Origin of the sequence: Stenotrophomonas testudinis, from assembly GCF_024499815.1 — a bacterium.
Lineage (GTDB): Bacteria > Pseudomonadota > Gammaproteobacteria > Xanthomonadales > Xanthomonadaceae > Stenotrophomonas.
This window is the reverse complement of record NZ_JAMOKY010000012.1, coordinates 1-52831: the sequence shown is the minus strand read 5'-3', so window position 1 is coordinate 52831 and position 52831 is coordinate 1. Positions and strand designations below refer to the sequence as shown.

At 65.8% G+C, this 52831-nt stretch carries 67 protein-coding genes; 57 read left to right on the top strand and 10 right to left on the bottom strand.

Annotation, left to right across the window (positions count from 1 at the left end; genetic code table 11):
• Positions 1-325: 325 nt before the first annotated feature.
• A complete protein-coding gene (locus NQ204_RS09485) occupies positions 326-853 on the bottom strand; it encodes a DUF4468 domain-containing protein (protein WP_256643706.1) in 528 nt (175 codons plus the stop codon).
• 2 nt (positions 854-855) lie between these two features.
• Entirely contained in the window at positions 856-1524 is a 669-nt protein-coding gene (locus tag NQ204_RS09480; protein ID WP_021202212.1) for a S24 family peptidase, read from the bottom strand.
• Positions 1525-1609: 85 nt separating this feature from the next.
• Between NQ204_RS09480 and NQ204_RS09475 the strand changes: the two genes are divergently transcribed.
• Complete coding sequence (locus NQ204_RS09475) at positions 1610-2092, top strand: hypothetical protein (protein WP_256643705.1); 483 nt, start codon at positions 1610-1612, stop codon at positions 2090-2092.
• 248 nt (positions 2093-2340) lie between these two features.
• On the opposite strand, the gene NQ204_RS09470 is transcribed toward NQ204_RS09475, so the two are convergent.
• Complete coding sequence (locus NQ204_RS09470; RefSeq protein ID WP_256643704.1) at positions 2341-2628, bottom strand: hypothetical protein; 288 nt, start codon at positions 2626-2628, stop codon at positions 2341-2343.
• 139 nt (positions 2629-2767) lie between these two features.
• Here NQ204_RS09470 and NQ204_RS09465 point away from each other — a divergent pair, with 139 nt between their 5' ends.
• The 38 genes from NQ204_RS09465 (at position 2768) to NQ204_RS09280 (ending at position 28881) form a co-directional block, all read left to right on the top strand.
• Positions 2768-3211 (top strand): phage regulatory CII family protein, encoded by a 444-nt coding sequence (locus tag NQ204_RS09465; RefSeq protein ID WP_256643703.1) that lies wholly within the window; start codon positions 2768-2770, stop codon positions 3209-3211.
• On the top strand, positions 3208-3519 hold the full coding sequence (locus tag NQ204_RS09460; RefSeq protein WP_256643702.1) for a winged helix-turn-helix domain-containing protein: 312 nt from the start codon (positions 3208-3210) through the stop codon (positions 3517-3519). Before NQ204_RS09465 ends, NQ204_RS09460 begins: the two co-directional genes overlap by 4 nt.
• A gap of 23 nt (positions 3520-3542) precedes the next feature.
• Positions 3543-4418 (top strand): helix-turn-helix domain-containing protein, encoded by an 876-nt coding sequence (locus tag NQ204_RS09455; RefSeq protein ID WP_256643701.1) that lies wholly within the window; start codon positions 3543-3545, stop codon positions 4416-4418.
• A 4-nt stretch (positions 4419-4422) separates the two neighbouring features.
• Positions 4423-4989, top strand: coding sequence for a hypothetical protein (locus tag NQ204_RS09450; protein WP_256643700.1), 567 nt, complete (start codon positions 4423-4425; stop codon positions 4987-4989).
• Positions 4986-5120, top strand: coding sequence for a hypothetical protein (locus tag NQ204_RS09445; protein ID WP_256643699.1), 135 nt, complete (start codon positions 4986-4988; stop codon positions 5118-5120). Before NQ204_RS09450 ends, NQ204_RS09445 begins: the two co-directional genes overlap by 4 nt.
• Positions 5110-5310 carry a hypothetical protein gene (locus tag NQ204_RS09440; protein ID WP_256643698.1) on the top strand — a complete coding sequence of 67 codons (201 nt, stop codon included), beginning with the start codon at positions 5110-5112 and terminating at the stop codon, positions 5308-5310. The genes NQ204_RS09445 and NQ204_RS09440 overlap by 11 nt, the downstream gene beginning before the upstream one ends.
• On the top strand, positions 5310-5528 hold the full coding sequence (locus NQ204_RS09435; protein WP_256643697.1) for a hypothetical protein: 219 nt from the start codon (positions 5310-5312) through the stop codon (positions 5526-5528). Before NQ204_RS09440 ends, NQ204_RS09435 begins: the two co-directional genes overlap by 1 nt.
• A complete protein-coding gene (locus tag NQ204_RS09430; RefSeq protein ID WP_256643696.1) occupies positions 5528-5896 on the top strand; it encodes a Ref family recombination enhancement nuclease in 369 nt (122 codons plus the stop codon). The genes NQ204_RS09435 and NQ204_RS09430 overlap by 1 nt, the downstream gene beginning before the upstream one ends.
• A complete protein-coding gene (locus NQ204_RS09425; protein ID WP_256643695.1) occupies positions 5893-6402 on the top strand; it encodes a hypothetical protein in 510 nt (169 codons plus the stop codon). Before NQ204_RS09430 ends, NQ204_RS09425 begins: the two co-directional genes overlap by 4 nt.
• A 229-nt stretch (positions 6403-6631) precedes the next feature.
• Positions 6632-6898: a hypothetical protein gene (locus NQ204_RS09420; RefSeq protein WP_256643694.1), complete on the top strand. Its 267-nt coding sequence runs from the start codon at positions 6632-6634 to the stop codon at positions 6896-6898.
• Positions 6891-7301: a hypothetical protein gene (locus NQ204_RS09415; RefSeq protein ID WP_256643693.1), complete on the top strand. Its 411-nt coding sequence runs from the start codon at positions 6891-6893 to the stop codon at positions 7299-7301. Before NQ204_RS09420 ends, NQ204_RS09415 begins: the two co-directional genes overlap by 8 nt.
• Positions 7298-7993, top strand: coding sequence for a hypothetical protein (locus tag NQ204_RS09410; RefSeq protein ID WP_256643692.1), 696 nt, complete (start codon positions 7298-7300; stop codon positions 7991-7993). The genes NQ204_RS09415 and NQ204_RS09410 overlap by 4 nt, the downstream gene beginning before the upstream one ends.
• A 62-nt stretch (positions 7994-8055) precedes the next feature.
• The gene (locus NQ204_RS09405; protein ID WP_256643691.1) at positions 8056-8595 is read left to right on the top strand and encodes a YfbU family protein; all 540 of its coding nucleotides are present in this window, start codon (positions 8056-8058) and stop codon (positions 8593-8595) included.
• 102 nt (positions 8596-8697) lie between these two features.
• The gene (locus tag NQ204_RS09400) at positions 8698-9363 is read left to right on the top strand and encodes a glycoside hydrolase family 19 protein (RefSeq protein WP_256643690.1); all 666 of its coding nucleotides are present in this window, start codon (positions 8698-8700) and stop codon (positions 9361-9363) included.
• Between the two features lie 8 nt (positions 9364-9371).
• The gene (locus NQ204_RS09395; RefSeq protein WP_256643689.1) at positions 9372-9815 is read left to right on the top strand and encodes a hypothetical protein; all 444 of its coding nucleotides are present in this window, start codon (positions 9372-9374) and stop codon (positions 9813-9815) included.
• Complete coding sequence (locus NQ204_RS09390) at positions 9812-10294, top strand: coiled-coil domain-containing protein (protein ID WP_256643688.1); 483 nt, start codon at positions 9812-9814, stop codon at positions 10292-10294. Before NQ204_RS09395 ends, NQ204_RS09390 begins: the two co-directional genes overlap by 4 nt.
• Before the next feature lies 1 nt (position 10295).
• Positions 10296-10577, top strand: coding sequence for a hypothetical protein (locus NQ204_RS09385; protein ID WP_256643687.1), 282 nt, complete (start codon positions 10296-10298; stop codon positions 10575-10577).
• Positions 10577-10945 carry an HNH endonuclease gene (locus tag NQ204_RS09380; RefSeq protein ID WP_343238479.1) on the top strand — a complete coding sequence of 123 codons (369 nt, stop codon included), beginning with the start codon at positions 10577-10579 and terminating at the stop codon, positions 10943-10945. Before NQ204_RS09385 ends, NQ204_RS09380 begins: the two co-directional genes overlap by 1 nt.
• A gap of 143 nt (positions 10946-11088) precedes the next feature.
• A complete protein-coding gene (locus NQ204_RS09375; RefSeq protein WP_256643686.1) occupies positions 11089-11517 on the top strand; it encodes a P27 family phage terminase small subunit in 429 nt (142 codons plus the stop codon).
• Complete coding sequence (locus NQ204_RS09370) at positions 11510-13213, top strand: terminase large subunit (protein ID WP_256643685.1); 1704 nt, start codon at positions 11510-11512, stop codon at positions 13211-13213. The genes NQ204_RS09375 and NQ204_RS09370 overlap by 8 nt, the downstream gene beginning before the upstream one ends.
• A complete protein-coding gene (locus NQ204_RS09365) occupies positions 13210-14505 on the top strand; it encodes a phage portal protein (RefSeq protein ID WP_256643684.1) in 1296 nt (431 codons plus the stop codon). The genes NQ204_RS09370 and NQ204_RS09365 overlap by 4 nt, the downstream gene beginning before the upstream one ends.
• A 9-nt stretch (positions 14506-14514) precedes the next feature.
• Positions 14515-15372, top strand: a complete 858-nt coding sequence (locus NQ204_RS09360; RefSeq protein ID WP_256643683.1) for a head maturation protease, ClpP-related — start codon at positions 14515-14517, stop codon at positions 15370-15372.
• A 13-nt stretch (positions 15373-15385) separates the two neighbouring features.
• Positions 15386-16579, top strand: a complete 1194-nt coding sequence (locus tag NQ204_RS09355; RefSeq protein WP_256643682.1) for a phage major capsid protein — start codon at positions 15386-15388, stop codon at positions 16577-16579.
• A gap of 54 nt (positions 16580-16633) precedes the next feature.
• Positions 16634-16849 carry a hypothetical protein gene (locus tag NQ204_RS09350; protein ID WP_256643681.1) on the top strand — a complete coding sequence of 72 codons (216 nt, stop codon included), beginning with the start codon at positions 16634-16636 and terminating at the stop codon, positions 16847-16849.
• A 2-nt stretch (positions 16850-16851) separates the two neighbouring features.
• A complete protein-coding gene (locus NQ204_RS09345; RefSeq protein WP_256643680.1) occupies positions 16852-17196 on the top strand; it encodes a head-tail connector protein in 345 nt (114 codons plus the stop codon).
• 62 nt (positions 17197-17258) lie between these two features.
• Positions 17259-17465 carry a hypothetical protein gene (locus NQ204_RS09340; protein ID WP_256643679.1) on the top strand — a complete coding sequence of 69 codons (207 nt, stop codon included), beginning with the start codon at positions 17259-17261 and terminating at the stop codon, positions 17463-17465.
• Positions 17462-17797 (top strand): phage head closure protein, encoded by a 336-nt coding sequence (locus tag NQ204_RS09335; protein WP_256643678.1) that lies wholly within the window; start codon positions 17462-17464, stop codon positions 17795-17797. Before NQ204_RS09340 ends, NQ204_RS09335 begins: the two co-directional genes overlap by 4 nt.
• Positions 17790-18272, top strand: coding sequence for an HK97-gp10 family putative phage morphogenesis protein (locus NQ204_RS09330; RefSeq protein WP_256643677.1), 483 nt, complete (start codon positions 17790-17792; stop codon positions 18270-18272). Before NQ204_RS09335 ends, NQ204_RS09330 begins: the two co-directional genes overlap by 8 nt.
• Complete coding sequence (gene gp17 / locus NQ204_RS09325) at positions 18269-18634, top strand: tail completion protein gp17 (protein ID WP_256643676.1); 366 nt, start codon at positions 18269-18271, stop codon at positions 18632-18634. The genes NQ204_RS09330 and gp17 overlap by 4 nt, the downstream gene beginning before the upstream one ends.
• Positions 18635-18696: 62 nt before the next feature.
• On the top strand, positions 18697-19416 hold the full coding sequence (locus NQ204_RS09320; RefSeq protein ID WP_256643675.1) for a phage tail tube protein: 720 nt from the start codon (positions 18697-18699) through the stop codon (positions 19414-19416).
• A complete protein-coding gene (locus NQ204_RS09315; protein ID WP_021202552.1) occupies positions 19413-19802 on the top strand; it encodes a phage tail assembly chaperone family protein, TAC in 390 nt (129 codons plus the stop codon). Before NQ204_RS09320 ends, NQ204_RS09315 begins: the two co-directional genes overlap by 4 nt.
• Positions 19799-20095, top strand: coding sequence for a phage tail assembly protein T (locus NQ204_RS19665; protein WP_488192354.1), 297 nt, complete (start codon positions 19799-19801; stop codon positions 20093-20095). Before NQ204_RS09315 ends, NQ204_RS19665 begins: the two co-directional genes overlap by 4 nt.
• Before the next feature lie 63 nt (positions 20096-20158).
• Complete coding sequence (locus NQ204_RS09305) at positions 20159-22648, top strand: phage tail length tape measure family protein (RefSeq protein ID WP_256643673.1); 2490 nt, start codon at positions 20159-20161, stop codon at positions 22646-22648.
• The gene (locus tag NQ204_RS09300; RefSeq protein WP_256643672.1) at positions 22648-23106 is read left to right on the top strand and encodes a hypothetical protein; all 459 of its coding nucleotides are present in this window, start codon (positions 22648-22650) and stop codon (positions 23104-23106) included. The genes NQ204_RS09305 and NQ204_RS09300 overlap by 1 nt, the downstream gene beginning before the upstream one ends.
• Complete coding sequence (locus NQ204_RS09295) at positions 23103-23585, top strand: DUF1833 family protein (protein WP_256643671.1); 483 nt, start codon at positions 23103-23105, stop codon at positions 23583-23585. Before NQ204_RS09300 ends, NQ204_RS09295 begins: the two co-directional genes overlap by 4 nt.
• Entirely contained in the window at positions 23582-23959 is a 378-nt protein-coding gene (locus NQ204_RS09290) for a nitrite transporter (protein WP_256643670.1), read from the top strand. The genes NQ204_RS09295 and NQ204_RS09290 overlap by 4 nt, the downstream gene beginning before the upstream one ends.
• Positions 23956-27018 carry a host specificity factor TipJ family phage tail protein gene (locus tag NQ204_RS19630; protein ID WP_256643669.1) on the top strand — a complete coding sequence of 1021 codons (3063 nt, stop codon included), beginning with the start codon at positions 23956-23958 and terminating at the stop codon, positions 27016-27018. The genes NQ204_RS09290 and NQ204_RS19630 overlap by 4 nt, the downstream gene beginning before the upstream one ends.
• Positions 27019-27039: 21 nt before the next feature.
• Positions 27040-28881 carry an SGNH/GDSL hydrolase family protein gene (locus NQ204_RS09280; RefSeq protein ID WP_256643668.1) on the top strand — a complete coding sequence of 614 codons (1842 nt, stop codon included), beginning with the start codon at positions 27040-27042 and terminating at the stop codon, positions 28879-28881.
• A 42-nt stretch (positions 28882-28923) separates the two neighbouring features.
• Here NQ204_RS09280 and NQ204_RS09275 read toward each other — a convergent pair whose 3' ends face one another.
• Together NQ204_RS09275 and NQ204_RS09270 are read right to left on the bottom strand one after the other, a co-directional pair.
• Positions 28924-29229: a hypothetical protein gene (locus NQ204_RS09275; RefSeq protein WP_256643667.1), complete on the bottom strand. Its 306-nt coding sequence runs from the start codon at positions 29227-29229 to the stop codon at positions 28924-28926.
• A gap of 62 nt (positions 29230-29291) precedes the next feature.
• Complete coding sequence (locus NQ204_RS09270; RefSeq protein ID WP_256643741.1) at positions 29292-29957, bottom strand: SOS response-associated peptidase; 666 nt, start codon at positions 29955-29957, stop codon at positions 29292-29294.
• 386 nt (positions 29958-30343) lie between these two features.
• Between NQ204_RS09270 and NQ204_RS09265 the strand changes: the two genes are divergently transcribed.
• The 3 genes from NQ204_RS09265 to NQ204_RS09255 all read left to right on the top strand — a co-directional run bounded on the left by NQ204_RS09265 (position 30344) and on the right by NQ204_RS09255 (position 31640).
• The gene (locus NQ204_RS09265; RefSeq protein ID WP_256643666.1) at positions 30344-30574 is read left to right on the top strand and encodes a hypothetical protein; all 231 of its coding nucleotides are present in this window, start codon (positions 30344-30346) and stop codon (positions 30572-30574) included.
• A gap of 2 nt (positions 30575-30576) precedes the next feature.
• On the top strand, positions 30577-30963 hold the full coding sequence (locus NQ204_RS09260; RefSeq protein ID WP_256643665.1) for a hypothetical protein: 387 nt from the start codon (positions 30577-30579) through the stop codon (positions 30961-30963).
• Positions 30964-31121: 158 nt separating this feature from the next.
• Positions 31122-31640, top strand: a complete 519-nt coding sequence (locus NQ204_RS09255) for a hypothetical protein (protein ID WP_256643664.1) — start codon at positions 31122-31124, stop codon at positions 31638-31640.
• Positions 31641-31678: 38 nt separating this feature from the next.
• Here the strand turns inward: NQ204_RS09255 and NQ204_RS09250 are convergent, their stop codons facing one another.
• On the bottom strand, positions 31679-32137 hold the full coding sequence (locus NQ204_RS09250; RefSeq protein ID WP_256643663.1) for a carboxymuconolactone decarboxylase family protein: 459 nt from the start codon (positions 32135-32137) through the stop codon (positions 31679-31681).
• A 304-nt stretch (positions 32138-32441) separates the two neighbouring features.
• Positions 32442-33014 carry a hypothetical protein gene (locus tag NQ204_RS09245; RefSeq protein ID WP_256643662.1) on the bottom strand — a complete coding sequence of 191 codons (573 nt, stop codon included), beginning with the start codon at positions 33012-33014 and terminating at the stop codon, positions 32442-32444.
• A gap of 855 nt (positions 33015-33869) precedes the next feature.
• On the opposite strand from NQ204_RS09245, the gene NQ204_RS09240 reads away from it, so the two are divergent.
• Positions 33870-33980, top strand: a complete 111-nt coding sequence (locus NQ204_RS09240; RefSeq protein ID WP_256643661.1) for a DUF3827 domain-containing protein — start codon at positions 33870-33872, stop codon at positions 33978-33980.
• Between the two features lie 70 nt (positions 33981-34050).
• Here NQ204_RS09240 and NQ204_RS09235 read toward each other — a convergent pair whose 3' ends face one another.
• Positions 34051-34410 carry a response regulator gene (locus NQ204_RS09235; RefSeq protein ID WP_116863368.1) on the bottom strand — a complete coding sequence of 120 codons (360 nt, stop codon included), beginning with the start codon at positions 34408-34410 and terminating at the stop codon, positions 34051-34053.
• Positions 34403-35560 (bottom strand): two-component system sensor histidine kinase NtrB, encoded by a 1158-nt coding sequence (locus NQ204_RS09230; protein ID WP_488192353.1) that lies wholly within the window; start codon positions 35558-35560, stop codon positions 34403-34405. The genes NQ204_RS09235 and NQ204_RS09230 overlap by 8 nt, the downstream gene beginning before the upstream one ends.
• Positions 35561-35710: 150 nt before the next feature.
• Between NQ204_RS09230 and NQ204_RS09225 the strand changes: the two genes are divergently transcribed.
• The 12 genes from NQ204_RS09225 (at position 35711) to thrC (ending at position 49962) form a co-directional block, all read left to right on the top strand.
• Positions 35711-38815: a response regulator gene (locus NQ204_RS09225; protein ID WP_116863366.1), complete on the top strand. Its 3105-nt coding sequence runs from the start codon at positions 35711-35713 to the stop codon at positions 38813-38815.
• Positions 38812-39636 (top strand): CheR family methyltransferase, encoded by an 825-nt coding sequence (locus tag NQ204_RS09220; RefSeq protein ID WP_256643660.1) that lies wholly within the window; start codon positions 38812-38814, stop codon positions 39634-39636. Before NQ204_RS09225 ends, NQ204_RS09220 begins: the two co-directional genes overlap by 4 nt.
• Positions 39636-40208 carry a chemotaxis protein CheB gene (locus tag NQ204_RS09215; RefSeq protein ID WP_256643659.1) on the top strand — a complete coding sequence of 191 codons (573 nt, stop codon included), beginning with the start codon at positions 39636-39638 and terminating at the stop codon, positions 40206-40208. Before NQ204_RS09220 ends, NQ204_RS09215 begins: the two co-directional genes overlap by 1 nt.
• The gene (locus NQ204_RS09210) at positions 40205-41338 is read left to right on the top strand and encodes a hybrid sensor histidine kinase/response regulator (protein ID WP_116863363.1); all 1134 of its coding nucleotides are present in this window, start codon (positions 40205-40207) and stop codon (positions 41336-41338) included. Before NQ204_RS09215 ends, NQ204_RS09210 begins: the two co-directional genes overlap by 4 nt.
• Before the next feature lie 87 nt (positions 41339-41425).
• Positions 41426-41854 (top strand): BLUF domain-containing protein, encoded by a 429-nt coding sequence (locus NQ204_RS09205; RefSeq protein WP_116863362.1) that lies wholly within the window; start codon positions 41426-41428, stop codon positions 41852-41854.
• 75 nt (positions 41855-41929) lie between these two features.
• Positions 41930-42982: a linear amide C-N hydrolase gene (locus NQ204_RS09200; RefSeq protein WP_256643658.1), complete on the top strand. Its 1053-nt coding sequence runs from the start codon at positions 41930-41932 to the stop codon at positions 42980-42982.
• Positions 42983-43048: 66 nt separating this feature from the next.
• On the top strand, positions 43049-43750 hold the full coding sequence (locus tag NQ204_RS09195) for a helix-turn-helix transcriptional regulator (RefSeq protein WP_256643657.1): 702 nt from the start codon (positions 43049-43051) through the stop codon (positions 43748-43750).
• A 169-nt stretch (positions 43751-43919) separates the two neighbouring features.
• Positions 43920-44870 (top strand): DMT family transporter, encoded by a 951-nt coding sequence (locus NQ204_RS09190; protein WP_256643656.1) that lies wholly within the window; start codon positions 43920-43922, stop codon positions 44868-44870.
• A 138-nt stretch (positions 44871-45008) separates the two neighbouring features.
• Positions 45009-45143 carry a hypothetical protein gene (locus NQ204_RS09185; protein ID WP_256643655.1) on the top strand — a complete coding sequence of 45 codons (135 nt, stop codon included), beginning with the start codon at positions 45009-45011 and terminating at the stop codon, positions 45141-45143.
• Positions 45144-45227: 84 nt separating this feature from the next.
• Entirely contained in the window at positions 45228-47732 is a 2505-nt protein-coding gene (thrA, locus tag NQ204_RS09180) for a bifunctional aspartate kinase/homoserine dehydrogenase I (RefSeq protein ID WP_256643654.1), read from the top strand.
• Positions 47729-48643 carry a homoserine kinase gene (locus NQ204_RS09175; RefSeq protein ID WP_256643653.1) on the top strand — a complete coding sequence of 305 codons (915 nt, stop codon included), beginning with the start codon at positions 47729-47731 and terminating at the stop codon, positions 48641-48643. The genes thrA and NQ204_RS09175 overlap by 4 nt, the downstream gene beginning before the upstream one ends.
• A gap of 29 nt (positions 48644-48672) precedes the next feature.
• Positions 48673-49962, top strand: coding sequence for a threonine synthase (gene thrC, locus NQ204_RS09170; protein ID WP_256643652.1), 1290 nt, complete (start codon positions 48673-48675; stop codon positions 49960-49962).
• Between the two features lie 48 nt (positions 49963-50010).
• Here the strand turns inward: thrC and NQ204_RS09165 are convergent, their stop codons facing one another.
• On the bottom strand, positions 50011-50763 hold the full coding sequence (locus tag NQ204_RS09165; RefSeq protein ID WP_116865207.1) for a Crp/Fnr family transcriptional regulator: 753 nt from the start codon (positions 50761-50763) through the stop codon (positions 50011-50013).
• Between the two features lie 140 nt (positions 50764-50903).
• On the opposite strand from NQ204_RS09165, the gene hisS reads away from it, so the two are divergent.
• A complete protein-coding gene (gene hisS / locus NQ204_RS09160) occupies positions 50904-52301 on the top strand; it encodes a histidine--tRNA ligase (RefSeq protein ID WP_256643651.1) in 1398 nt (465 codons plus the stop codon).
• On the top strand, positions 52298-52594 hold the full coding sequence (locus NQ204_RS09155) for a hypothetical protein (protein WP_116865202.1): 297 nt from the start codon (positions 52298-52300) through the stop codon (positions 52592-52594). Before hisS ends, NQ204_RS09155 begins: the two co-directional genes overlap by 4 nt.
• Positions 52595-52831 lie beyond the last annotated feature (237 nt).

The window sequence follows — 52831 nt, the reverse complement described above, 5'->3', positions numbered from 1 at the left end:
GGGGTTAGAGTTCTCAGCGGAAACCGTGGCCCTGCACTCAACGCGAACTTCGCCTCGGCCGGCGATAGATCTCAGCGCTTTCTGATAGCTCTTCTCGCCCACTACTTCTTGGTTACAGCCGCCGGGCGGATCTACCCGTTGGGCCTTTGATCTTGCGGGGGCGCGCCTGCTCTTCTTTGCGGCAGCACCAGCCGCGAACAATGACGCAAAAAGGGCGCCGATGCCCTTCGCCACCAGCTTGATGATCTGTTCGGCAGCCTTACTGCCATTAGATGAACGCCTACGCCTGGCCAAAGTATTCTCCCCTGCGGCTACTGCTGGCTTCCTACCAATTGTCGGACGAAGCGCTGGCTGCCATGGATGCCTGGATGCCCTTGCCCATGAGCAAAAGCTGGGGTCGGATCTTGTCCATGTCCTTCTGGGTCCGCACAGGACCATCAAAAGCAGGCTGAGTAACGCCGTTGGCAAACCTAGCTGGCCACTGGATACGAATGTCGGTGAAGGTCAAGCGGAATCGCTCGTCCTTTGCTTCAAAGCGAAGCGTAAACGGAACCGTCCAGTCAGGCTTTCCTACGCACTCCCAGGCGCTGGCGCATGGGTACGGAATGAAACCTTTTCCAATGATGGTTCCGTCTGCTGCGCTTTCGTACTCGATCACGGCTTTCGCCGACCGGAAGTTTTCCGCGATCCACTTGCGGCCACCCCGGAAAACTTCCACCTTGTCTACCGCCGGCGCGTCGAACACCTGAACAACGGTGCGCTGCTCCTCGGTGAGGTTGGCCGCGGCGGCTGTTCCGTTTACCGTTGCTGCCAGAACCACTGCGGCAGCCACCATGCGCTTCCATGCACCCATGTTTAGAACCTCCGAAGACCTGCGTGGACCAGAGCCTTGCCCTGGATGGATAGCTCGCTGGGCTCGCACCGCCACTCCTTGAATTCCGGATTGGCGCTGACGACCCACATGCCATCGCTGCGCTTCTGCAGCATCTTGATCTGCGTCTCGCCGGCGTAGCTGATGAGGTAGTAGTCGTCGCCGTCGAAGTAGTCGCAGGCGGTATCGATCCAGACGATATCGCCGTCCTCGATCTTGGGGCGCATCGACGGGCCACGGCCAGTGATGATCTGGATCCTCCCGGATCTGGGCAGGAAGCCGAGCTTGCGGCGAACCTCCCACTCGGCCACTTCCATGACCTGCATTACCTCTGGGAAATCCTGATTCACCACACCCGAACCCATGCCAGCCGCCCCCTCGAACAGATGGAAGCGAACGTAGCCCGGAGGCGTCTCAGTCTCTAAGACCGGCGCGACGGGTGAAGATGGGAAGCGATCTGGGTACGCCTGCGCCAACGCCGCCAGGGTGTCTTCGCCAATGCGCTTGCGCCCGGCCTTGCCGGGCTCGTACAGCATGCGCGAGACGTAGCTGGCGTCTTTGCCGATCTTCGCGCCGATCTTGGCCAGACCGCCGCGCCCGAGTTCGTCGGCTAGGCCGCGCAGGGCGAGGCGCCGTTGTTCGTACTTATCCATGCCGGTATTCCACGGGTTCCATTACCTGCAAGTAAATTGCCTGCGGGTATTGATTGAATGATTACCTGTAGGTATCGTTAGGTTCATGCAGACCCTTCGCACCTACCTCTCGACCCTAAGCCCCGCCCAGCAGGCGGTCTTCGCCGAGCGCGCAGGCACCACGATCGGCTACCTGCGCAAGGCGCTGAGCAAGGGCCAGCGCTTCGACGGTGCCCTGGTCCGGCAGCTGAACCTCAAAAGCGCCGGCTCCGTGTCGCTGACCGACCTGCGTCCGGACATCTGGCCGGGCGACGAGCAGCAGCCGACGGTGGTTGATCAGATCCGTGGCGAGGTGGACAGCCGCATGAGCAAGCGCGCGCTGCGCGGTCGGCTGGGCGTGTCGAACGACAAGCAGCTGGCCAAGGTGCTGCAGCTGCCTGTGGAGCAGGTTGAGGGTTGGGCGGAGGAGGGTGCGCTGCCTGCGCACCCGAGCATCCGCCGGCTGTTGGGCGTCCAGGAAGAGAGCCAGGCGCCGAGCGCGCCTGCGGACCCGGACGAAGACCGAATCATCCCCGTGGAGGGTGCCTGATATGCGCGCGCTGAAACAGCGGCTGGCGATCCATCGTCGCCAGCGCGCCTTCCAACAGTGGGAGATTTTTGTGGTCGGCCTGGCCAATGGAATCCGCATCAGCGCAGCGGAGCGCGGTTGCTGGGAACGGTATGTATCGGCTGCCCACGCCAGGAAGTTCTCCATGCCACTGGGGATGGCTGATCTGCAGGAAATGACCCGCTGGCCCCGGCTGACGAAGCCGGCCGACTGGCTGCGCTCAGTCTTTTTCAGGGACGCTCTGGTTTCGAGCGCGCAGCAGGCCCGTCCGGAAAGTAACTCTCCCAAATCGGTTGAAGCTTCCGGAACGCCGCGTTCGTGTCTTCCAGATAGTCCTCGTGACCAGCCATCTGAGTCGCGTTTTCGCGATACAGCATCGAAAGCATGTGCGCCCAAGACTCCCGGAATGATTCCGGGTTCGGATGGGACTCGATGAGCGCGCGGAGTGCAGCCAACTGCAGCCGCTGCTGCGCGTACTCGATGGCTTCCGGTGTCGGCAGCTTCTCGTCCTGTTCCATGTCGCCCTCCTTGCGGGCTTGGTTGTTGGCACATCCAGCGTAGCGCAAGGAGGGCGGCGCCAGTCGTCCCTGAGTAGTAGTCCATGGCGCACATGTTGCGCCGCAGTAATGCCCACGTATCCATTCGAGTCCATACCCCATGAATGTCACCGATGCCGCTTACGACACGGTCCACCAGCACCCCGGTGGCAGTGAGGCTTTGGCGCCCAGGCTGGGCATGTCGGCCGCAGTTCTTCGCGGCAAGGTCAACCCGAACAGCGACCGCAACCTGCTGAGCCTGCAGGAAGCGGACATGCTGATGGCGCGCACTGGCGATTACCGAATCCTGCACGCGCTGTGCGCGGAGCATGGTTTCATCGCCCAGCGCACCGAAGCGCCTGAATCCGGATCTTTGATCAGTGCGCTGCTGCTGGCGGCAGCTGCCAAGGGCGACCTGGCCGAGCTGGTCTCGTCGGCCATGGACGACGGCCGGATCTCGCCCAACGAAGCTGACGCGATCGCCCGCGCATGCGCCGAGGTGATGGCGCGGTTGGTGCAGGTCAGCCAGCACGCAGAAGCTGCTGCTGAGCGGGGTGGGGCATGAGCTCGCTGGCACGCACCACCGATATCGACACCAGCCATGCTGCCGCCGCGCATGTGGTCAGCAGCGGGCTGCAGGCCGCGCAGCAGGACCAAGCCGCCCGCGCGGTCACGCAGAACGCGGGCATGACCAGCAACGAGCTGTCGCAGGCCACCGGCCTGGACCGCTACATGCTTGCTCGCCGGCTGCCTGAGCTGATGAAGGAGGGCCGGGTGTACCGCGGCCCGAACAAGCCGTGTGCGGTCAGCGGCCGCACGGCGTGCACCTGGTGGCCTGTGGCCCCGGGCGAGAACCTGCAGCTGGCGGTCTGACGATGAGCGCACGAGTTACAGGCATGGTGTTCGACCGCTACCCCAACGGTGGTGGCGAGATGCTGCTGGCGCTGGCCTTGGCAGACCACGCGCACGACGATGGCACGCACATCTTCCCGTCCATCGCCCGCCTTGCGGAGAAGACCAGGCAGTCCGAGCGTTCGGTGCAGTACCAGCTGCGTCGGATGGAGCAGTCCGGGTGGCTGGTGCTGGTCAACGCCGGCATCGGTGGACGCCGCAGTGGGTTTGGTGAAGGCGGCCGTACGCGGCAGTACCGGATCAACCCCGAATGGATGAAGGGTGCAGAAATTGCACCCTTTGCAAAGGGTGCAAAAAAGGCCTCCGAAGGGTGCAAAACGACGCAGGAAAGGGTGCAAAACGGCGTCGAAAAGGGTGCAACAGCTATTGCACCCGAACCAAGAGCAACCAAAAGCAACCAAGAGCAACCCTCACACCGCGAGTGTGAGCGCGAGGCCGATCCGGCTGCGATGCCCGCCGAGCAGGTCGACCGCGAGCTGGCCGGTTTCGGTGTGGTGCCCACGGGCATCGATCGGCAGACGCTGGCCCGGTTCGTCCGGCACCGCGCCGCGATCCGCCGGCCGCTGTCCGTCCAGGGCTGGCTGCAGGTCCGCCAGCAGCTGGCCGACCTGATGGCCGCCGGCCACGACCCGAACGAATCCCTGATGCAGACCATGGCCGCCGGCCTGTCGCTGCCCGTCATCCCTGTTGCCCAGCAATCCGCCGGAGCCGCCCATGCAAACCCTCAGCACAGTTCTGCCGACCGAATCGAGCAGCTCCAGCGCCAGCACGAAGCCCAACGCCGCGGCGGTGGCCACGGTGGCGGCTCTGGCTTCGACGCAGCCGAGTACGTCGACGCAGAGTTTGCCGTCGTCGGCTGAGCCGGTGAGCGACCAGGCCACGGCCTACCTGTGGGAGTTCTGGAAGCAGATGACGGCCATGTTCCCGGGGAAGTGGGAGCGCGAGAACGGTGCGGCGCCGGTGAAGAAGGACGGCAACCTGACCATCGCCGGCACGACGTGGTTCCAGGTGCTGAAGGGCCGCACGGTGGCCCAGCACGCGAAGGGCATGCAGTGCTGCCTGACCGAGGGCCGCGAGTGGCCGCCGAACCCGGGCCGCTTCCTGCAGATGTGCCTCGACGTTCCGGTCATCGCGGCGGTGGAACGGGAGATGGCGCCGGGCCGGCCGCAGAGCGGCTTCACGGTGCTGGTGCGCTCGCTGCTGGACCTGCACGTCTACGCTGCGGCGGAGAACGGTTTCCAGCAGCGCCGAATGCTCGATGAGGCCTACGGTCGTGCTGTGCAGCACGTCGTGGACGGGAAGCCCCTGCCGCAGCAGCTGCTGGCGGTCGAGCAGGAGAAGCACGGCGTGCACCCGGTGCGCGATCGCGAGTCCGCCCGCGCGGCCATGGCGCGCGCTGCAGCAGACCTCGGGTTCGGGGAGGGCGCGTGAGCAAGCACGACGCGGTGCGACTGCTGCACGCCGAGCGTTGCAGCGTGGCGGAGATATCCCTGGCTGTGGGCTGGCTGCCGTGCAACGTCCGCTGGTTCATCCGCAACTGGATCGACGCCGATGGTGACTGACGCGGACCTGGCGCAGTCCGAGCAGGCCGGGCGCTGGGCACGCGATGCGTGCCGGAGCCGGGAATCGGCACCGCGCTACGAGATGGGCATGGACGGACTGCATCGCCGCCGGCGCTGGCAGACCGGATGGGACAAGCGGGACCAGGAACTGAGCGCGGCACGCCGCGAGACGACGAGGAAGACACGCTGATGGACTTCGCCAACTACAACACGCGCAGCCGGTACGCGAAGGAGATCAACGCCGGGTACTCGGCGCGGCTGAACGGCCAGCGCCTGAGCGACAACCCGCACCTGGTCTGGATCGTGTGCGACACCGAGGACGGCGCCAACCGCCGCGCCGGCCCGCTGAGCGAGAAGGCCGAAGCTTGGCAGCACGGCTGGCGTCTGGCCGACGAGGCCGCGCGCTGATGTGGTCCAAGGCACCGCCGCCGACGAAGGAAGAGACCCGCCGTATCCGGAAGGCAAAGCTGGGGCCTTGCATGGTTTGCATCCTGCTCCACATGCGCAAGCTCCTGCCAAAACACCTGGTCGTCTACGGATGCGACTACCACCACTGCAAGTCGGGAAACATCCGGCGCGGGCACGCGTTCGGGTTCGCCATGTGCCAGTGGCATCACGAACGCATCCCGCAGGAAGGACGGTCGTTCGCGTGGATGGCAAGCGTTTACGGCTGGAGTTTGAAGGATGGCTCCAGGACGTTCCACGAAAAGTACGGCTCGGATGACGAGCTGATTGACCAACAGACCTACATCAACGAATTGAGGGCGCCGGCATGAAGGATCGAACCACCAGCTACGCGGGCCAGGTTCGCGCGCTGTTCGAAGCTGCGCCGAAGGCGCGGCTGCAGCTGTGCGAAATGTACGAGAGGGCGAACGCCAGCACTGTTCTTCATCGTGAGCGGATCAGCAGCGCGGCGCGCGACCTTGTTCTGGCCGGCTACCTGGTCAAGGACGGAAAGGGGAAGAAGGCCGCGTTCCGCGCCTCGGGCCTGGGCATGCCTCGAAAATTCATCGTCACCGCCGAGCAGCGGGAGCAGAGCAGGGCAGACAAGGCCGTGAAGCAGGCGGCCTATCGCGCATCGAAGCGTGCCGGCACCCTCCCTCGCGCGCCGGACAAGATGACGATCAACCGGGCCAAGCTGGAGCATCGCGCCGCCCTGGCGCCGGCCAAGCCGTGGGGAAAGGAGAAGGGCGGCCAGCGTCCGGCTGAGACGGTGGAGCAGTTCGAGGCGCGGGGCGGGCAGGTGCAGCGCCTGACGGCCAGCTGGGAGCAGGCAGCATGAGCCTCGAGCAGATCGACACCAGCACTACGGCGGGGAAGATCTCGCTTTGCCCATTCTGCGGCGATTGGGGCGCTGAGTGTGCAGAGTCAGCCGTTCCCAGTATTCATGGCGGTCAGAAGAAGGCCGTGTACTGCAACACGTGCTTCTGCGAAGGCCCTACGTCCGAGACTGAAGAGGGAGCGATTGAAGCTTGGAACCGCCGCGCCGACCTCGCCGGGGAGGTGGCCTGATGGACGCCATCGAGAAGCGGGCGCTGGATCTGCTTTGCGGCGAGATCGACCTTGCTCGCGAGGACTACTACGAGGGCGAGAGGATCTACGCCGGCGAAGCCCTCCGGGCAATCATCAGGGCCCTCACGCCGCCCGAGGGCTACGTGCTGGTGCCGATGGAGCCGACCGACCGCATGATCGGTGAGGGCATCTGGGCGTACGACGGCAACTGCGAATCCAGCTACAGGGCCATGCTCGCCGCTCGCCCGGAGGTGCCGGGTGCCTGAGCGCGCGCTGGAGCTGGTGCTTCCCTGGCCGAGCAAGGATCTTTCGCCGAACGCGCGCGTGCACTTCCGGGTAAAGGCGCGGGCCACGAAGCTGGCCCGGCAGACGGCAGCGGTGCTGGCGAACGAGGCGGGTTGGCGCGGCATGGTGCTGCCGCAGGGGCGGCTGCACCTCTGGATCGACTGCTACCAGGCGCCGGGCAAGAAGCTGCCTGACGACGACAACATGACCGGCCGCTGCAAGGCGTACCGGGACGGAATCGCTCAGCTGCTGGGGATCGATGACGGGCGCTTCCAGGCTCACCTGTTCGTGAAGGACGAGCGGCGGCCGGGTGGCCAGGTGGTGGTGCGGATTACGGGCGGGCCGGCAGCGGCCGGCCACTCAACGACAGGGGACGGGGCATGAATCCACGTGAGGCGATGGGGCGGCTGGGGCCGACCACGGTGAAGTTCGATATCGGCCGGGGCGGCGGGAAACCGGACCTGACGAACCAAGACATTGCCGCGGCGCTGGGGATGGTGCCGGCCGGGCTGGGCCGGGAGCTGCTGGAGGCGTGCTGGTGGCCAGACGGCGCCGCGCTGCGCCGGCACAAGCTGCGGGATGCGGTCATCGCGCTGGTCACCCCGGAGCTGCAGCGGCAGCAACGCCGGCTGGCTGAGGCGCGCACGGACCTGGGCCTGGCCGAGGTGTGCATCGGCTGGGGCGGCGCGGCGACGGCGGAGCAGCGGGCGAACCGCGATGCGGCCCAGCAGCGGCTGGGCCGGGTGAAGGCGCAGTGCTGGCCGATCAGCACCCTGGAGTCGCTGCCGACGCTGGCCATGGCGGTGATCAGCGAGATCGCGCACCGGCCGCACTGCGCCAGCTGCGAGGGCAGGGGCCAGACGGTGTCGGGCGAGCTGCTGATGACGTGCAAGGGCTGCGGCGGGTCGGGATTGGGCCAGGTCAGCGACCGCCGGCGCGCGGCGGCCATCGGCCGGGACGAGTCAACCTACCGTTCGAAGTGGCGCGGCGTGTACGAGTGGCTTCTGCAGCGTATGACCGAGGCGGAGCAGGAGGCTTGCTGGGCGATGTCAAGCGCCTTGAGCAGGGCGGCGTGAAGTTAAATGGTTAGAATCATGTGAAAGCGCGCCATGCCGGCGCGCTGATCATGGAGGAAAGAATGAAGTTCACCGACGAGCAGCGTCTGATCGTGATCATGCTGGCAGATATCCAGAAATCGATGAAGGTCCGTGGAGAGTTTGATCCGAATTTCATTAAGACGGTGGCTATCGACGGGCATGAGTTCGCGATCCCTTTTGAGCATAGCGGCGCGTTCCCTTCGTCTGACCATGAATTGCCCGAGGAATTCAAGTTCGTCATTGACGTGCTCGACATGTGGTCGTTCGTTGAGGATGGTCTGAAGAACCTCGATTCGGATGGTCGCGCAGCGCTGGAAGCTGCTGCCGGAAAGTTCGCGCTGACCACTAAGTTCGATGGGTTCGACGGCAATGGTGAAACCGAGTTGATGGCGTACACGCGCCTGCTGGTTGATGATCTGAATCGTTTTAGCGAGTTCAAGGGCAGGAGCTTCAATTCCCATACGATGCGAGAAGCTCGCTACGCCGCGATGCACTCTGTGTTTGAGCCCATCCGGGATCTGCTTCTCGGCGAGCGGGATCTGAATGCAGACGAGCTTGCACAGATCCTCACGGCGAAATGAGTGCGGGAGTGACACTCCCGCACTTTTGGGGGTAGATTAACTACCATCGCGCACGACCCGACCCCGGCCAACCAGCCGGGGTTTTTCATTTCTGGACCGACCATGATCCTGACCGCCTCGACAATCCAGCAGGCGGTTGGCTGCAGTGCCGCCGTCGCCGCCCAGTGGGCGCAGCCCCTGTCCGAAGCCTGCACGGCGTTCGGCATCAGCACCCCGAAGCGAGCGGCCGCATTCCTGGCGCAGGTGGGGCATGAGTCCCTCAGCCTGACCAGGACCGTCGAGAACCTGAACTACACCGCGGAGGGCATGGCCAATACCTGGCCCAGCCGCTACGCGGTCGACCCCAAGGCGAAGCCGAGGAAGCCGAACAACCTGGCGCGCGCGCTGGAACGGAAGCCGGTAGCGATCGGCAACAACGCATACGCCAACCGCCTGGGCAACGGCTCCGAGGCGAGCGGTGACGGCTACCGATTCCGTGGGCGTGGTCCGATCCAGAACACTGGCCGGGCCAACTACGCCGCGATCCGGGACGCGCTGCGTGCCAAGGGCATCAAGGGTGTCCCCGACTTCGAGGCTCAGCCCGAGGCTCTGGAGCAGCCCAAGTGGGGCGCGCTGGCGGCCGGTGCCTTCTGGGATGCCCGATCCCTGAACAAGCTGGCTGACGCCAGCCGATTCGACGAGATCACGGAACGAGTGAACGGCGGCCAGACCGGTTCCGCTGATCGCAGGGCGCGCTATGCGCGCGCGCTGAAGGTGCTGGCCGCGTGACTGAGCCCGTGAGCACCCTCAAGACCATCGTCGGCACGTTCACCGCGGCAGTCGTGGCCCCGGCTACCGCCGACGCGTTGCGTGCAGCAGAGCGCATCATCCTGGGCGTCCCCCAGTCGGTGCTTCTGGTGGCCATGGCCGGCGCGCTGATCGGCGTCCTGCTGCTGCCGGAAAAGGATGCGGAACGCGTGGCAGCGGATGCAAGCCGTCGCCGCGGCCATCGCCTCCTGCAGACGGCGGCCCGGTGGGCGGCCCTGGGTGTGGCGGTCCTGGCGTACGCCATCGTTGCAGCTTGGGTAATCGCCGTTGCCGCGTCGATCTGGCCGACCCTCGCTGGCGCCCCGCAGCTGCCGCTGGCTGGCCTGTCCGGTGTCCTGATCCGCCGGCTGCTGCCCGGCTATGTGCGTCTGGTCGAGAAGGCCACTGGCGCAATCGGAGGCGACAAGCCATGAGCGTTCTGCTGAGGTTTCTCCGCGCGGTATGGGAGCTGATCATCGGCGCAGCGGCTGATGCTTTCCAGTGGCTGCGAAAGCCAGGCAGCAAGATCAAGCTCGTGTGCGCAGTGCTGGCCTTCGGCTGCCTGGTCTCTGGCCTCTCGGCCTATGAGAAGGAGCAGCGAATCCGCGATTTGCGCGCGCAGGTCGTCAAGGTCAAGGCTGACTGGAAGGCAGATGCCGAGCGTCTGCAGGCCGATGTGGACAGCCGCGACCAGCGACTGGCCGAGGTCGCTGCTGCTCTCCGCGCCGAAGCAGTGAAGCTGGAGGCGTTGAAGGCTGAAAGCGCAGCCGCTCTGCAGGCGTTGGCTGGCCGCATCGAATCATCCGAGAAGGACGCAGCGACCTGGCGCGGCCGCTACGAGCAGCGGCCTGATACATGCAAGGCCGCCCTTGAACTGCTCGACTCTGCCTGCCCAGCCTTGAAGGGGTACTGACGTGCGACTGATCGTGCTTGCCGCGGCCTTCTGTTTGGCATCCTGCCAATCGTCGGTGCCCAAACCCAATGCGCCAGCACCTGCTGTCATCCGGGTCCCGGTGGCCACCTATGTCCCCATCGATGCCGATCTGACCAAGCGCTGCAGCTGGGTGCGTACAGACAAGCCATCGGCCGTGTTCGAAGTGAGCAACGGCCGGAAGCGGTGCCTGGACCAGTACGAAGCGCAGTTCGATGCCATCGAGCAGGTGCAGGGGAAGCCCATTCCCTCGGACGGCGGCTGATGCCGCGCCGGGCACCGAAGCACAACGCCATGCCGAGGCAGGCGGTTGTGCACGTGCCTGCTGCAGCGGTGAGGCAGACCACGGCTGAGCGCGGCTACGGCAGCCGATGGCAGCGAGCGCGCGCGACCTACCTGCTGAGGCACCCGCTGTGCGCTGAGTGCCAGAGGTCGGGGCATGTCACGGTCGCGACGGTGGTCGACCACATCGCCCCGCACAAGGGCAGCCAGGCGCTGTTCTGGGACACCGACAACTGGCAGCCCCTCTGCAAACCCTGCCACGACCGAAAGACCGCGACCGAGGACGGCGGGTTCGGCAACTGGCACCGGGGTGCCACGCCGACCCCGAAATGCGCGCGCAGACGCGAATGAATCGCAACAACGGCAGATAGGGCGGGGGGAGGGCCAAAAGTTGGGGCGGTCCGCCTCCCTGACCGTGCGCCCAGGCGTTTTATTGCACCGTCAGTTGAGAAAAACCATTTTTTCGCGGCCAGCGTGCCGCCCCTGGACTACCCATGGCGAACCCGCGCAAACCGACATCGCTGAAAGTGGTGGCCGGCACGGATCGCCCCGACCGCGCGCCGCCGGCGCCAGCTGCTGATCTTCCGCTGGTGTCGGACGTTCCGCCGGCACCGGACTGGCTGCCGAATGCTCACGCCATCAAGGAGTGGGACCGGCTCGCGCCGATTCTCCACTCGAATAAGCTGCTCACCGAGGCCGGGCTTTCGGCGTTCGGCCAGCTCTGCGCTCTTCACGGCAACACCGTGCAGCTGTACGCCGCCGGGCTGGCGCCCGTGGCGTCGATGGTCTCCCAGCTGCGAGGGCTGATGAACGACTTTGGCCTTACGCCGGTTGCCCAGGGCAAGGTGAAGCCATCCGGAGAGGTCGAAAAGACGGGGAACGCGTTCGCCAGCAATGGTGCGAAGCGGAAGCCCCGTGCGTGATTACGTCGGCATCGCCACGGCCTATGCAGAAGAGGCCGTAGCCGACAAGAAGGGCCGGAAGTTCGGAAAGTGGGTGCGTCTGGCCGCGAAACGGTTCCTTGCGGACCTGAAGCGAGCGAGGCGGAAGCGTCCGCCGTTTGTCTTCGACGAGTGGCATGCCTGCGACCCGTGCGACTTCATCGAGAAGCTTCCGCACGTCGAAGGGAAGTGGGCGCGGCCTGAGATCGAGCTGCATCGGTCACATGTGTTCTTCGTAGTGCAGCTGTTCGGGTTCCGCAACCTGGACGGCAGCAGGCGTTTCACCTCGGCACTGTTCGCGGTGGCGCGCAAGAACGCCAAGTCGACCTTGGCAGCGGCGATCCTGCTGTACTGCCAGTGCTGCGAGGAGGAGGAGGGCGCCCAGATCATCTCGGCGGCCACCACCGGCAGCCAGGCGCGCATCATCTTCAACGTCGCCAAGCGGATGACGGAGAAGACACCGGACCTGCAGGAGGCTTTCGGCTTGGCCTGCTGGGCCAACTCGATCAGCCGGATGGAGACCGGGGCCAGCTTTAAGCCGATCAACGCCAAGGCCAGCACGCAGGACGGCCTGAATCCGTCCCATGTGGGCTTGGACGAGATCCATGCCCACAAGTCGGCCGACCTGCTGAACGTGCTGACCTCCGCGGCCGGCGCTCGCAGCAACCCGCTGTGGCTTTACACCACGACCGAGGGGTACACCAACCCTGGCCCATGGGGAGAAATTCGGCAGTTCGCCAAGCAGGTGCTGCAGGGCATCCTTGGCGATTCAGCCGACCACTTCCTCGTGGTGTTCTACGCGGTCGATGAGGACGACGACGAGTTCGACGAGTCGGCGTGGCCCAAGGCCAATCCGCTGATGGACGCCAACCCGCACTTGCTGAAGGCCATCCGCAAGGAGGCTGTCGAAGCGCGGCAGATGCCATCGAAGCTGGCGGAATTCAAGATCAAGCGGCTCAACCGCCCGGCATCCTCTGCAACGGGCTGGGTCGACCTGACGAAGTGGCAGAAGTGTGGCGGTGCCGTGGATCTGGACTGGCTCGCGGGGCAGCCGTGCTGGGGCGCGTTCGATCTGGCGAGCACGCTGGATATGACGTCGTGGCGCCTGGTGTGGAAGGTGGACGGCGTCTACTACACCTGGGGCCGTCGATTCGTTCCGGCGGACGCGGTGCGGGCACGCACGGAAAGGGGCGTGGTTCCGTATGCGGGCTGGGTGGCTGCGGGGTTGATTGAGGCAACTGAAGGCGAGGTCACCGACTACAGCGTGGTGGAGGAGCGGATCCGAGAGGACATCGCCCGGTTCGGACCTCTGGCGATTGGCTACGACCGCTGGAACGCCGCTGAAATTGCGCAGCGCCTGTTGGCTGATGGGCACCCGCTGGTCGAGTTCAACCAGACCACGAAGAACTACCACCCAGCCATGCAGGAGCTGGAGCGGGTCTACGTCGGAAAGAAGATCCAGCACGGCAACGACCCGGTTCTGAACTGGTGCGCGTCCAACCTCATCGCATTGAAAGATGGAAACCTGAACATGAAGCCTGACAAGAAGCGGTCGCCGGACAAGATCGATGACATGGCTGCCTTGCTGATGGCTGTGGGTCTGGCACATGCGGGGGAGGACAGTGACGAGGGCAGCATGAGTGACTGGCTGAGCAACCCGGCGAGGGCTGGCGCGTGACCGCCCGCAAGCCGAAAGCCGGCGTCATCCGCAGAATCGCGGCTGCCATCGATGGCTGGGTACGGTCCTTCAGCGCGGCAGATTCGGAAGTGTTCATCGATCGGGAAATGGCCAGTGAGGTCGGGGTCTCTGTTACCCCGCGCGCTGTTCTCCAGGTCGATGCGGCGTGGGCCTGTGTGCGGCTCATCTCCGAGACCATAGCCACCCTGCCGCTGTCGATGTACGAGCGCACCAGCAGCGGCAAGCGCGTTGCCAGCCAGCACCCACTGCATTTCGTGGTGCACGACCAGCCCAACGCCGATTCAACGGCGGCGGTGTTCTGGGAAGCAATGGTCGTGGCCATGCTGCTGCGAGGGAATGCCCATGCCGAGAAGCTCTACGCCGGCACGCGCCTGATCGGCCTGCAGTTCCTGGACCCGGTGAAGCTCACGATCTGCCGGGATGCCAACGGGGGCAAGGTCTATCGCTACCTGCGCTCCAACGGCACCCCCCGCATCATTCCGGGCCACCGCATCTGGAGGATTCCCGGTTTCACCCTGGATGGCGAGAACGGCGTTTCCGTTGTGGCGTACGGTGCCAAGGTGTTCGGCAATGCGATAGCTGCCGACCGCGCCGCCGCCCGTACTTTCAAGAACGGACTGCTGCAGACCATCTATTACAAGGTCAACGCCTTTCTGAAGCCTGAGCAGCGAGAGGACTTCAAGAAAAACCTGATCGGTACGATCGAGCGTGGCGAGGCCCCGCTGCTGGAAGGTGGCACCGACGCCGGCACGCTGGGCATCAACCCGGCCGATGCCCAGCTGCTGGAGTCTCGTGCGTTCTCTGTGGAGTCGATCTGCCGCTGGTTTCGCGTGCCGCCTTGGATGGTCGGCCATACCGAAAAGTCCACGAGCTGGGGCAGCGGTATTGAGCAGCAGATGATCGGATTCTTGACCTTCACCCTTGCGCCCTGGCTGCGGCGCATCGAGCAGGCCATCAGCAAGGACCTGCTGTCGGCCGGGGAGCGCCATCGGTTCTACCCGAAGTTCACTGTTGAAGGTCTGCTGCGGGCAGACAGCGCCGGCCGGGCGGCCTTCTATGGCGTGATGGTAGACAAGGGCATCCTGACCCGAGACGAAGTTCGCGTCCTGGAAGACCGCGAGCCCATGGGCGGAAACGCCGCCGTGCTGACCGTGCAGTCGGCGATGCTGCCGCTGGACGCGCTTGGCCAGAACGATCAGCAGGCGCAGCAAGTACGCGCCTCGCTCCGCGCCCTGCTGGGCATTGAAGACGCCCCGCCTGCGCGGGATTGAGGAAATGACATGAGCATCAAACAACTTCCGGGTGCGCCGGAGGGGCGGCCGTGCGCGGCCGTCACCGGGCAGGTGCATATGCGCGCGCTGGACCGCTGGCATGCTGGTGTGCGTGCAGCGGAGGGCGAGGGTGAGCGATCGATCAGCGTCTACGACGTGATCGGCCAGGACTACTGGACCGGTGAGGGTGTAACCGCCAAGCGCATCGCTGCAGCGCTCAGGAATATGGGCAAGGGCCCGGTGACGGTGAACGTCAACTCCCCCGGCGGCGATATGTTCGAAGGCCTGGCCATCTACAACCTGCTGCGCGAGCACGATGGCGAGGTCACGGTGAAGATCCTCGGCCTTGCGGCATCTGCCGCGTCGATCATCGCCATGGCCGGCGACACGGTGCAGATGGCACGTGCTGGCTTCCTGATGATCCACAACTGCTGGGGCTGTGTTTGTGGCAACCGGCACGACCTGCGCGAGATAGCCGAAACACTGGAGCCGTTCGACCGGGCCATGGCCAGCATCTACGCGGCCCGCACCGGCGGTGAAATCGAGTCCATGACCAAGCTCATGGATGCCGAAACCTGGATCGGCGGCGAGGCCGCAATCGAGGCTGGTTTCGCCGATGAGCTCCTGGCCAGCGACCAGGTGGAGAAAGGGGCAGGGAAGGCCAACGCCTCTGCCGTTCGCCGCGTGGAATCCGTCCTGCGCGCCAGTGGCATGCCCAAGTCCGAGGCTATGCGCCTGATCAGCGAACTCAAGTCCAGCGTGGGTGATCCCGCTGGCAGCGGTGAGGGCGATCCCACCGGAACCGCCGATACGTCGGCCGAGCTGTGCATTGCTGCACTCCTGCAGCACTCCCTTACCAAGAACTGAGAAGGACACACACATGAGCACCCCCGAGAAGATTCAGGCCGCGCTGGACAAGATCAGCGACCAGGTCAAAGCCCAGGCTGAGGCCTCCGAAAAGGAGATCAAGGCAACGGGCAAGCTCTGCGCAGAAACCGTCGCAAAGGTTGACGAGATCCTCTCCGCGCAAGGCGCGGCTCAGGCCAACCTGCAGGCGGTCGAACAGAAGCTGGCCAAGATCGAGGCCAACGGCGCCGGCGGCGACGTGCAGCATCAGTCGTTCGGCCAGCAGTTCGTAAGCAGCGAAGAGTTCCAGGCGTTTGTCGGCAAGACCACCCCGCGTGGCCGCGTCGATATGACCTTCAGCGCCGCCATCACCTCGGTCACCACCGACACTGACGGCGCCGCTGGCGATCTGGTCACCACCACCCGCGTGCCGGGCGTGATCGCCCCGCCGGACCGCCGCCTGACCGTGCGTGACCTGATCACCCCGGGCCGTATGGACGGCAACGCTCTGGAGTACGTGAAGGAAACCGGATTCACCAACAATGCCGCGCCGGTGGCCGAAGGAGCCAAGAAGCCCGAGTCCAGCCTGAATTTCGACCTGGTGAGCACCACCGCCAAGGTGATCGCGCACTACATGAAGGCATCGCGCCAGATCCTGAGCGATGCCTCGCAGCTGGCCAGCTACATCGACGGCCGTCTGCGCTATGGCCTGGCCTTCAAGGAAGAGCAGCAGCTGCTCAACGGCGACGGCACCGGCCAGAACCTGCTGGGCATCATCCCGCAGGCCACGGCCTACGCCGCTCCGATCACCCTGGCCGACGCCAGCGTGATCGACAAGATCCGCTTGGCAATGCTGCAGGCCCAGCTGGCGGAGTTCCCGGCCAGCGGCATCGTGATGAACCCGATCGACTGGGCACGTGTGGAGCTGGAGAAGGACACCACCGGCCGCTACATCATTGGCAACCCGCAGGGCGTCATCGGCGCAACCCTGTGGAATCTGCCGGTGGTGACCACCCAGGCCATCGCCGAGGACAAGTTCCTGACCGGTGCATTCCGCCTGGGCGCCCAGGTGTTCGACCGCTGGCAGGCGCGCGTCGAGGTGGCCACCGAGAACGAGGACGACTTCGTCAAGAACCTGGTCACCATCCTGGCGGAAGAGCGCCTGGCCCTGGCCGTGTACCGCCCGGAAGCCTTCATCTACGGCGACTTGGGCAACGTCGGCCCGTAATCCATCGGTCCACGCATCCCGGCCCGCTCAATGCGGGCCGGGCAGGAGAACATGATGCTGATCAAGTTCAAGAAACCGGATCCGCGAGCCGGTCAGACCGTCCGGATGGACAGCAGCCGCGGCATGCATTTCGTCGCCATCGGCTCTGCTGACCAAGTGAGCGAGCGTCAGGATGGAGATGAAACGCCGCACCTGCAGCAACCGGAGCAGCTGGAGCAGCCCGAGCAGAAGGCTGCAAAGAAGCCGCGCAACCCCAAGGGCCAGACCTGATCATGCGCTTGATCACAATCGAGCAGGCCCGGCAGCACTGCCGGGCCGATAGCGACGACGACGCCATGCTGGAGCTCTACGGTGGCGCCGCCGAGGAGGCTGCACAGGAGTTCATGAACCGGAAAGTGTTTCCTGACGCCGCCAGCATGGCGGCCGCTGTGCTGGCCGGCACCGCAGGGTGCGACCCGATGGTGGTGACCGACGCCATACGCGCGGCGGTTCTGCTGATGCTGGGACACCTCTACATGACCCGCGAGGACGTGCAGTCCAGTGCAGGAGCCACGGTGAAGATCCCGATGGGTGCGCACAGCCTGCTGTGGCCGCACCGGGTCGGCCTCGGCGTCTGACGTGGCCTGCTCCGGCTGCGCGCGCCGGCGCGCCTGGCTCTTGAAATGGATGCGAGAAGCAAATGAACGAGCAAAGCGAATTGCTGGCCGCCCTGCGCGCCCAGACCGAGGCGACGCATCAGCTGGTGGCGGCGCTGCAGGAAAAGACCACCGCCGACCTGGAGAACGCCAAGGCGGTTAACCGCCTGGTGGACTACCTCTGCGACAGCGAAGGCGGCGAGGCTGAGGCAGCCGGTTCCGGCAACTACCTGAGCGGGAAGCCACGATGATCGCCGCCGGCCGTCTGCGCCACCGGGTGCAGCTGCAGCGGCAGGTACACGGCCAATCGCCTGAAACCGGCGCACAGACCGTCAGCTGGGAGCCTCTGGCCGATGTGTGGGCCGAGGTGGCCGCGCTTTCGGCCCGCGAGCTGGTCGCTGCCAAGGCGGTGGACAGCGAGGTCACCCTGCGGGTGACCATCCGCCAGCGCGACGACGTGACCGACAAGTGCCGGGTGATCCACCGCGGCAAGATCTTGAACATCCATGGCGTGCTGCCCGACCCGGTCAGCGGGCTGGAATATCTCACGCTCCCCTGCAGCGAGGGTGTCAACGATGGCTGATGGCATCCGATTCGACGTGAGCGGCTTGGACGGCATCCGCAACAAGATGGCGCAGGTGAAGCGCGAGGTGAACTACAAGGGCGGCAGGGCCGCGCTGCGCCGGGCGGCCAACGTGCTGCGCGACCAGGCGCAGAGCAACGCCCGCCGGGTGGATGACCACGAAACCGAGACCGCCATCTGGAAGAACGTCGCGGTGCGCTGGAATGGCCGTGCGTTCAAGCAGGATGGCGTGCTGGCCTTCCGCGTCGGCGTTCTGGGCGGGGCCCAGGCCGGCCGCGCGGCGCAGCTGGGCACGAGCAATCCGGGCGGCATCACTTGGTACTGGCGCCTGCTGGAGTTCGGCACGTCGAAGATGGCCGCGCAGCCGATCTTCCGGCCCGTGCCGGACCAGGCCGGCCAGAAGGCCGTCGACGTGTTCGCGCGCAGCTTCAACCAGGCGCTGGACCGCGTGCTGGCAAAGCAGGGGGCCGTATGATCGCCCCGATCTTCCAGCTGTGCCTGGCTTCGCCGGCCGTCCTGCAGGCCTTCGGTTCCGATCCCACTCGCGTCTACCCGTTCGGCCTGATCGAGAATCCGCCAGCGCTGCCCTACGCGGTCTGGCAGACCGTGTCGGGCATGCCCGAGAACTACCTGGCCCAGCGGCCAGACGTGGACGCGCTGACCACGCAGATCGACGTCTATGCGAAGGAAGAGGCAGCGCTGATCCAGGCTGCCAAGGCCCTGCGTGATGCCTTCGAGCCACGCGGGTACATCACCCTCTGGGGAGGCCAGATGCTTGACCCCGAAACGAAGCTGCTGCGCCTGTCGTTCGATGTGGACTGGCTGGTCCCTCGGTAACGCCCGCTACAACCCCACCCATGCCCCGCACTGCGGGGTTTTTTATGCCCGCAGGAGAAACGATGAGCATCCTGACCCAAGGAACCCAGCTGTATGGCCTGATCAACGGCGTTGTCCGCGAGATCGAGTGCATCACGGCCTTCAATCCCGGCACCGCGCCGGCAGACCAGATCGACGACACCTGCCTGTCCGAGACCAACACGCGCACCTACAAGAAGGGCCTGCGCACGCCGGGCCAGGCGTCGGTGACCATCAACGCCGACCCGAAGAACGAGAGCCACTATCTGTTCTGGCAGCTGGCCGAGCAGGTGGACGGCGGCGAGCCGATCCAGTGGGCCATCGGCTGGTCCGACGGCGTGGATATCGAGCCCACCGTGCAGCAGGTAGGCAGCCTCTCGAGCATCGAGGTGACCAACGGCGGCACCGGCTACACCTCGGCCCCCACCGTGAGCATCACCGGCGGCGGTGGCAGCGGCGCCACGGCCACGGCCATCGTCGATTCCGGCTCGGTGATCGGCGTCAACATCACCAACCCGGGCACCGGCTACACCAGCCCGCCCACCGTCGCCTTCAGCGGCGGCGCTGGCACCGGCGCCGCTGCGACGGCGGAGCGCTCCACGGTCTCCGAGCTTGTGCTGCCGGACACCCGCACCTGGTACACCTTCCAGGCCTACGTGAGCGACTTCCCGTTCGACTTCCAAGGCAACACCGTCGTCACCACCGCGGCGACCATGCAGCGCAGCGGACCGGGCGTCTGGGTGCGTAAGGCGGAGACGCCGTGAGCCGGGCTGCCAAGAAGGTGGGCACCGCGCGTGCGGTGAGCCTGAGCGTGGCCGGCCTGCAGAAAGCCGGCGCGTTCACCGGTCGGCCGGTGGAGAAGGAAATCCGCTGGAAGCAGGGCGACGAAGAGCTGACCGCCACGGTATACGTGCGGCCGCTGGGCTTCCAGACGGCGGTGTCCGACGTGCTGTCGGCCACGAACAAGCACGACGGCGTGGCCGGCCGCATCGCGGCCAGCATCTGCGACGAGAGCGGCAAAGCCGTGTTCACCGTCGCCGATATCACCGGCGAGGCGGATCCGGAGCGCGGTGCCCTGGACGGCAACCTGTCCGTGGCGCTGCTGATGGCCATCGGCGAGGTGAACAACCTGGGAAAAGCTACGAGCTGACCCCGGAGGATGAGCTGTGGTGCGAGCTGGTCCTGAACGGGATCGGCGGTCGCAGCATCGCTGAGGCAAAGGAATGCCTCGGCATCCGGGAGTTCCAGCTCTGGAGCGTATACCGCGCTCGGCGCGGCAGCTTGAACCTGGCCGGTCGGCTGGATGCTGCAGCAGGGATGCTGGCCGCGCTGTTCGCTAACTCGAACCGCAAGCCAGGCAGTGCTCTGTTCAAGGCCACCGACTTCATGCCCTACGTGGATGCCGAGCCCATCAGCCTCGAGGAGGCGATGAAGCAGTGGTAGTCGGCGTTTAGGGCGCGCATCAACCCGGCTGGCCACTGGCCGGCCCCTGCAGCAGAGAGAGCTATGTCCCGGTCCCTTGGTACGCTGACCATCGACGTTATCGCCGAGGTCGGCGGCTTCGCGTCCGGCCTGGACAAGTCCGAGCGCCGGGCGGAGAAGTGGCGCAAGAAGGTCGAGTCTGAGGCTAAGCTGGCCGGCATTGCTCTGGGCACCGCCATCGCCGCCGCGGTGGTAATGATCGGGCGCAACACCATCGCGGCAGAGCGCGAGGTGGCCCAGCTGGATGCCATCATCCGCTCCACCGGTGGCGCGGCCGGCTACACCCGGCAGCAGCTGCTGGACATGGCCGACACCCTGTCGAGCAAGTCAACGTTCAGCGGCGGCGAGATCGTCGAGGCCCAGACCCGCCTGCTTTCGTACTCGGGCATCCTGGCGTCCAACATTCCCCGGGCCATGCAGGCGGTCATCGACCAGTCGGCACGTCTGGGTATCAGTGTCAGCCAGTCGGCGGAGACTATCGGCCGCGCGCTGGAATCGCCCAGCAAGGCGGCCGCCGCGCTCGCCCAGCAGGGCTTCGGTGCAGCCTTCACCAAGGAAGTGCGGGGCACGATCGACGAGCTGGTCAAGGCCGGCAAGGAAGGCGAGGCCCAGGTGATGATCCTGGAGATCCTTGAAGAGTCGTACGCCGGCGCGGCGCAGGCGGCGCGTGACACCTTCGGCGGTGCGCTGCAGGCCCTGGGCAACACCCTCAACGACATCACCACCGCGAAGGACGGGAGCCTGAAGGGGGCCACCGACGCGGTCAATACGCTGATCGAGACGCTGAACGACCCGGCCACGAGAGAGGGTTTCAACAATCTGATCTCGGGCGCGGTTGAAGCCATCGGCACGATGGCCAAGTTCGCATCCACCGCGGCCAACGTGACCAAGTTCGTGGCCGAGAGCCTGGCCGCCCGCGTCAACGGTCCTGACATGGCCGACGTGGTGCGCGTGGAAGACCGCATCGAGCGCCTGCAGAAGACGCTGGCGGCTGTGCAGAACTCCAAGGGCACGCTGGGCTTCTCGATGCTCAACGCCAGCGAGCTGATTCCGTCCGATCTGGTTTCCGGCCCGGACAAGGTGATGCAGCGACTGCGTGGCGAGATCGCCAACGAGCAGCGGAAGCTGGAAGAGGGCCGGCGCATGCTGGAGCTGGCAGCCAAGGCGGCCAGTGCAGCGAATGTCGAGCCGACAGGAGTCACCGGCGATGCTGCTGCGCGCGAAGCCGCAGCTGCAGCCGCAGCTGATGCCGAGAACGCCAAGAAGCGCTTGGCCGGGCAGCAGCAGCTGCAGCGTGCCTATGAGTCTTCCTCGCTGCAGCTGCAACGCCAGATCGCGCTGTTCGACACCAGTTCGGATCGTTCGGGCCGGGCGACGGAGTTGCAGCGGCTGAACTTTGAAATGACGTACGGGAGCCTGCAGGGGCTGAACGCTGCGCACCAGGAGCGCCTGCGCGCGCTGGCCACCGAGATTGATCGATTGGCTGGGGTGAAGTCGGCCAACGAAGAGGCGGCCAAGGCCACCGAAGCTTTCGTCAAGCTGAAGGACGAACTCAACAAGAAGGATTCGCTGGGCGTCGACCTGGCCCGGGATCGTTTGAAGGTGCTGCAGGCCGCCGCGGCCGTGGGCGCAGCCAATGATGCTGACTACGTTGCAACCGCTGGAAAAGTGATCGACCAGGTCGGCGGAAATGGATCGTCCGACTACAAGGGGCCGGACGCCCTTTTCGGTGGTTCCCGAGGCGAATTCTCCAAGATCGATGAAGCGGAGGAGGCCGAGAAGAGGAAGCTTCAGTCCCAGCTTGAGGAGCTTGAGCAGCAGAGGCAGGCACGCCTCGACCTCGAGACAGACTGGAACGCCAAGGAGCTAAAGCTTCGCGAGGAGCATCAGGCCAACTTGGACCGTTTGGATCGGGCTAGGTGGCAAGTTGCTGCCACGGAGGCTCAGTCCGCCTTGGGCAGCATCACCGATGTGATGCGCACCAGCTTCGGCGAGCAGTCCGCGCTTTACAAGGCGGCCTTCGTGGTCCAGAAGGCTGCGGCGATCGCGCAGTCGGCCATTGCCATTCAGCAGGGCATGGCGATGGCGGCGGCAAACCCTTGGCCGACCAACCTTGCCGCCATTGCTTCGGTGGCGGCGGCGACCGCCGGCATCGTCTCCAACATTGCCGCGGTCGGCATGGCCCACGATGGCATCGACAGCGTTCCCGAGACAGGAACCTGGTTGCTCCAGAAGGGCGAGCGGGTCACCACGGCGGCCACCAGCGCAAAGCTGGATGCAACCCTGGACCGCGTCTCACGCGACACCGATGGAGGCGGTCGGGGCGACACCTTCGAAATGAATTTCAACGTGAACGGCTCTATCAGCGAACGAGAGCGGTTGATGCAGGAGCAGACGGTCAGACGCGCGGTGAGCCTTGCGCGGCAGGACCGGGTCGCAGACACCACCTCCGGCACCGGCCCGCAATCTCGCGCGATGCGGTCGAACTGGAATGTCAGAAGGAAGGTCGGGTAATGGCGCTGATCATGCAGCCGAAGTGGTTGCCCGAGCCGCTGCGGGAGGGTTACGGACTGCGCCACGTGTCGCCGCTGACGCGGTCCACCTTCGTGAGTGGCCGGTCGCTGCCGCGGCGGGCCTTTACCGCCACGCCCAGCCAGACGGAGGTGCGCTGGCTGCTCAACGACCAGCAGGCCGCGCTGTTCGAGAAGTGGTTCCAGGAGCAGCTGACAGACGGCGTGGCGTGGTTCGCCTGCCGTCTGCGCAGCCCGCTGGGCGTTGATTACTACAAAGCGCGGTTTACCGATATCTACGACGGCCCGACGCTGACCAACTCCAACCTGTGGATGTTCACCGCGCAGCTGGAGCTGTATCTGCGGCCGCTGCTTGCCGATGGCTGGTCGGAGTACCCAGAAGGCTTCCTGCAGGCCAACGTGATCGACCTGGCGGCGAACAGGGAGTGGCCTGAGCCATGAGCATTCTTGAACGCCTCTACTCCTCTGGTGGCAGAGAGATCGAGCACGAGACGCTGGCCATCACCGTCGGCAGCGAGACCCACTACCTCACCAAGGGCTGGGAGGATCTGCAGGCGGTGCTGGAGACGGGCGAACAGGTCACCTTCAAGGCCTGCGGCATGGACGTGGCGAAGCCGGCGCGTAACGCCGACGGCGTGCAGGATCTGCGCTTCGCCCTGACCAACATCGACGGCGTGGTGAGCAGCAAGATCCGCGCCGCGCTGGCCGCACGCCAGGAAATGACCGTGACCCTGCGTGTGTACCTCAGCAGCGATCTGCTGGCCCCCATCAAGCGGCCGCTGTCGATGGTCATCAAGGGCGGGCAGTGGTCAGCCACCGAGGTCCAGGTGACGGCTGGCTTCATGAACATCCTCGACACGGCCTGGCCGCGCGATCGCTTCAACCTCTCCAAGCACCCCGGGCTGCGCTACATCTCATGAAGATCGATCTGGAAAAGTACCTGGACGTGGTCTGGGTCAGTGGCGGCCGCGTGTTCCCCGAGCTGGACTGCTATGGCGTGGTCAATGAAGTTCGCCGCGACTTGGGCCTGCCGGCCTGGGACGATCATCCCGGCGCGACCCGAGAAGATCTGCCCGAGCTGGCGCAGCAGGCCGTCCTGCAGCACGCCGGCAGCGACCTGGTGCAGGGTTCTGTGGCGTTCTGCTACGAAGGTAGCATGGTGACGCACGTGGCCGTGCTGGTGGAGGTGGAGGGCCGCATGTGCACGCTGGAGTGCAACGACGGCCGGAACGTGACCGTCCTCCCGGTGGCGCGCTTTGAACGCCGGTTCAACCGGGTGGAGTACTACGCGTGATCCGGGTTTTTCCTTCCCGCATGCCGGGTGAGGCGCTGGAGACCCACCAGCATGGGCGAACCACCGTGGATGGCTGGCTGCGTTCCAACGTGCGCGGCTACACGGGCGAGGGTGATCAGCCGATTGAACTGGACGTGGACGGCGCGGCCGTGCCGCCTGGGGCGTGGGCTTCTACGTGGATCGACGGCGACGCAGACGTGCGCATCTACCCTGTACCGCATTACGAGGGTATCGGCGCAATCATCTACTGGGTGGTTGTTGCAGTTGTGGCTGCCTACGCCATCTACATGGCGAACAATCTGCCGGGCAGTCGAAATACCAACGCAGATAGCCTCAGCCTGGACACGGCCCGCGCCAATACCGCGCGCCTCGGCAGCCCCGTGCGCGAGGTACTGGGGCGCTGCCGCGTGTGGGCCGACTACCTGGTGCAGCCGGTGTCGCGCTTCGTAGGCGGCAAGACCTACCGCACCCAGATGTTCGTGTGTGTGGGCAAGGGCCGGCACATCATCCCACTAGGCTCTGCGCGGCTGGGCAATACGCCGCTCAGCTCGTTCGGCAGCGACGTGGATATCACCATCTACCCGCCTGGTGCGGACGTAGGCGGGGACGTGCGTTCCGAGAACTGGGTGAACTCCACGGAGGTGGGCGCAACGGCTTCGGGAACCGCCGGCCTGGACCTGAGCGACACGGCAGACGTGACCACCGGCATCAATGCGGATTCGGTGACCGTTTCGGGAAACGTGTTCACCCTGAACAACGCGACCATCACCGGCGCCGACGGGAAAGAGCGGCCGGCCACCTCCCTGCCGCTGAGCTGGACGGTGGGGGCCGTGCTGACGCTGAAGGTGGCGGCGACCTTCACCGCGACCACCAGCGGGCTGTATTCGATCATCGCCGGCAGCGCGGTGGCGGAGCTGGCACCCTACGTGGGCATGCCGGTGCTGCTGACCTACAACGGCGCGGATTACGCGCTGTTCGTGGCCAGCTACACCGCGGGCTCCCCGGCCGTGCCTGGTGACGGCGGCAGCCCTGCGAAGCTGGTGGGCTCGGCCGCTGCCAGCAACTTCGATTTCAGCGGCACGCCGGCCACGTTCGGCATCAGCTGGCGCGGGACCACCTACAGCGTGGCGCTGGTGGCGAACTACATCACGCTGGGCGTGCTGCTGACTGCCATCAATGACCAGCTGGTGGACAGCGGCCTGGTGGCCACGCAGTCGGGCGGGGTGGTGACCATTGCCGAGGGGGAGAGCCCCTACGCCGGCGGCAGCATCACCTTCAGCGGGTTGCCGGCTGCCGTGTTCGGCAGCAGCCCGACCACCACCGCCGGCGAAGCCACGACCGGCGGAACGCCTGCAACGCAGCCGCGCGTGACGCTGGCCTATGACGGCCCGACCGGCACGGCCTTCGGCGGCCTGCCGCCCGGCTCGATCTCCCTGGCCATGTCGCGCGGCCAGAGCGAGTACCGCATCGCTTCGAAGTCCGGTTTCACGCTGACGGTGCAGCGGCTGACCGAGGGCGGCGTGGTCGACACCAGCTGGCCGGGCTGGGCCAGCCGGACCGCCACCGACTACCGGGCCACCGGGTTCCAGGAGGGCGAGGAGTGGCTGGGCCCGTTCCTGGTGTGCCCGAGCGGCGAGACCACGGACGCCTTCGAATACGACTTCAACTTCCCCGGCGGTCTGATCTGGTACACGGACAAGGGCAACAAGCGCACCTTCACAGTGACCGTGCGCGTGGCTTACCGCGTGTTCGGCTCGGGCGATGCATGGTCGGTGCGCACCCATACCTACACGGCCACCTCCGAGGACGCGCTGGGCTTCACCGAGCGCATCACCCTGGCCACCCCTGGGCAGATCGAAGTGCGAGTGAGGCGCGTGACCGAGCGCGGCGGCAACTCGGCGCGGGACGCCTGCTTCTGGCAGGGCCTGCGCGCACGGCTGCCGCAGCGGCCCACCCGCTACGACGACCTGACCACCATTGGGCTGACGGTGACCACCGGCACGAAGCTGGCCGCGCAGACCGACCGCCGGTTCAATGTGGAGGCCACGCGCCTGTACGACGATGGCGCGGCGCGCAGCATCAGCGGGGCGATGGTCCATGTGATGCGCTCGCTGGGCCTGCCGTTCGACCAGATCGACACCGATACGCTGCAGCATTTGGAGGACACCTACTGGACGCCGCGAGGCGAGTTCTTCGACTTCAGCGCGGAGAAGACCGGCACCAGCGCACTGGACCTGCTGCAGATGGCCGCCCAGGCCGGCATGGGTTACTTCCTGCTGATCGATTCGATGTGCTCGGCCGGCAGGGAAGGGGTGAAGGCATGGCGCGGCGGTATCTCGCCGCAGCGTCAGCTGGAGCCATTGAGCACGTCCTTCATCTCGCCCGGTCCGGACGACTACGACGGGGTGGACGTGACCTACATCGACGAGGTGACGTGGGCGCCCGAGACAGTCGAGTGCCGACTGCCCGGGATGACCGAGCCGTGGAAGGTGGAGACCTACGAGCTGCAGGGTGTCGGCACGCGCGATCGCGCGTATCGCATCGGCATGCGCCGCCTGATGAAGCACCAGGGCCAGCGCCTGACCTACAAGACCAAGACCGAGATGATGGGCTTGGTCTACCAGTATGGCGACCGGGTGAAACTGTTCGACGACATTCCCGGGTCCAGCAGCACCAGCACCATGATCGAATCGGCGCGGCTGGACGGCACGCGGCTTCTGATCGAGGTGGGTGAGTATCTGGATTGGAGCCTGGCCGCGCCGCGGTGCTTGGTGCGGTTCCAGGACGGCACGCTGTCGAACGTGATCGTGCCCACGCGGGTGGACGACCACCGGCTCACCATCGCGGCCTCGGCGCTTCCGGGTGAGCACGCCTTCAACACCTGGATCATGGACGACCCGACGATTGACCCGCCGGAGCTGATCTTCTGCGACAGCACGCGCGCTGGGTATGACGCCGTGCTGGCCGACCTCACGCCAGGCGAAGACGGCTCGGTCGAGCTGACCGCCCTGCAGTACGACCCCGCCTTCTACCAATACGACGACGCCAACGCGCCGTAGCACCACTGGAGACGCAGCAACATGACGACCTTCAACACCCGCAATGCGCTGGGTTCGAAAGATCCCAAGGATCTGTACGACAACGCGCAGAATCTCGATGACGGGATCAATGGCACTGCCAAGACGTGGACGGATCGGCTCGGCGTGGTGCGAAAGAGCTGGACCGGTATCGAGTCAGAGTTTGATCAGTTCATTGCCGACAATGGGCTCAAGCGATACTCCAGCTGGGCAGCGTTGGCAGCTGACACCAGTAGGCCAGATGGATTTGCCGCAGATGTGATCGGAGATTCGGGATTCCATGTGGACCCGATGACAGGCGCCACAGTCACGAACTCTGGTCAGTTCAGATCGTCTGGAGGATCTTGGCAATGGATGCGTGCAGACTCCATTGAGTCGATCAATGATCGTATTCGACTGACGCCAGACACCGAGAAAACGCTTTCGCTGTTCCAGTCGCTCAGTAAGACGGGTGGCCCTGGCTTCTACGTGGATCGCACTACCGGCGCGCTGGTGGCCTCGGCAAACTTCTTCTATGCGTACTCTGCCCTCACAGGGCAGGAATCTGCCATTAAGGTCACGGCCAGCCTCAGCCAGCCAGTCCAGGCGCTTGCCGTTTACAAGGATGGAACCGGTGCGTATCTGGGCTTTGAAGTGATGGGGACTTCGACTGAAACCCTTTACAAAGACTACGAGCTTAAGGCGGTTCCCCCTGATGCTAGGGCCATTTACGTTTCTTCCCGGAGGAACAATATTGCGATCGAGGCCTCCTACATCGCAGCTGGTGTTGCACAGCGACTGACGACCGCCGAACGCAATGCGCAGAAATCGGCGGCTTCGTTGGCTGATCTGACGAGGCAGAGCACTATGGATGTTTCCGGCTACTACATCGACAAAAGTTCAGGTGCTGCAGTTGCGAGCTCTGCCTACAACTACTCGTCGCTTCCGCTCAATGGCGATGAGGGGTTCGTGTACTTCACCACCTTGGTCACGGGCACGACCACCACGCCCCTGGCATTCTTTGGCTCCGATGGAACTTTGATCTCAATTTTTGGGGCGGTCGGCACCCAGTACACGGACGAACGTGTAGCGATCCCTACGGCCGCGCGTTCTGTAGCAGTGACTGCGCGTTCAGGCAACCCGATCGTAATCAAACTCGAGCAGGTGTCGCCGGATGTAGCAAAGCGTCTGGCCGTCCTCGAGGCGGGCAGCTCCTCGTCTCTCAGCAGATGGCGGGGCCAGGCCGTGGCGTCCTTTGGCGACAGCTTGGTCGGGCAGGGTCGGTGGCAACCAGCCGTGGTTGCCGAGCATGGGATTGTGCACACCAACTGCGGTGTCGGCGGCAGCAAGGTGGCAAAGCCGGACGCAGGCCCGCAGGTGGTATCGATGTGCGACCAGGCGAGAATCGACGCAATTCCAGCCGGCAGCGTGGCTGTGCTCTTCGAGGGGGGCACCAACGACTGGGCGCAGTCTGTGCCGCTTGGCGAGTTCACTTCCACTGCTGAAACCGAGTTCTACGGCGCCCTTCATTCAACCATCGGGAAGCTGTTGACGCGATTCCCGAAAGCTAGGATCTTCTGCATCACGTCGCCATACGGTGAGAGGATCACCGTCCCCGGCGACTGGCCGAACGGCTGGACCAACGCGATAGGGCTGACGGTCCGGGCGTACGCGGAAGCTACCAGGCGTGTGGCCGAGCACTATGGGCTGCCGGTCATTGAATGGTCGCGGGAGTGTGGGTGGAGCCACGCAAACGTTGCGCAGTTCCTGGACAATGATGGGGCGTACTTCCACCCCTCGGTCGCAGCCGGAGCGCCGCTTCTGGGGAGGATCGTGAATGGTCGCCTCTGGGATATCCAGCGCTAAAGCTTGAGAGTGCCGGGGGCACGACTGCACCCCCGGCATTTGTTAACGGAGGTTCTTCGCGCGAAGGATTTCGGTGTTGATGTCCAGAATCTCGGCCTCGATGCGTCTCAAGCCGCCACGACCAAAATCGATCAGGTCAAGTTTGCGCTGCACGAGCTGGTTGCGGTCAATGACATCCATGTCTTTACCGTTCTCTTCCAGCTCTTGGTTGACCTCGCCGAGTTCTTGATCAGAGCGGTTGTCGTGTTCATCAAGCTGGGCGTCGCTCAGCCCTGCCCGGAACGCTGCAACCTCATCCCGGCGTGTGGTGTAGGTATCAAGGTCTTTTTCCAACTGCCGCAGTGACATGTGATTCTCCCGTGTGAAGGTAGTCCTATGGGGCTCCGTCCGCGGAATCCCAAGAGAACGACCTATCCCTCGGCTTGAATCAATGACTTGCTGTTGTTTCGGGGCGTATTGACCGCGCGGCTGACCCTGTACGCCTCCATGGCCGGCGGCTCGCTGGCCAGGAGCATGGCCATGGCATCGTCGGTGCCGGCACCCATCCAGTCATCGATCTGGCCGGCGTGTAACCAGACCGGCATGCGGTCGTGGATATCCGCTGAGACGCCGCTGCTGTCGCCGGTGATGATCGTGAAGGTGCCCAGGTTGCCATCGGGCAGCAGCGGGCTGGTGTCTTCCCACAGGCCGGCCGCCAGCAGCGGGCCGGCGGCGTGGATGAACCACGGATCCTTTTTCCCGTCCTCTGGGCTCACCGACCATTCGTAGTACCCGGCCATGGGGATGACGCATCGGCGCTTCTTGAAAGCCGTGCGGAATGCCGGCTTGGTGGCCACCGTCTCGATGCGGGCATTGATGGTGGAGCCCTGCAGGCCCTCGGCCTTGGCCCAGAACGGCAGCAGGCCCCAGGAAATCCGGGTGACCTGTCGGCCTTCGCCACGGTCGAGGATGACCGCGGCGCGCTGTGTGGGCGCCAGATTGAAGCTCGGCCGGATCTCGGCCAATCCCGGGGCGAGGTCCGCCAGGCCGGGCAGGCCGAAGTCGAAAACGGGGAGCTGGACGAATCGGCCGCACATGACCGGAGGGTAGCCCCGCCGACCGTGCCCGGGGCGTGTAGGGACAGACCGAACCGACAAGGCGACGTTGCCCGATGGTGTCAACCGGGCAGGGCGGGCATCCTGACTTCGCCGGATCCGGGGCCGCAGGCAGCTCAACCCGGGGGCGCGTGAGCAGCGCCGCGCCGGCACTATGCAGGTAGCAAAGTTGCTAATGACTCAATGCCTAGCATCCCGTAAGATCGCCGCAGCTCAGGATGGGCGATACAGGGGGAAGTGTGGCAAAGGTTACTGTTAAGCATGTGGAGCACGGTTCCTACAATCGTGCCATGGCGTCTGGAATTACTCTCGCAGGCCCTAGCCCTGACGGCTTTGTCCATGTTCAATTCTGGCGCGAAGCTCTTCGGATGACCGAGGAACACTTCGACCAGGAGCTGCTGCAGGAAGGCGATATGCAGGTGGCCAAAATGGTCCCCGCTGGCAGTTCGTCTGAGCAGTTTCGAGAAGATGTGGCGACGATGATGATTCCGGTTCAGAAATTCCCGGAATTCTGTGATGCGATGTGCAAAATGCGCGACATGCTCGCTCAGGCGATTGCCGTTCGTGACGCCGCCATCGCGCGCGACACCGCAGGCTAAACGTGGCAGGGGTCGAAAAGGCGCCTGGCGCCGATTTCGTCGTTCAGTTCCCGGAAGCGATTGTGTCCTCATCTCCTACCGGGGTGAGAACTGTCGTTGTTAACATCGCGCCCAGCGCTCCGGTTCTGAAGACCGTCCAATCAGCCGTTTCCAGCGGAGCTTCCAACGTCATGAGTGATTTTTCGGATTTGGACAAGCGACTTCGCACCGTTGAGACGGATGTGGCAACCGTGAAAGAGCGGCTGAACCATGTTCCGACCAAGGCGGACATGCAGACTATGCTGAACGGCGTTCAGGCAAAGGTACTGTGGGCCATATTTGGCTTGGCAGTTGCTGCGGTTGTGAAGTGGGCATGGCCAGTGCTATTCGCATCCCACTCCGCTAGTTGACCAGAGCCCCGCTGTTGCGGGGCTCATTAGTTTATGCGCTCAAAGAATGGGGCGCCTGAAGGACGCCGCTCGGGCAACGGGCCGAGCCTCGCTCAACTCTCCCCGAACGATTCAGGCAGGTCGCCGTCCCGTTTGCAGGATCTGCGACGGCCGCGCGTATGCTCCTCGCCATGCTTCCATCGCTCGGCTACCAAGGCTTTCGCACTGCCCCCATCCCTTCGGGTTGGGTGCAGATGGGTGAGCGCTGGGCGCTGTGGTGGAACGGGCGCGAGGTGGCCAGCGTCACCCCGACCCGGGAGGGTAGCTACCGCCTGCACATGAACGCCCTGAAGATGTGGCAGACCAAGAACGCACCGGTTGCCAGCATCCGGCAGGGCAAGCGCTTCGCCGAGCGCTGGTGTGCCGCCAGGCTGTTTCCGGACTTGCCGCTGCGAGAGGCGGTCGTTCGCCTGACCGACAACACACCCATCAAACCGGCGCGACCGCTGCCCGGACTGCCGCCGACCCGCGAACAGCAGCAGCAGGCCCAGCGCCTGGACGAGGCGGCTGCTGCCGCGTCCGCCAGGGTGATGGCGGCGCTGGAGCCGATCCGGCCGCCAGCGGAGGCAAAGCCCCGACTGACGGATCCCGCTAAGGCTCGGTTGAGGGAGGCAAAAGTCGGATCGAAGCGGCGCTGACGCGGCGCTGGGCCAATGCCCAGCGCTCGCCGGTGTGGTTACTCGGTAGCGGGCTTGGCCCGGGGCTTGAGCCTAAAGCTCACGCCTAGCCGATTGATCGCGTTCATTGCCGCGATGGTGAGCGTGAGATCGACAAGGTCCTTCTCGCTGAAGGCTGCGGCCACGGCCTGGTACGCCTCGTCAGATGCGTGGGTCTCGCTGACAAGCGTCACTTCCTCAGCCCATGCCAACGCGGCGCGCTCTTGGTCCGAGAAGAGGTACGCGGCTTCGTGCCAAACAGGCAGAAGGGTGATTGTGTCGAAGGGCATGCCTTCCTTGAGTAGATCGCGTGTGTGAATGTCTATGCAGTGCGCGCATCCATTCAGTTGAGAAACGCGCAAGAACACCAGGTGGATCAATTTTGAGGGCAACGATGTGCCGGTGGTCACAAAGTGATGGAGCTGTCCAACCGCTTTGGCGCCTTCGGGAGAGACCACAAACCAGTTCGCTCGGTTCATCTGCATTGTCCTGTCCTGTAAGTGTGGACCGGAATCGGCCCACTTGTAGGTGGAGACGCCAAACGGCCTTAGTTCGTGACAACTGCCTGCATACGGCGGTTGCCTCGCCGCAGAGGCGGGCAGTGGGCGCCTGTCCCGCTTGGAGTGAAATGCCTCGCAATGGCTGCCGTGGCTCCAGAAAACTCCGGATAGCCACCTTGTGCCGCAATGGCTCAGGCGGCCGGGTTCCAGAAATCAATTCAATGCATGTCGTTGATTCGTGTCCAGAGTCAGGTAGACTTCTAAGCCGCCGTTTGCTTCTACGTTATGACGCGCTGCGCGCGTTTAGTTTCCCGCGTAGCTGACCAATCGCCTCTGCGATTTCGAGATGGAGCGTGGCCAGATCCATGCAGGCATGTCCAACCTCGTCGTACCTTGCCGCCAGCGAGTCGATCGTGAAGTCCATCCCGTCCGCAATGTTGCTGGAACAGGGGTCTCGAGTCTCCCCCTTGTACATGTAGGTCTCGTACGGCGACCGTTTGAGGAACAACTGGTCTACGCCGTGAATGAGATGGTGGCGAGCGACTACTTCGCGCTTGGCCCACTCGAGTAAGTCCGTCACACGGTCTTGCGGATCCCAGAGCGAAGGGCAGGCTTCTAGGCACTTTTCCAGGTTTTTGACTTTAGAGTCGAAGGCCATAGGTCCAGGCTTGAATTTCGGAGGCAAGGATGGCTCGCCCAGCTTCATGAGAATTTCCCGGTATGGACCTCCAGCTATCGCCAGCAGGTCATAAAGCCCGTTTTCAAACCTTCCCCAAGCGCTGACGTACCGGCCCAACACCGCGTAGTAGTCGCGTTCGCTCTCGTCATGAAAATGAACGGTTTCTGAAACGTACATTTCGTTGCCTCAAAGTGAATGCCAGATAACTCGATTGCATGGGCGCCGGAGCGAAGGGCTCGTCACGTCGGAGTCGCGCAGATCCGCCGCTGGCGGGGCATTTTAGGCACAGGTTTGGCACAGACTGACTGAGAAGCGTTGGTAGATATGGGCCGGTCGCCCCCCTCCTAAGGGGAAGGTCGCCCGTTCGAATCGGGCCGGGGTCACCACGCGCTTGGCGCACTCATCCGCAGTGCCGCGCTCATTCCCCGCATTCATCCGCACCGCATTGCCGGAAATGCGTATCACCCTGCAGAACAGCTAGCCCGTTTGCCCTTACGGTGATCCTGCAGCACAGGTTGGCCGTCATTTCTACGCCATCAGCCTGGCCGCAACCCTGCCGTCCGGAGTATTGCCGTGGACCTGTTGCTCGCTATTGGTGAGGTAGCGCTGGTGGCTGCCTGCCTGCTCGGGCTCGTCCATGTTGCAGACCGTGCCTGGCGCCGTCGCAAGCGCTGAACGGGCCGGTTGGGGGGTATCTTCCAGCGGAAAGAAATTGGCGCTATTGTCCGCAAATCGTGATGACAATCACATTTGGGGTGAGCCCGTGCAAGCTCGTCGTTTTCGGTATGCGTACAGGAAAGTGCGGGAATGGCATGTGGGCTCGCTCCGCGCCGGTTGGTTGGCGCTGCGCTACGGCCTGACCGGTGATACCGGGCGCTTCAATTCGCATGGAGGCTGGCGGGTCAGTCGTCTGCGGGTGGACCGCGACGCGGATTCCTGAATGCATTTGGTCGCATCTGGCGACCCTGCACGCGCACTGCACATGTAGAACGCGAAGCTCGTTCCATCCCTGTTATCACGATGGAGAAAGCGATGAACAACCCCGGCACCCGTAAACCCTCCTGGCGCCAGAGCAAAGGGATGTGGATCGTCATCGGCGTGGCCTTGGCCATTTTCGTGGTGACGCTGTTCATGCGCTGGTAAAGGCGTCGAGCCGCCGGGCATGGCCCGGCGGTACCAGGCGCGATTTCGATCCACGCCATGCGTGGATGCCTCAATCCTGCTTCAACAGCTCCACCAGCTGGCGCAGCCGATAGGGCTTCGGCAGGAACTCAACCTGGTCGGGCAGCGGCGGCAGCTGCGAGCGCGCATAGCCTGAAGACAGGATCATCCGCGCGTGCGGCTGGTCGCGCGCCACGTGCTCGCTGAGCTCGATGCCGGACATGCCGTTGGGCATGCTGACGTCGCTGAACACCACGTCGAAGCGCTCGCCGCCCTGCATCAGGGCGACGGCTTCGTGGCCGTCGGACGTGGTTGCCACATCGATGCCGAAATCGCGCAGTGCCAAGCCGATCATTTCGCGCAGATCGGACTGGTCCTCCACCATCAATACGCGGAGCGGGTCATCAGTCATGGGCAGGGTCCTCGGTTGCGGGTAGCAGCAGGCTGACCGTGGTGCCGACACCGGGCGTGGTGGACACATCAACGAAGCCGCCGCTCTGGGTAGTGAAACCGAACACCTGGCTGAGGCCCAGGCCGCTGCCTTTGCCGATGTCCTTGGTCGTAAAGAAGGGCTCGGTGGCCCGTTCAGCGATGTCCGGGGCCATGCCGTGGCCCTCGTCGCAGACGCTTAGTGTCACATATCGACGCTGCCGCGCGGTGTCCGCATCTGGATCCAGCCGGTGCTCAAGCGCCGTGGCAACCAGCACGCGACCGCCATCCAGTGTAGCGTCGGCAGCGTTGGCCACCAGGTTGACGAGAGCGGTCTGCAGCTGCAGCGGGTCGGTACTGAGCAGGGGCAGGCCGGGGGTGAGTGCAGCCTCGACCGTGACCCCGGGCGGGCAGGTGCTGCGCAGGCCGGGCAGCCACTCATGGATCTGCTGGTTGATGTCCAGCGGCTCGCGGATCAGGGTCTGGCCGGTGCTGAAGGCCAGCAGTTGCCGGGTCAGGAGCGATCCCCGGTCGGTGGCCGCCTGTGCCATGGCCAGCAGCTCGGCCGCGCGGGCGTCGCTGCCCAGGCGCATCGACAGCAGGTCCAGCGCGTTGCCGACCGTGGTCAGCAGGTTGTTGAACTCATGCGACAGGCCGCGGCTGAGCCGGCCTACGGTCTCGAACTGCTGGGTCTGGCGCAGGGCGCGCTGGGCATCACGCAGCAGGCGCTGGGATTGCCATTGCTCGGTGATGTCGCGGGTGATCTTGACGAAGCCCAGCAGTTGGCCGTTCTCGCGGACCGCTTCGATGACGATGCTGGCCCTGAACGACGAGCCATCATGGCGCACCCGCCAGCCCTCAGTAGCCACGTGGCCATTCTGTGCGGCCAGGTGCAGCAGGCGCTGCGGCTCGCCGGCCTCGCGTTCATCGGCCAGGTAGAAGCGGCTGAAGTGGGTGCCGATGACTTCGTCGGCACGGTAGCCCTTGATCCGCTCGGCGCCCGGGTTCCAGCTGCAGACGATGCCGTGCGGATCAAGCAGGTACAGGGCATGGTCACGAACGCTGTCGATCAGCAATCGCAGTTGTCGGGACGTGTCCGTCAGCACGGAAGGCGTAGAGGCAAGAGCGTCCACCTGGAAATCAGTAATACCCCTGTAGGGGCTGAGACCGTAGGCAGGCCAGTGTGAAGAGTGTGTGCACGCACCGCGTGTGCCAATGGTCGTATGCGGCTGAATGCGACACGGGGTAGCATAACCGCCTCTTTCTGCCCGGGAACCTTCCTGATGCGTGCTGGTGCAACAACGCGCGACCGCTGGATCTGGACGACGGCGGCCATGCTGCTGGCGGCCACCGTTGCCCTGGAACTTGTCGTCCCGCTGGGCTATGCGGTGTGGCTGACCTATTTCATGGCCGTTGGCGTCACCATTTTCCAGCGAAGTGCGCGGGTTCCCTTCGTCGTAGCACTGGTGGCATGCATCCTGTTGGCGGTGGGCTACAACGTGGCGCCGGCCAGCTCCAACTCGTCGTTCTCCTTCATCAACCGCACCATCGGTGGCGTGGCTTTCCTGATGATTGCCGGCATCGTGTCGCGCGCGGTGCATGCGCGACGCGAGGCGCTGCGTGCGCTGTGGCTGCAGGAAGCGGAAAATGCCGTGGCGGCATGCCTGCGTGGCGACCTGGGGCCAGAACAGATTGCCGATGCGTCGATGGCGTGCCTGGCCACGCAGCTGCGCGCCGATGTGGGCGCCATGTACCGCATCGAAGGCGGTCGTCTGCATCTTACGGGCGGCGTTGCCGTGCCCAGCGGTGTCCCGGCGTCGGTGACACTGCAGGAAGGCCTGCTGGGCCAGACGGCGCGTGACCAGCAGATCCGTCATCTGCCGGGTGACGATGAGCGGGCTCTGCAGTTGCAGTCCAGCTTCGGGCTGGTGCAGGTGCGTGAACGCATCCTTGCGCCGATCAGCAGCGATGGCACCGTGGTGGGTGTGGTCGAGCTGGGTCGCTCGCAGGCCGCCGGGCAGCAGGCGCTGGATGCGGAGCTGCTGGAGCGCTGCGGCGACACGCTGGGCATGGCGTTGCGTGCCTCGTTGCTGCGCGCGCAGCTGGTCGTGCTGCTTGAGGAATCGCAGCGGCAGGGCGAAGAGTTGCAGGCCCAGCAGGAAGAGCTGCGCGTGGCCAACGAAGAGCTGGAAGAGCAGAGTCGCAGCCTGATGCAGTCGCAGGCCAACCTGGAGCAGCAGCAGGTCGAGCTGGAACAGAGCAACGTGCAGCTGGAAGAGCGCACCCACGAGCTGGAAGCGCAGAAGCAGGCGCTGCTGGTGGCGCAGGGCCAGCTGGTACGCAACAGCAACGAGCTGGCGGCGACCTCGCGCTACAAGTCCGAATTCCTGGCCAACATGTCGCACGAGCTGCGCACGCCGCTGAACAGCTCGCTGATCCTGGCCAAGCTGCTGGCCGACAACAAGGACGGCACGCTGACCGAAGAGCAGGTCAAGTACGCCCGCGCGATCCTGTCGTCCAACAACGACCTGCTGGCGCTGATCAACGACATCCTCGATCTGTCCCGCATCGAAGCCGGCCATGTGGAACTGGCCGACGAAGTGGTGGTGGTCGACAGCGTGCTGCAGCGCCTGCGCGAGACGTTCGAGCCGATGGCCCGGCAGAAGGGCCTGGCCCTGCAGATCGAGGCCGATGCGCTGGCGCCGACCCAGCTGGTGGCCGACAACCAGCGCATGCAGCAGATCCTGAAGAACCTGCTGGCCAATGCCGTGAAGTTCACCGAGCACGGCAAGGTGAGCCTGCACGTGCGTGCGGGTGGCAATGGCCGCATCCGCTTCGAAGTCTGCGATTCGGGCATCGGCATCGCCCGTGACCAGTTGCAGGTGATCTTCGAGGCGTTCCGCCAGGCCGATGGCAGCACCCGCCGCCGCTACGGTGGTACCGGCCTGGGCCTGTCGATTTCGCGCGACCTCGCCGTGCGCATGGGCGGCGATATCCAGGTGGACAGCGAACCGGGTCGCGGCAGCTGCTTCATCCTGGAACTGCCGTTGCAGGGCGCACCGGCCAGCGACGTGCCGGCCGAGCCGACCGCGATGGCGCCGGCACCGATGCCTTCGGTGCAGAACCTGGCGGCCGCCGCGCCGCTGGCCATGGCCGCCGCACCTGCGGTGGCCACCGCCAGCGTTGCCGATGATCGCAGTCGGCGCCAGCGTGTCGGGCGCCTGATCCTGGCAGTGGAAGACGATGCCAGCTTCGCCGAAGCGCTGGTTTCGCTGGCACACGAACTTGATTTCGACTGCGTGGTGGCGACCACCGCCGAAGAGGCGTTGACTCTTGCCAGCGATCTGCGTCCGAATGGCATCCTGCTCGATATCGGCCTGCCGGACGTGTCGGGGCTGAGCGTGCTCGAACGCCTCAAGCGCAACCCGGAAACCCGCCATATTCCCGTGCATGTAGTCTCGGGCATGGACCGCAGCCAGGTGGCGCGTGAGCTGGGCGCGATCGGCTATGCGGTGAAGCCGGCCACCCGCGAGCGGTTGGCCGCAGCCATCGAGCAGCTGGAACAGACCAGCCAGCGTGATGTGCGCCGCCTGCTGATCGTCGAGGACGACAGTGATCTGCGGCGCAACCTGGAGCTGCTGCTGGGCCGCGACCAGCTGCAGATCGTGGCGGTGGGTACCCTGGCCGCTGCGGTGGAGCAGCTGAGCACGGTGACCTTCGACTGCATGGTGATGGACCTGTCGCTGCCCGACGGCAGTGGCTACGACCTGCTGGAGCACATGGCCGGCAACGATGATGTCGGCTTCCCGCCGGTGATCGTCTACACCGGTCGTGCGCTCAGCCGCGAGGAAGAACAGCGCCTGCGCCGTTATTCCAAGAGCATCATCATCAAGGGCGCACGCTCGCCCGAGCGCCTGCTGGATGAAGTGACCCTGTTCCTGCACAGCGTCGAGGCCAGCCTGCCCAGCGACCAGCAGCGCCTGCTGCGGGAGGCCCGCCGCCGCGACACCGTGCTCGATGGCCGCACCGTGCTGCTGGCCGAGGACGACGTGCGCAACATCTTCGCGCTGTCCAGCGTGCTCGAGCCGCTGGGCGTGACCCTGGAGATCGCTCGCAACGGCCAGGAAGCAGTTGATCGCCTGGCCCAGCGCGAGGTCGATCTGGTGCTGATGGACATCATGATGCCGGAGAAGGATGGCCTGACCGCCATGCGCGAGATCCGTGCGCAGCGCCACCTGCAGGACCTGCCGATCATCGCGCTGACCGCCAAGGCCATGCCCGATGACCGCGAGCGCTGCCTGCAGGCCGGTGCCAACGATTACATCGCCAAGCCGATCGACGTCGACAAGCTGGTTTCGCTGTGCCGGGTCTGGTGCTCGCGCCAATGAACGAGCAGGCGCTGTTCGACCTGGAATTGAAGGTGCTGCTGGAGGCGCTGTACCAGCGCTACCACTACGACTTCCGCAGCTACGCGGTGTCCTCGCTGCGCCGGCGCATCCGCCAGGGCATGCAGCGCTATGACTGCGAGCGCCTGGTCGACCTGCAGCACCGGCTGCTGCACGAACCGGAGCTGTTCGCCCAGGCGATGCAGTTCTTCACCGTGCAGGTCTCGGAAATGTTCCGTGACCCGGCCTATTTCAAGCAGCTGCGCGAGCAGGTGGTGCCGGTGCTGCGCACCTACCCGTCGGTGAAGCTGTGGGTGGCAGGCTGCAGTACCGGTGAAGAGGTGTGGTCGCTGGCTATCCTGCTGCATGAGGAAGGGCTGCTGGAGCGGAGCATCGTCTACGCGACCGACATCAATCCGGCCGCGCTGGCCAGTGCGGAAGCCGGCGCCTACAGCATCGACCGCCTGGCCCAGTTCAGCCGCAACTATCTGGCTGCCGGCGGTACCGGTTCGCTGTCCGATTACTACGCCACCGCCTACGACGGTGCGGTGTTCGACCGCCAACTGCGCCGCAACGTAGTGTTTGCCGACCACAGCCTGGCCACCGACACGGTGTTCTCCGAAGTGCACCTGGTCTCGTGCCGCAACGTGCTGATCTATTTCAACCGCGACCTGCAGGACCGTGCCGTGGGCCTGTTCCGTGAGGCGCTGGTGCATCGTGGCTTCCTCGGCTTGGGCAGCAAGGAATCGCTGCAGTTCGGCCAGCACCACGACGCGTTCGAAACCTGTTCGCGCGAGCATCGACTGTACCGGAAGGTCGTCTGATGGGAACTGCGCGCCCGCATCTGCTGGTCATCGGCGCCTCGGCCGGTGGCGTGGCCGCACTGCAGCTGCTGCTCGGCGCGCTGCCGGCGGGTCTGCCGGTGCCGGTGCTGGTGGTGCTGCATGTGCCGCGCGACCGCAGCAGTCGTATCGCCGAAGTGCTGTCGCCGTACTGCGCGCTGCAGTTGCGCGAGGCCGAGGACAAGCAGCCGCTGCAGGCGGGGACGGTGACCTTCGCGGCGCCCGATTACCACCTGCTGGTGGAAGACGCGCAGACCATCGCACTGTCGGTGGACGAGCCGGTGCTGTTCTCGCGCCCGGCCATCGACCCGTTGTTTGAATCTGCCGCGGCCGTATTCGGTCCGCAGCTGCTGGCGGTGCTGCTGACCGGCGCCAGCAGTGATGGCAGCGAAGGTGTGGCCGCGGTGCGTGCCGCCGGTGGCCGTGCCTGGTTGCAATGCCCCGAGGAGGCCGAGGCATCGATGATGCCGGCCTCCGCCCTGCAGCACGCCGGCGCTGATGCCGTGCTGCCTCTTGAATTGATGTGCCGTCGCTTGAAGGAGTTGTTCGCATGAACCTGCTGCCACCGGACCCTGCGCAGTCGCAGACCCCGGTCAACCTGCTGATCGTCGATGACGTGCCGCAGAACCTGGTAGCCATGCAGGCGCTGCTGCGCCGCGAGGGCGTCAACCTGCTGCTGGCCGGCTCGGGCGCGCAGGCGCTGGAGCTGCTGCTGGAGCATGAAGTGGCGCTGGCGCTGCTGGACGTGCACATGCCGGAGATCGATGGCTTCACCCTGGCCGAGCTGATGCGTGGCTCGCAGCGCAGCCGCGATGTGCCGATCATCTTCCTGACCGCGTCGCCGGATGATCCGGTGCGTGCGTTCAAGGGCTACGAAAGCGGTGCGGTCGATTTCCTGCACAAGCCGGTGGCGCCGCAGGTGATCCTGAGCAAGGTCAACGTGTTCATCGAGCTCTACCAGCAGCGCCAGCTGCTGAAGGCACGCAACGAGGCGCTGGAGCGCGCGTTGAAGTTGAACGAGACGATGGCCGCCGTGCTGACCCACGATCTGCGCACGCCGCTGTCGGCCATCCTGCTGTGCGCCGACAAGCTGTCGCTGGAACTGCCGCCGGGCAACACCAGTGCGCAGCAGACCCTGCAGCACCTGGAAGCCAGCACCGTGCGCATGGCGCGCATGGTCGAGCAGCTGCTAGACTTCTCGCGGATCCGCAGTGGCGGCCTGCGCTTGGAGGCTGCCAGCTGTGATCTGGAAGCGCTGGCCCGCGCTGTGATCGCAGAGGCGGGCAGTGCGCATGGCAGCGACCGCATCGCGTTCGAAGCCAGCGGTGATGCCACGCTGCACGGCGACATGGATCGCCTGGGGCAGGTGGTGGCCAACCTGGTCGGCAATGCGATCACCCACGGGGGCAAGGACGTGGTGTGGGTTGCCGTCGATGGCAGCGATTCGCGCGTGGTGACCCTGCGCGTGCGCAATGTCGGGCACATCGAGGAGGCACTGCTGCCGCGCCTTTTCGAGCCGTTCAAGGCCAGCTTCCACCAGAGCAAGGGGCTGGGCCTTGGCCTGTACATCGTCGATCAGTTCGTAGCCGCACACGGTGGACGGCTGAGTGCACGCAACGAGCAGGGGCAGGTGGTGTTCGAAGCGGTGCTGCCGCGGCGTGCCGACACGCGCATCAGCCGTTAACTGAATTCTTCAGGGAGCGCGTGGGCGAACTGAGACGGGCTCGTCCGTAGCTGCTACCGTGGCCGCTCACGTTGCCAAGGAAGATTCATGCCACTACGCGCCATTGCCTACGTCAGCCAGGCCCGGCCGGACCTTTCCGCCGAACGCCTGCAGACGTTGGTGAACGATGCCACCCGGTTCAACCGGATGGCCGGGGTGACGGGCGTGTTGTTGCACGATGGGCAGCGTTTCCTGCAGTACATCGAAGGGCCGCCTGATGGCATCGATTCGGTGTACGAGCGCATCCTGCAGGCGGGCAGCCACGTGGACATCGTCGAACTGGCGCGCGGGCGGTTGGGCCAGCGCCAGTTTCCGTACTGGTCGATGCGCGCGTTGCCGGTCGATGCGCTGAAGCTGCGCCAGCTGGCCAGCAGTGACTGGTCAGGTTTCTCGCGCACGGTGGAGGGCGATGATGCCGAACCCACCGCGGTGGATCTTCTGAGCGCCCTCGTGCGCCCGATGCTCAGCGCCGGTTGACGCCGCGCGCGGGGCTTCACCCCGCTGTCACCGTTGCCGGGTTCCCATCGGGCTTCCTGGGGAAGGGAGCACAGCATGAAGCGGACGAAGTGGCAGGGCAGGGCGGCGCTGGCCATGGCGCTGGCAGCGGCGGTCGCACCGGGATGGGCCTGCACGCGCGCGGTCTACCTGGGTGACAACGGCGATGTGATCACCGCCCGGTCGATGGACTGGAAGGTCGACGTTGCCACCAACCTGTATGTCCTGCCCCGCGGAATCGAGCGTACCGGCCAGGCCGGACCGAAGTCGGCGAAGTGGACCGCGCGCTACGGCAGTGTGGTGGCCACCGGCTACGACGTGTCCACCACCGACGGCATGAACGAGAAGGGCCTGGTCGCCAACCTTCTGTGGCTGGTCGAATCGCAGTATCCCCAGCAGCGCGGCAACAAGCCGGGGCTGGCCATCTCGCTGTGGGCGCAATACGTGCTGGACAATTTCGGCAGCGTGGCCGAGGCCGTGGCTGCACTGGAGCGCGAGCCGTTCGCCATCGTCACCGACAAGGTGCCCGGTGAGGACCGCCAGGCGACCCTGCATCTTTCGCTGTCCGACGCTACCGGCGACAGCGCCATCATCGAGTACATCGGCGGTCGCCAGGTCATCCATCACGACCGCCGCTACCAGGTGATGACCAACTCGCCGATCTTCGATCAGCAGCTGGCGCTCAATGCGTACTGGAAGAGTATCGGGGGCACGGTGATGCTGCCGGGCACCAACCGCTCGGCCGATCGCTTCGCGCGCGCCTCGTTCTACATCAATGCCATTCCCAAGGCCGAAGACCCTGTGGAGGCGTTGGCCAGTGTGTTCAGCGTCATCCGCAATGTGTCGGTGCCGTTTGGCATCACCACGCCCGGCGAGCCGAACATCTCGTCCACGCGCTGGCGCACGGTGGCCGACCACAAGCGCCGGCTGTATTTCTTCGAATCGGCACTGACGCCCAACACGTTCTGGGTCGATCTGAACAAGGTCGATTTCGGCGGACAGGTGCTCAAGCTCGACCTGGGCCCGGACCAGCGCAACACCTTCTCCGGTGATGCGCTGTCGCAGTTCGTGCCGAGCAAACCGTTCGCGTTCCTCGGTACCGACGGCTAGGGCGCGCGGCTGTCTGGCCGCGATCCGTGGATTGCAGGCAGCCCATCGCACGCGCACACTGCCGCGATGGGCGCCATCTTCCACCTGCGGCACTACGGCCAGGCAACGGGCCTGGACCGCCACGACTACGCACAGTGGGTGCTGCCGCTGCAGGGCGAGCTGCAGTTCGAGCTGGAAGGGCGCGGCGGCCGCCTGGATCTGTTGCAGGGGGCGTTCGTTGCCTCCGGTGAGGCGCATGACCAGGTGGCACATGGGCCGAACGGTTTCGTGATCGTCGATTGCGGCCCGGGCGTGCTCGATGACCTGACCCAGGAACACCTCAGTCGCCAGCGCTGGCTGCACCTGCCGCTGTCGCTGCGCCAGCGCCTGGCCCAGGTAAGGGTCGGCGGCTGCATGCCGGAGCTGCTGCCCGACCTGCTGCGGATGTTTGCCCCTGCGGGCAGTGGTGCGCGGCTGCAGGGCCTGTGTGCGGCCGTGCAGGCTGAACCCGGGCGGGCGTGGCCGGTGCCGCGCATGGCGGCCCATGTTGGCGTCAGCGAAAGCCGGCTGCATGCCTTGTTCCAGCGCGAATTCGGGGTCAGTCCGCAGGCCTGGCTCAGCGCCGGCCGGCTGCGCTGGGCCAAGCATGCGCTGCTGACCAGTGCAGCGCCCATCAGCGCTATCGCGCTGGCAGCGGGGTACTCCGAGCAGAGCGCACTGACCCGTGCGCTGCGCCGCGAGACGGGCCTGACCCCGAGCGCCTGGCGGCGTGGTGAGGGGGCGCTGTAGAGCCGAGCCCATGCTCGGCTGATTTTTGCCGTCGTGGTTACAAGGAGCCGAGCATGGGCTCGGCTCTACACGTAGGAAGTGCCGGGGCAGGGCAGTAGCCTCGGTCAAGACGCCGAGTCCATCGCCGCCTACACTGCGCGGCCTGTTCTCTCCCCCCGAAGAACCTGCTATGCGCAACAACCCGATGGCCCTGGGCATCGCCAATGGCGTTGCCGCTGGCGCGCTGTGGGGCGTGGTCTTCCTCGCGCCTGCCGTGCTGCATTCCTTCAACGCACTGCAACTGTCCGCCGGCCGCTATCTGGTCTACGGACTGATCGCGGTGATCCTGCTGTTGCCGCGCTGGAAGCGTTTGGCGCCGCAGCTGGGTCGTGCGGAATGGATGGGCCTGCTGTGGCTCAGCCTGGCCGGCAACCTGGTGTATTTCCTGCTGCTGGCCACGGCCGTGCAGTGGGCCGGTGGCGCGGCGGCCTCGCTCATCGTCGGCCTGATCCCGGTGGTAGTGACCCTGGTCGGCGTGCGCGAAAAGGGTGCGGTGCCGTTGAAACAACTGTTGCCCGCGCTGGGGCTGTGCGTGCTGGGCGTGGCCCTGGTGGGCTGGGAATCGCTGATGTCCGAGCATCTGGGCACGCCGTGGCGGCAGCGCCTGATCGGCCTGGTCTGCGCCTTTGGTGCGCTGTTTTCCTGGGCGCTGTACTCGGTGGGCAACAGCCGCTGGCTGGCCCGGCGTGCCGATCTGTCCAGCCATGACTGGTCGCTGCTGACCGGGGTCACCACCGGCGGCCTGTCGCTCTTGCTGGTGCCAATGGCCTTCATCGGCCAGACCGCTGGCCACACCCCCGCGCATTGGAGCCTGTTCTGGGTGATCAGTGCCGGCGTCGCGGTCATCGCCTCGATCATCGGCAACGCGTTCTGGAACCGTGCCAGCCGCCTGTTGCCGTTGACCCTGACCGGGCAGATGATCGTGTTCGAAACCCTGTTCGCGCTGCTCTACGCCTTCGCTTGGCAGTGGCGCTGGCCGACCCTGCTGGAGGCGCTGGCGATCGTGTTCCTGGTGGCAGGCGTGCTGCTGTGTGCCCACGCGCACCGCGCTCCGCGTGCGATCGCCGAACATGCCGGCTGATTGCCGGCCTCAAGCGCTCTGATGCCCTGTTTGTCTCAGTTGCAACCAAATGGCTGCACGTTGGGCGATGATCGAAACAAACGATTTTTGCATCGCAGCACTTGACAGGCCCCCGGCGCACGGTGTTTTCTGTGCGCCATGGTCTTCGATGCCGCCCTCGCCAGCCTGATTGCCCCCGCTACCGCGGGCGGGTCGACTGCGCCGGTCGCCATCACCACCATTATTACCACCACCGCCACCACTGCCCTGGTGCGGCCCGTCGTCTTCGTGTAACTCCCGAAAACAACGGCCCCGCACCATCCAGGTGACGGGGAAACCCACCACCTGCATGTGACGGGGCCTCCTACCGAGGTCTGCATGTCTTTCCACGCCCCCGCCCATCCCGCTGCACCGGCCAGCCTGGCCGCACCGTCCACCGTCGTGCACAAGTTCGGCGGCACCTCGGTGGCCAACGCCGAACGCTACCGCCATGTGGCCGGCCTGCTGCTGGCCCGTCCCGAGCCGCTGCAGGTCACTGTCGTATCGGCGATGAAGGGCGTCACCGATGCGCTGATCGAACTGGCCCAGCTGGCGGCACGCGGCGATGCAGGCTGGCGCGAGGCCTGGTATGCCCTGCGTGCACGCCATCGCGGCGCGGCCGTGGCTCTGCTCGGCGAGCAGGTGGGCGAGACCGTGGAGTGGATCGACGTGCGCTTCGACCACCTGGCCGAAGTGCTCGGCGCGCTGGCGGTGATCGGTGAGCTGCCGCGCGAGGTGCTGGACCGCGTGCAGGGGCTTGGCGAAGTGTTCTCGGCGCAGCTGCTGGGCATGCACCTGCAGGCACTCGGCGAGGAGTGCGCGGTGCTGGACGCACGTGATGTCCTGGTCGTCGGCCATGGCGAACTGGGCGTGGACGTGGACTGGGAGGCCAGCGCCGACCGCCTGGCGAAATGGCGCCTGCAGCACCCGCAGTCGCGCGTGGTCGCCACCGGTTTCGTCGCCCGCGATCGCGAAGACCGCATCACCACGCTGGGCCGCAACGGCAGCGACTACTCCGGCGCGATCTTCGCAGCGCTGTTCAACGCCGATGAGCTGCACATCTGGACCGACGTCGATGGCGTGCTGTCGGCCGATCCGCGGCTGGTGCCGGAGGCCGTGCAGCTGGAGGCGCTCAGCTACGACGAAGCCTGTGAGCTGGCCTATTTCGGCGCCAAGGTCGTGCATCCGCAGACGATGTCGCCGGCCATCCGCCTGGGCCTGCCGATCTTCATCCGCAACACCTTCCATCCGGTGCACCCGGGCACGCGCATCAGTGCCGAACGCTCGCCGCGCGGGCCAGTGAAGGGCCTGACCCTGAGCCCCGACCTGGCTCTGCTGAACCTGGAAGGCACCGGACTGATGGGCGTGCCGGGCACCGCCGAACGCGTGTTCTCGGCCCTGCGCCAGGCGCAGGTGTCGGTGGTGATGATCTCGCAGGGGTCTTCCGAACACTCCATCTGCTGCGTGGTGAAGGCCGGCGAGGCTGCGCGTGGTCGCGAGGCCCTGCTGCATGCGTTTGCCCACGAACTGGCGGTGGGCCAAGTGCAGCGCGTGCAGGTCGGCGAGGGCGTCAGCGTGCTGGCCGCCGTGGGTGACGGCATGGCCGGCCAGCCCGGCGTGGCCGCACGCCTGTTCGAGGCGCTGGGCCGTGCACAGGTGAACATCCTGGCGATCGCGCAGGGGTCGTCCGAGCGCAACATCTCCGTGGCCGTGGCCAGCGCCGATGCAACGCGCGCCCTGCGTGCCGCACATGCCGGTTTCTGGCTCTCGCCGCAGACCTTTGCGGTGGGCGTGATCGGGCCAGGCAATGTCGGTGCGGCGCTGCTGGACCAGCTGCTGGCCGCGCGCCCGCAGCTGCTGGCCAAGGCCAATGTCGACCTGCGCCTGCGTGCGCTGGCCTCGCGTTCGCGCATGCGCCTGGAAGCCGATGTCCTGCACGCCGACTGGCGGCAGGCGCTGCACGAGGATGGCCAGGCCAGCAACCTGGACGCCTTCACCGAACACCTGCTGGCCGCACACCTGCCGCACGCGGTGGTGATCGACTGCAGTGGCAGCGCCGAAGTGGCCGAGCGCTACGAGGGCTGGCTGGCCGCCGGCATCCATGTGGTCACTCCGAACAAACAGGCGGGATCGGGTCCGCTGTCGCGCTACCAGCGCATCCATGCCGCTGCCGCCGCCAGTGGCGCGCGCTTCCGTTACGAGGCCACGGTAGGCGCCGGCCTGCCGGTGATCACCACGCTGCGCGACCTGGTCGATACCGGCGATGAAGTGCTGGCGGTGGAGGGCATCTTCTCCGGCACGCTGGCCTGGCTGTTCAACCGCTTCGACGGCAGCCAGCCGTTCTCCGAGCTGGTGGCGCAGGCGCGTTCGATGGGCTACACCGAGCCGGACCCGCGCGATGACCTGTCCGGCGTTGACGTGGCGCGCAAGCTGGTGATTCTCGCCCGTGAGGCCGGCCACGCGCTCAGCCTGGAACAGGTGCAGGTGGAAAGCCTGGTGCCGGCGCTGCTGCGCGATGGCAGCGTGGATGGCTTCATGGCCCGCCTGGGTGAATCCGATGCCAGCCTGCTGCAGCGCCTCGAAGAGGCCCGGGCGCGTGGTGCGGTGCTGCGCTATGTCGCCCGGCTCGATGCGGAGGGTGCATCAGTGGGCCTGCAGGAACTGCCGGCCCACCACACCTTCGCCAACCTGCGCCTGACCGACAACGTGGTGCAGTTCCGCACCCGTCGTTACTGCGACAACCCGCTGGTGGTGCAGGGCCCGGGTGCCGGGCCGGAAGTCACCGCTGCCGGCGTGTTCGCCGACCTGCTGCGTGTGGCCGCCGGCGAAGGAGCGCGGCTGTGATTGCACGCGCATTCGCACCCGCGTCCGTGGCCAACGTGGCGGTGGGCTTCGACATTCTCGGCCATGCCATTGCCGGCATCGGCGATACCGTGACGGTGCGACGCATCGACGAGCCGACCGTGCGCATCGAGGCCATCCGCGGCAGCGCCGTCGAGCTTCCGCTGGATGCGCCGGGCAACACGGCCGGGGCCGCGCTGATCTCACTGCGCGAGGGCCTGGGTCTTTCGAATGGCTTCGCTGTCGAGATCGACAAGGGCATTCCGTTCGGCTCGGGCATGGGCGGTTCGGCCGCCTCGTGCGTGGCCGCGCTGGTGGCCGCCAACGCGCTGCTCGATGCACCGCTGCCGCGCGAAGCGCTGTATCCGCATGCGCTGGATGGCGAGGCAGTGGCCAGCGGCGGGCGCCACGGCGACAACGTCGGGCCGCTGCTGCTGGGCGGACTGGCGCTGTGCACGGCTGAACGCCTGGTGCCGATCCCGGTGCCGGCCAGCTGGCACAGCCTGCTGGTGCATCCGCACGCGGTGCTGGAGACCCGGAGCGCGCGCGCGGCACTGCAGGGCAGCTATGCGCTGGGCGAATTCGTCGCGCAGAGCGCCAACCTTGCCCTGGTGCTCAGTGGTTGCCATCGCAGTGATGCGGCCCTGGTGCGTGCCGGCCTGCGCGACGTGCTGGTGGAACCGCGCCGCGCCGCACTGATCGCCGGCTTCGACGCTGCACGCGATGCGGCATTGGCAGCCAACGCGATGGGTGCGGGCATTTCCGGTGCCGGCCCGAGTGTGTTTGCCTGGTTTGAAGATGCCGACCAGGCCCATGCCGCTGCGGCGCCCGTGCGCGCGGCGTTTGCCGCCGCAGGCTTCGACAGCGAAGCCTGGGTCTCGCCGCTGGACGCTGCTGGAGCGCGACTGTGCTGAATCCTTCCCCCTTGCTGGATACCGAGCTCATGCAATTCGTTTCGACCCGAGGGCATGCGCCCGCTGTTGGCCTGAGTGCCGCCATCGCCGCCGGCCTGGCCCCGGATGGCGGCCTGTATGTGCCCGACGTGCTGCCCGCGCCGCGCGAACTGCACGCCGGTGCCACCCTCGCCGAGACCGCTGCCGATCTGCTGGCGCGTTTTTTCGAAGGTGATCCGCTGCAGGACGCACTGCCGGAGATCTGCCGCGAGGCTTTCGATTTCCCGGTGCCGCTGCGTCCGCTGGGCCGCGACGGCGACCATGTGCTGGAGCTGTTCCATGGCCCGACCGCCGCGTTCAAGGACATCGGCGCGCGCTTCCTTGCCGGTACGTTGTCGCGCCTGCAGGCGGGCAAGGACCGTCACCTGACGATTGTCGTGGCCACTTCGGGCGATACCGGTGCCGCAGTGGCGGCGGCCTTCCATGGCCAGCCAGGCGTGCGCGTGGTGGTGCTGTATCCCGATGGCCGTGTTTCGCCGCGCCAGGCACACCAGCTCGGCTGCTTCGGCGATAACATCCAGGCGCTGCGCGTGGCCGGCTCGTTCGATGACTGCCAGGCGATGGTCAAGCAGGCGCTGGCCGACACTGGCCTGCAGGCGCAGGTGCCGCTCAGTTCGGCCAACAGCATCAGTCTGGGTCGGCTGCTGCCACAGATGAGCTATTACGCGCATGCGGCGCTGACCCATCACGCGCGCACGCGGCGCCGCCTCAACCTGGTGGTGCCGACCGGCAATCTGGGCAATGCGATGGCGGCCGTGCTGGCACGTGCACTGGGCGTGCCCATTGGCCAGATCGTGTTGGCCACCAATGCCAATGCGGTGCTGCCGGCCTACTTCAATGGCGGCGACTACCAGCCGCAGGCCAGCGTGGCAACCGTGGCCAACGCAATGGATGTGGGCGCGCCAAGCAACTTCGAGCGCCTGCGCTGGCTGTATGCCGATGACGATGGCGAACTGCGTGCCGCCTTCCGTGCATTCGCGGTGGATGACGTGACCATCCGCGCGACCATCGCCAGTGCGCACGCCAGCAGGGGCGAGCTGTTCTGCCCGCACACCGCCACTGCGGTGAAAGTGCTGCAGGACCTGCGTGCGCGCGGCGCCAAGGGCGACTGGGCGGTGGTGTCAACGGCGCACCCGGCCAAGTTCGAGGCGGTGGTGGAGCCGTTGATCGGTGAAAGCGTGGCGGTGCCGCCGGCACTGGACGCGCTGCTGCAGCGGCCGGCGCATGCCGAGCCGCTGGCCGTTGATTACGCGGCGCTGCGCGAGGTGTTGTTGCGGTGAGGCGGGTGGTGCCGGCCGCTGGCCGGCAACACCCTGACCGCGCGACGGTCAGGCCAGCCCCTCGCCCGCCAGCGTGCGCAGCCCATCCTCGCCGAGGATCTCCACCACGTTCAGATGAGGCAGGGCGATCAGGCCCTGCTGGCGCAGCTTGGTGAAGGTGCGGCTGACCGTTTCCATGGTCAGGCCGAGATGGTCGGCGATGTCGCCGCGGCCCATCGGCAGCGACACGCGCAGGCCATCGCCGCCCAGCCTGGCCTCGCGTGCGGCCAGGCGCAGCAGGAAGTCAGCCAGCTTCTCCGCCGGTTGCAGGCGGGCCAGCGCCAGCGCGGCGTCCTGGGCGGCATCCAGTTCCTGGCAGGCGCGCTGCAGCAGCTTGCGCTCCAGGTGCGGGAAGCGGCCACGCAGCGCCTTCATCTGCGGCAGGGCCACGCGGCAGACACGGCTGTCAGCGATGGCTTCAATATCGTGGCGATGGTGGTCGCTGCCACTCAGGCCGAGGTAATCACCCGGCAGCACGAACCCGTTGATCTGGCGACGGCCATCGGGCAGCGTGCGCACCAGACGCAGTGCACCCGCGGTCAATGTATAGACATGCTGGCGTTCTTCGCCGGTGCGGGCCAGGGTGCTGCCAAGGCCCACCTGCTGCGAGACGGTCACCTGCTCCAGTGCCTGAACTTCATCGGGCGACAGCGCCGAGCAGACCGCCAGGTGGCGGACCGAGCAGTGCAGGCAGTCCAAGGTAGTGCAGGACGGCGCAGCGTCGTCGTGGGCGGCGGACGGAGCGCCGGAAGGCCGGGACATGGTGCGGAGGCGTATCACGGGCGGGGGAGGGCTTTATGATACTTCATGCGGCCTTATGGCCCCTGATCGGCGGCATGAGCCATGGGGGGCGGTAGAATGTCGCCCCCTCCCACGTTCCCGTTCCTGCAGGAGTTCCGCCCGTGATCAAGCCCCGTACCCCGCCCGGCACCCTTGAACTGTTGCCGCGCGAGCAGATTGCGTTCCAGCGCATGCTGGACGTCATCCGCCGCAACTACGAGCGCTTCGGGTTCCTGCCGGTGGAAACGCCCGTGTTCGAGCTGTCCGACGTTCTGCTGACCAAGTCCGGTGGCGAGACCGAGCGCCAGGTGTACTTCGTGCAGTCCACCGGCGCACTGGCCAACGCCGCCGAATCGGGCGACCGTTCGCTGCCGGAGATGGCGCTGCGTTTCGACCTGACCGTGCCGCTGGCCCGCTACGTGGCCGAGCACGAGCACGAGCTGACCTTCCCGTTCCGCCGCTACCAGATGCAGCGCGTGTACCGCGGCGAGCGGGCCCAGCGTGGCCGCTTCCGCGAGTTCTACCAGTGCGACATCGACGTGATCGGCAAGGACAGCTTGAGCGTGCGTTACGACGCCGAAGTGCTGGCCGTCATCCACGCCGTGTTCTCCGAGCTGCGCATCGGTGATTTCAGCATCCAGCTGAACAACCGCAAGCTGATGCGCGGTTTCTTCGAAAGCCTGGGCGTGGCCGAAGGCGACCGCCAGCTGGCCGTGCTGCGCGAAGTGGACAAGCTGGACAAGCGCGGCGCCGATTACGTGCGCGAAACCCTGGTGGGCGAGGGTTTCGACATCCCGGCCGAGCAGGTCGAGAAGATCCTGGCCTTCGTCGCCGTGCGCTCGAAGGGCCATGAAGACGCGCTGGCCCAGCTGGCCGCCCTTGAAGCCGGTGGCGCCTCGTCGGAAACCCTGCGCAACGGCGTGGCCGAGCTGCGCGAAGTGCTGCAGCTGGTGCAGGCGCTGGGCGTGCCGGAGACCGCCTACTGCCTGAACTTCTCCATCGCCCGCGGCTTGGATTACTACACCGGCACCGTCTACGAGACCACGCTGACTGACCACCCGCAGATCGGTTCGATCTGCTCGGGCGGCCGTTACGAAGACCTGGCCAGCCACTACAGCAAGTCCAAGCTGCCGGGCGTGGGTATCTCCATCGGCCTGTCGCGACTGTTCTGGCAGCTGCGCGAAGCCGGTCTGATCGACGGCATCGAAGCCAGCAGCGTGCAGGCGCTGGTGGCACTGATGGACGAGCAGGGCATGGCGCAGTCGCTGGACATCGCCCGCCGCCTGCGCAGCGGTGGCATCAACACTGAAGTGCAGATGGAGCCGAAGAAGATCGGCAAGCAGTTCCAGTACGCGGCCAAGGCCGGCATCCGCTTCGTGGTCCTGGCCGGCGAGGACGAGCTTGCCCGCGGCGTCGTGGCAGTGAAGGACCTGGTGCGCGAGCAGCAGTTCGAAGTCTCCCGCGACGAACTGGCCAGCACCCTGCAGGTCGAGCTGGAACAGTCCAAGGTCATGGCGTGACCCGCGCCGCCGCAGGGGCGCTGAGCGTGCTCCTGCTGGCGGGCTGCCAGAGCGACCCGGCGCTGCACAGCGCCCGGACCGGTCCGGCGCAGTACCGGCTGCAGGTTGATCGCTGCCATGTGATCGACCGCGCGCAGCTGGAGAGCGACCTGCGCACCCTGGCCGCGCGGACGTGCCCGGCGGGCGCGGAACCGCTGCAGGACATCCAGTCCCTGCCGAGCCGGCAGGGCAGCCTGTTCGGTGAATGCCTGCGGCGCGGCGCGCTGCAGGCCGAGGTCCGCTGTAAGCCCTGAGTCGGGTCAGGTTATTGATTTGAAAGCAGAACGCCCACCCTTGGTGGGCGTTTTCGTTTCCGGACGTAAAGCAGTCGAGCATGGCTCGACTCTACAGAAGCCGGTTTCGATCCCATCCACGCCGCTCTGACAGATCGCGGCCAACTGTCGAAGGCGGGGAGGGTCCGGTTGAGGGGGCGTGAGCCGCATGGATGCGGCGACCGAGCTTACAGGGACGTACTTGCAGCGTCCCCCTCA

What these genes read in the sequence shown, in the direction of transcription:
- NQ204_RS09220 (WP_256643660.1), top strand. Translation starts at nt 38,812, where the DNA reads ATGAACGAGCAGGCGCTGTTCGACCTGGAATTGAAGGTGCTGCTGGAG.
- NQ204_RS09400 (WP_256643690.1), top strand. Translation starts at nt 8,698, where the DNA reads ATGATCCTGACCGCCTCGACAATCCAGCAGGCGGTTGGCTGCAGTGCC.
- NQ204_RS09195 (WP_256643657.1), top strand. Translation starts at nt 43,049, where the DNA reads ATGGGCGCCATCTTCCACCTGCGGCACTACGGCCAGGCAACGGGCCTG.
- NQ204_RS09430 (WP_256643696.1), top strand. Translation starts at nt 5,528, where the DNA reads ATGTGGTCCAAGGCACCGCCGCCGACGAAGGAAGAGACCCGCCGTATC.
- NQ204_RS09300 (WP_256643672.1), top strand. Translation starts at nt 22,648, where the DNA reads ATGGCGCTGATCATGCAGCCGAAGTGGTTGCCCGAGCCGCTGCGGGAG.
- NQ204_RS09425 (WP_256643695.1), top strand. Translation starts at nt 5,893, where the DNA reads ATGAAGGATCGAACCACCAGCTACGCGGGCCAGGTTCGCGCGCTGTTC.
- NQ204_RS09280 (WP_256643668.1), top strand. Translation starts at nt 27,040, where the DNA reads ATGACGACCTTCAACACCCGCAATGCGCTGGGTTCGAAAGATCCCAAG.
- NQ204_RS09165 (WP_116865207.1), bottom strand. Translation starts at nt 50,763, where the DNA reads ATGTCCCGGCCTTCCGGCGCTCCGTCCGCCGCCCACGACGACGCTGCG.
- NQ204_RS09215 (WP_256643659.1), top strand. Translation starts at nt 39,636, where the DNA reads ATGGGAACTGCGCGCCCGCATCTGCTGGTCATCGGCGCCTCGGCCGGT.
- NQ204_RS09290 (WP_256643670.1), top strand. Translation starts at nt 23,582, where the DNA reads ATGAAGATCGATCTGGAAAAGTACCTGGACGTGGTCTGGGTCAGTGGC.
- NQ204_RS09235 (WP_116863368.1), bottom strand. Translation starts at nt 34,410, where the DNA reads ATGACTGATGACCCGCTCCGCGTATTGATGGTGGAGGACCAGTCCGAT.
- NQ204_RS09485 (WP_256643706.1), bottom strand. Translation starts at nt 853, where the DNA reads ATGGGTGCATGGAAGCGCATGGTGGCTGCCGCAGTGGTTCTGGCAGCA.
- NQ204_RS09295 (WP_256643671.1), top strand. Translation starts at nt 23,103, where the DNA reads ATGAGCATTCTTGAACGCCTCTACTCCTCTGGTGGCAGAGAGATCGAG.
- NQ204_RS09390 (WP_256643688.1), top strand. Translation starts at nt 9,812, where the DNA reads ATGAGCGTTCTGCTGAGGTTTCTCCGCGCGGTATGGGAGCTGATCATC.
- NQ204_RS09200 (WP_256643658.1), top strand. Translation starts at nt 41,930, where the DNA reads ATGAAGCGGACGAAGTGGCAGGGCAGGGCGGCGCTGGCCATGGCGCTG.
- NQ204_RS09360 (WP_256643683.1), top strand. Translation starts at nt 14,515, where the DNA reads ATGAGCATCAAACAACTTCCGGGTGCGCCGGAGGGGCGGCCGTGCGCG.
- NQ204_RS09205 (WP_116863362.1), top strand. Translation starts at nt 41,426, where the DNA reads ATGCCACTACGCGCCATTGCCTACGTCAGCCAGGCCCGGCCGGACCTT.
- NQ204_RS09330 (WP_256643677.1), top strand. Translation starts at nt 17,790, where the DNA reads ATGGCTGATGGCATCCGATTCGACGTGAGCGGCTTGGACGGCATCCGC.
- NQ204_RS09420 (WP_256643694.1), top strand. Translation starts at nt 6,632, where the DNA reads ATGGACGCCATCGAGAAGCGGGCGCTGGATCTGCTTTGCGGCGAGATC.
- NQ204_RS09305 (WP_256643673.1), top strand. Translation starts at nt 20,159, where the DNA reads ATGTCCCGGTCCCTTGGTACGCTGACCATCGACGTTATCGCCGAGGTC.
- NQ204_RS09265 (WP_256643666.1), top strand. Translation starts at nt 30,344, where the DNA reads ATGACCGAGGAACACTTCGACCAGGAGCTGCTGCAGGAAGGCGATATG.
- NQ204_RS09225 (WP_116863366.1), top strand. Translation starts at nt 35,711, where the DNA reads ATGCGTGCTGGTGCAACAACGCGCGACCGCTGGATCTGGACGACGGCG.
- NQ204_RS09345 (WP_256643680.1), top strand. Translation starts at nt 16,852, where the DNA reads ATGCGCTTGATCACAATCGAGCAGGCCCGGCAGCACTGCCGGGCCGAT.
- NQ204_RS09350 (WP_256643681.1), top strand. Translation starts at nt 16,634, where the DNA reads ATGCTGATCAAGTTCAAGAAACCGGATCCGCGAGCCGGTCAGACCGTC.
- NQ204_RS09480 (WP_021202212.1), bottom strand. Translation starts at nt 1,524, where the DNA reads ATGGATAAGTACGAACAACGGCGCCTCGCCCTGCGCGGCCTAGCCGAC.
- NQ204_RS09405 (WP_256643691.1), top strand. Translation starts at nt 8,056, where the DNA reads ATGAAGTTCACCGACGAGCAGCGTCTGATCGTGATCATGCTGGCAGAT.
- NQ204_RS09255 (WP_256643664.1), top strand. Translation starts at nt 31,122, where the DNA reads ATGCTCCTCGCCATGCTTCCATCGCTCGGCTACCAAGGCTTTCGCACT.
- NQ204_RS09465 (WP_256643703.1), top strand. Translation starts at nt 2,768, where the DNA reads ATGAATGTCACCGATGCCGCTTACGACACGGTCCACCAGCACCCCGGT.
- NQ204_RS09475 (WP_256643705.1), top strand. Translation starts at nt 1,610, where the DNA reads ATGCAGACCCTTCGCACCTACCTCTCGACCCTAAGCCCCGCCCAGCAG.
- NQ204_RS09435 (WP_256643697.1), top strand. Translation starts at nt 5,310, where the DNA reads ATGGACTTCGCCAACTACAACACGCGCAGCCGGTACGCGAAGGAGATC.
- NQ204_RS09250 (WP_256643663.1), bottom strand. Translation starts at nt 32,137, where the DNA reads ATGAACCGAGCGAACTGGTTTGTGGTCTCTCCCGAAGGCGCCAAAGCG.
- NQ204_RS09210 (WP_116863363.1), top strand. Translation starts at nt 40,205, where the DNA reads ATGAACCTGCTGCCACCGGACCCTGCGCAGTCGCAGACCCCGGTCAAC.
- NQ204_RS09460 (WP_256643702.1), top strand. Translation starts at nt 3,208, where the DNA reads ATGAGCTCGCTGGCACGCACCACCGATATCGACACCAGCCATGCTGCC.
- NQ204_RS09245 (WP_256643662.1), bottom strand. Translation starts at nt 33,014, where the DNA reads ATGTACGTTTCAGAAACCGTTCATTTTCATGACGAGAGCGAACGCGAC.
- NQ204_RS09275 (WP_256643667.1), bottom strand. Translation starts at nt 29,229, where the DNA reads ATGTCACTGCGGCAGTTGGAAAAAGACCTTGATACCTACACCACACGC.
- NQ204_RS09340 (WP_256643679.1), top strand. Translation starts at nt 17,259, where the DNA reads ATGAACGAGCAAAGCGAATTGCTGGCCGCCCTGCGCGCCCAGACCGAG.
- NQ204_RS09270 (WP_256643741.1), bottom strand. Translation starts at nt 29,957, where the DNA reads ATGTGCGGCCGATTCGTCCAGCTCCCCGTTTTCGACTTCGGCCTGCCC.
- NQ204_RS09190 (WP_256643656.1), top strand. Translation starts at nt 43,920, where the DNA reads ATGCGCAACAACCCGATGGCCCTGGGCATCGCCAATGGCGTTGCCGCT.
- NQ204_RS09380 (WP_343238479.1), top strand. Translation starts at nt 10,577, where the DNA reads ATGCCGCGCCGGGCACCGAAGCACAACGCCATGCCGAGGCAGGCGGTT.
- thrC (WP_256643652.1), top strand. Translation starts at nt 48,673, where the DNA reads ATGCAATTCGTTTCGACCCGAGGGCATGCGCCCGCTGTTGGCCTGAGT.
- NQ204_RS09410 (WP_256643692.1), top strand. Translation starts at nt 7,298, where the DNA reads ATGAATCCACGTGAGGCGATGGGGCGGCTGGGGCCGACCACGGTGAAG.
- NQ204_RS09320 (WP_256643675.1), top strand. Translation starts at nt 18,697, where the DNA reads ATGAGCATCCTGACCCAAGGAACCCAGCTGTATGGCCTGATCAACGGC.
- NQ204_RS09440 (WP_256643698.1), top strand. Translation starts at nt 5,110, where the DNA reads ATGGTGACTGACGCGGACCTGGCGCAGTCCGAGCAGGCCGGGCGCTGG.
- thrA (WP_256643654.1), top strand. Translation starts at nt 45,228, where the DNA reads ATGTCTTTCCACGCCCCCGCCCATCCCGCTGCACCGGCCAGCCTGGCC.
- NQ204_RS09240 (WP_256643661.1), top strand. Translation starts at nt 33,870, where the DNA reads ATGAACAACCCCGGCACCCGTAAACCCTCCTGGCGCCAGAGCAAAGGG.
- gp17 (WP_256643676.1), top strand. Translation starts at nt 18,269, where the DNA reads ATGATCGCCCCGATCTTCCAGCTGTGCCTGGCTTCGCCGGCCGTCCTG.
- NQ204_RS09355 (WP_256643682.1), top strand. Translation starts at nt 15,386, where the DNA reads ATGAGCACCCCCGAGAAGATTCAGGCCGCGCTGGACAAGATCAGCGAC.
- NQ204_RS09185 (WP_256643655.1), top strand. Translation starts at nt 45,009, where the DNA reads ATGGTCTTCGATGCCGCCCTCGCCAGCCTGATTGCCCCCGCTACCGCG.
- NQ204_RS09470 (WP_256643704.1), bottom strand. Translation starts at nt 2,628, where the DNA reads ATGGAACAGGACGAGAAGCTGCCGACACCGGAAGCCATCGAGTACGCG.
- NQ204_RS09375 (WP_256643686.1), top strand. Translation starts at nt 11,089, where the DNA reads ATGGCGAACCCGCGCAAACCGACATCGCTGAAAGTGGTGGCCGGCACG.
- NQ204_RS09455 (WP_256643701.1), top strand. Translation starts at nt 3,543, where the DNA reads ATGGTGTTCGACCGCTACCCCAACGGTGGTGGCGAGATGCTGCTGGCG.
- NQ204_RS09335 (WP_256643678.1), top strand. Translation starts at nt 17,462, where the DNA reads ATGATCGCCGCCGGCCGTCTGCGCCACCGGGTGCAGCTGCAGCGGCAG.